This window comes from Maribacter luteocoastalis (assembly GCF_048890225.1).
GTDB classification, from domain to species: Bacteria; Bacteroidota; Bacteroidia; order Flavobacteriales; family Flavobacteriaceae; genus Maribacter; species Maribacter luteocoastalis.
This window is the reverse complement of record NZ_JBMFZG010000010.1, coordinates 57,672-115,342: the sequence shown is the minus strand read 5'-3', so window position 1 is coordinate 115,342 and position 57,671 is coordinate 57,672. Positions and strand designations below refer to the sequence as shown.

The window sequence follows — 57,671 nt, the reverse complement described above, 5'->3', positions numbered from 1 at the left end:
AAAAGTGATGAAAATCGTTTTCGTTGTTATATTTTAATCAAAAAATAATCTAAACCTATGTTTTATTAACTTAATCATAATCTTGGAGACTACATTTCTTACTGAATAGATTTAGGTTTGGCATAAAAACGCAGTAAGCTATCCTCTCCCATTGTTGAAATAGGTTCTTTATTCTCTATTTGATTTTCCTTAACTTTTGGCTCTTTATTTAAGATTTTTCTAAACAATTCCTTAAAACTATTAAAATCTACCTCATAAGAAAGGCCAGCGCCTTGTGTGGACCCTTGCTGATCGGGTAAAAACGCTTGGATCTCACTCTGCCGACTGAAAAATTTTGCACTTAGGCTTCCCTGTTCATTTAGCAATAACTGTATTTCAAAATCACCAGCCACCAACGTTTCACTGGCACCGCCAACTGGCACACCTACCTTACCGTTAAACAACACCCGATCGCTTATCTGGGTTGAAACGGTAACACCAATACGATCATTAGTTTCAATATCAGTATTCTGTATGCCTTGTTCATATGAGAGACCAAAGTTTAACTTATCGTTGCCTCCACTAAGAATCGAGTTTAAAATACCTGATGCGCTTTGTACCAGATTCCCCGTGATTGCCTGTTGGTTAATGCCACTTTGATCATTTACAAAAGTACCTTGCGCTAACAAGAAAATGGCATTTTTCTCTGCCACGGTTGGATCTTGTAACCTATAATCCAATTCAGATTGCACGATAGAATTAGTACCTGGGAAATTTATTCCAAATTCTATATCAGGACTTTGGAGCTCTCCAGTAAGCCGTATAACTACGTCTGTTGGTATTCTTTGTGTATAGCTTTGATTTCCCAACAAAGGTGCTGGATTGGCATTAAGGGAATAAACTGCCTCCATATCCAGATCAGCTTCCAGAGGTTTTTGGTCCCAATTGATAGTTCCTCCCGGCTGCACCCTAAACTTTTTATCTATTATACCCCCAAATTTATAATTGAACTCTCCCGTGACCACAACAAAATCCCCGTACATTTCAAATTTGCCATTGGTATTAATTTGTATTAATAAAATACCTTCCCCCGTACCTTTTAGAGAACTTCCTGTTTTGGTGTCGGTAACAATCTCAACCTCAGCATCTGGCGTCACATCTAAGTTAAACTCCAATTCTAGACCTTCATAATCCTTTAATTGCCTTTGTTCCTCAATGGTCTTAAGGCTATTTTTTTCGACAAAGTTTATAAAGGAGTAATCTCCAACACTAGCAACATCACTTAAGGGTATTTTTAGGGACGTACCTCTTGCCGTCTCTCCATCAACACTTATATTTAATGCTGTTGTTGGGCCGTAAATACGACCGGTACCATTAAGGAAACCAGTTCCATAATAAAGATCACCTTCTTTAAATTCTGTATCCAATATCAGGAACCTATTGTTATTGGTATCGACATTTAAATTTAACACCCAATTATCAAAATAACTGTGGGTAATAGTACCATCTAGGTTAGCTTGGGTACCCCTGGCAACATCGGTAAGCGCAATATTATCAAAATTAAATGTCTGATTGGACAAACGAACACGTGACCTGGGCGCAAAACTATAATCAACTTTTAAATACGGTATGGCAATTCCAGAATTATCCAAAGTTAGCAGACCATCAAAATTTGGATTGTCTACATCCCCTGTAATACTTACACGACCATCTAAATCACCTCTAATATTATCAATAACCCCTTCACCCAACGGACTAAATGGTTCTAAATCAAAATTATTGAAATTGGCCATTAGGTTTGCTTTGGGAATCTTTTCCTTGTTTTCTATTTTACCTACTACCCCAAACTTTTCAATGCCATTACTAGTTAGTTGGGAATTTACCTGAAACTCGGTAAGATCCCTGTTCCCGACAATACTTATGGCCAAATCGCCCAAGTCAATACCGTTAATGCCAAATCCAGTAATACCTAGGTTGGATGATGGTAGGTAAATACCATCTTTTTGAAGAATATTCAAATTACCATTTACCTCTCCTTGAAGTTTTAGACTATCAATTACTGGGGTAATCTTATCCAAGGAAACAATTTTAAATTGAAGCTGTAAGTCTTTATAGGTAGAATCTGCCAACTGGCCCTTTAACCTAATCTGCTCTCGCTGTTCATTGTTCATTACAATTTCTTGAATTGTAATACTATCCAAGGACCTATTGACGATAACCTTGTTCTTTGAATCGCCATCTTTGTTCAATATCCACTTATTCCCTTTAAAACTTATATCAGAAGTTTTAAGGCCAATTACAGATTTATTTTCCTTGTTGAACGTATGATAAAAATTAAGGTTATAACTATCATTATATTCACTTCCTCCCTTAAACTCCGACCTAAAAAACAGGGTGTCCTTTAAGGTAGTATTTATTAAGCTAAAATCTTTTAAATTATAGTATGGTGTGTTAAGATCGCCAACCGAAACAAAGGTGTTGAATAATGGGTTTTTATTATCAATGGTGACCTCTATATTATCCGCTTCATTGCCAAATGCAATTATACTGGGAGATTCAAAGTTCAATTTAAAATCTCCTTCATCTGATACAATTTTGCCTTTTATAAAAGTATTTGGGTCAAACTTAACTTCTGGAAAAAAGACATCTACAATTTTATTATAAATTTTGAAATTGAAGTTCAAATACTGGCCTGGTGAAATTTCAAAAGGTCTATAATTGGTATAGATACTACCCAAGGAGTTTTGTACCAGTTTGCCCAATTCATTAACCCTAAAATTACCTTTCATGAAACCGGTAATGATATCTGGAGAGTTTATGTTTATTATCCTGACAGAATCACTTTCAAAAGAGGATGTAATTGCAAAATCATCAAAATAATAGGTGTCATTGGCATTTTGGTAATTGGTCTGTGTAAATTTGATATCGCCAACAATATTGTCCAAATTTGTACCATTGATATCCATACTTACATTACCCCTAAATATAGAAACACTATCCGCAATGAAATTTAATTTTTTAAAATCCGCATAATCAACAGAGGCATTAAAATTAAAGTTGTTCCTTGTTTTACCAAGATCAGCAATTCCCTGAAAATCGAATCTTATGTTTTCATCATTACTCTTCAATGAACCATCAAACAATTGTTCCTTAAGCAATCCGGATACCTTTAGATCATTATAGGTGTACCCATTAAAATCAATGGCATAGATTTGTCCAATAATTTCCGTGTTTAACTTTTCCTGAGCAAAACCCCTACCTTCTACATTAAAATCCAAGGTGGTCTTACCCAAAGTCTTTCGCGCTACAAAATCCCCTAAATCAAAATCGATCAACGAGATAAACCCAACATAAGTAGCATCATCAATATTGTCAAAATCACTTAAAACGATATCAGCATAACTGCTTCCTATGGCCGTGTTTATGTTCACTTTGGCATCTACAGAAGAATTTGTAACCATAGCACCTCCCCTTATCGTAAATTGTCCTAATTTACTAAAAGTTGAAGGCAGTGAATTACCAATTAAATTGGGTAATAGGGCATTTAACTGGTAGTAACTACTGGTGATATTCTTCATTTGCGCATTAAGAACAAATGATTTCTGTTTGTTGAACAGGTTCTTAAAATTGAAATCCCCCCTTATTCCAGTATTATCTGAAAACAAGAATAAATCCTCCACGTTTAAATCATTTAAAACACCATTTAAATTGGTTGTAAAGGTTGCAGATTTCCCACTACCAAACTCATTGTATAAAAGATTGATTTCATCAAAAGAAACGATGGATTCCTCAAAGTTGGCAACAACATTTACCTTGTTCAAAAAATCTTTAAAATCTTCCCTGTTATAGTTGAAAATCAAATTGCCATCTAAAGTGGACAATGGGGTTTTAATAGCTAACGAATCAAACCTCATTTGCTGCTTGGTATACTTAAAATCGGTTTTTAATTGTGCTACCTTAATTCCCCTCTTACTTAAAAAAGATAAGTTGTCAATATCTGCAGAAACTTCAGGGCCTAAAATTTGGAAATCATTGGCGGTAATATTCAAATCCTTGAAATTTAGCATTTCTGGGGATTCCAAATTGTCATCTATATATTGAAACCTACTTTTTGCAATATCTATATAACTGGAAGAAAAGAAAAATGGTGGCGTGCCTGGGTCCCTGGGTTTACCGTCATCTAACTTATCAACAAAAACATTAATATTTGTTGTTTGTTCACCATAATAGTTTCTCAATTTAAAATGGAGCTCATTTATCTCTATATCACCAAATTCCAATCTTCCTTGGGCAAGATTACCAATGCTTACGATAGACGTTTTTAACTCATCTATATAAAACAGTGTATCCCTTTTATAATCCTCAACATATACCCCTTTTATTGCAGTATCCCAAGAAATTAGGGATACCCGCAAGCGATCAATATTTATGTTGGTACCATATTCCTTGTTGATGGATTTTGTGGCATAATTTGCAAGCTTGGTCTGTACAATGGGCAAGGAAAGTACGATGGTCCCTAAAACACATATCAATAAAAGAACCAATAGGGTTCGAATCAGTATTTTCCTTAGTTTTTTGATAGGGCTTTATGTTTTACCTTTGTACTCCAATTTTTATTCCAAACATGCCGGAAAAAGAAACTATTTATATCCTTGCCATTGAATCTTCTTGTGATGATACCTCGGTCGCAGTTCTAAAAAACAATTCCGTACTTAGCAATGTGGTGGCAAATCAGCAAATTCATGAGGAATATGGCGGTGTGGTACCCGAACTGGCATCACGCGCACATCAACAAAATATTGTTCCTGTAACAAATAAAGCTTTAGCCAAAGCAAATATCGATAAAAAACAATTATCAGCCATAGCATTTACGCGTGGGCCTGGACTAATGGGGTCCCTATTGGTAGGAACGTCGTTTGCAAAGTCGATGGCACTTGGTTTAGACATCCCGTTAATAGAGGTAAACCATATGCAAGCCCATATTTTGGCACATTTTATTGATGATGAAAAAATGAAGGCTCCAACCTTTCCGTTCTTGGCATTAACAATTAGTGGTGGCCACACACAAATTGTTCGAGTTAATGACTATTTTAAGATGGATATTCTTGGCCAAACATTAGACGATGCTGTTGGTGAAGCGTTTGATAAAAGCGCCAAAATATTAGGCTTACCCTACCCTGGCGGACCCTTAATAGACAAATATGCCGCATTAGGAAATCCAACCAAGTTTGAATTTCCCAAACCCAAGGTAAAAGAACTGGATTTTAGTTTTAGCGGATTAAAAACAAGTATTCTCTATTTTATACAAAAAAACACCGCAGAAAACCCAGATTTTATCAAGGAAAACTTAGAGGATATTTGTGCTTCCATACAATATACGATTGTAAATATTTTAATGGATAAGTTAAAAAAAGCAATAAAAAAGACAGGCATAAGAAAAGTAGCGGTAGGTGGTGGTGTTTCTGCAAACTCTGGAATTAGAAAAGCTTTATTAGACGCTCAAGACAAACTTGGCTGGGCAGTATATATCCCCAAATTTGAATATTGCACAGACAATGCCGGTATGATTGGTATAGTAGGTTATTTAAAATATAAAAATGCAGATTTTGTCAACCATGACATCTCGGCAAAAGCCAGATATGTCATTTAATTCATAGTCCATGCAACTTTTTTACAATCCAGAACTTGAAAATAAAACTACTCACTTCACTTTTGATTCTGGTGAGAGCAGGCATATTGTAAAAGTGTTGCGAAGAAAGGTTGGTGATGAGCTAAGTATAACCAATGGAAAAGGATTGTTTTTTAATGCCATTATAACAGATGACAATCCAAAAAATTGTACCGTTGAGATTATTGGGACTAGAACCGTTCACCCAAAGAAACATTGGCTACACATGGTAGTTGCACCCACCAAAATGAATGATCGGTATGAATGGTTTTTGGAAAAAGCCACTGAAATAGGTGTTCATGAAATAACACCAATATTTTGCGATAGATCAGAACGAAAAACAATAAAATTAGAACGTTTTGAAAAAGTGGTACAGTCCGCTATGAAACAGTCTTTTCAAGCGTATTTACCCAAAGTAAATCCGGCTATAAGTTTTAATGAGATCATGAAATCCCCTATGCATGGGGTATTGTTCATTGCCCATTGTGAAGATAATGAACGTTACGAATTAAAAAGAAAAATTGCACCTGACCAACCCACCACAATACTCATAGGTCCAGAAGGCGATTTTTCACCAAATGAAATAAAAACTGCAATGGCCAAGGGTTTTTTGCCGGTTTCTATGGGAAATAATAGATTGCGTACAGAAACCGCAGCTATAGTGGCCTGTACTATAGTAAATATGGTAAATAACGGATAGTTTATTTTTACTTTTTAATAAATGTCAATTTTAAAGCAATAATGTATTGCGTATCTAATTAGTTTTAATATTGCTTAAATTTGAATATAACACTATCAAATTCATGCCATCGTCAAAAAAGATATTTTTAGTCATTATTTTGTTTATTAGCTATGCATCTAGTTCACAGGACATTGCAATTTTAAAATACCAAGGTGGTGGCGATTGGTATTCCAATCCTACCGCATTACCTAATCTCATTGATTTTTGCAATAAAAATATTGGCACAAGAATTAATTCCAAACCAAAGACCGTAGCACCGGAAAGTAATCTCATTTTTCAATACCCGTTTCTACATATGACAGGACATGGCAATGTGGTTTTCTCCGATAGTGCTTTAGAAAATCTTAGAACATATTTAGTTGCAGGTGGCTTTTTACATATTGACGACAATTATGGCCTAAAACCATATGTCTTAAAACAATTGGAGCGTTTATTTCCCAACACACCCTTGGAGGAAGTTGGTGTTGACCACCCCATTTTCTCACAGGAATATAAATTTCCAAAAGGATTGCCTAAAATACACGAACATGATGGCGAACGACCACAAGCACTTGGTATTTTTCATAATCAAAGGCTTGTATTATTATTTACCATAGAATCAGATCTTGGTGATGGTTGGGAAGATGCAACAGTTCATAACGACCCAGAGGAAACCAGACAAAAAGCACTACAGATGGGAGCCAACATTATTTCATATGTTTTTAAAAATTAAAATATGACATCAGGTGTGATTTCAAAGGGTATTCTTAGGGCAATAGGGATAATTGCAGCCATAGCCCTTACACTTTACTTTTTATATATCATTCGTTCAGTACTGGCATATTTGGCAATGGCAGCCGTAGTAGCTTTGATTGGTAGGCCTATTGTCCTATTTTTAAGACGAAAATTAAAATTGCCCAATGTAATTTCCGTGATATTGACCATGTTATTAATGGTAAGTATTTTAGTAGGAATATTTGCGTTGTTTATTCCGTTACTATCAGAGCAAGGTAAAAACCTATCCTTGTTAAATATAGACGACCTTCAAACTAGCTTAAATCAACTTTACGGTCAAATAACCAATTACCTAGGGCTTTCAGATGAAATTGTAAAAGATGTCTTAGAAGAAACAGATTTAGAACAAAATATCTTAAAAGGCCTTGATATAGGCTTTATTCCAGATTTTCTAAATTCATTTTTAAATGTACTGAGTACAACTAGTATTGGTTTATTCTCTGTGTTGTTTATCTCTTTTTTCTTTTTGAAAGACAGCAAATTATTTCAAAATGGTCTACTTATATTTATTCCAAAAAATAAAGAAACGGGTACGGTCAATTCAATTGAGAAAATCAACGGACTATTATCCAGGTACTTCGTGGGCCTACTGCTGCAAATATTTATTCTCTTTGTAATATACACCATAGTGTTATTAATTGTTGGGATTGAAAATGCTATTGTAATAGCCTTTTTATGTGCCTTGTTCAATATAATACCCTATGTTGGCCCCATAATAGGGGGCATATTAATGCTGACCCTAACCATGACCAGTAATCTCGATGCTGATTTTAGTACGGTAATAGTACCTAATACTGGTTATGTACTTATAGGGCTTGTAATTGGTCAATTGGTTGATAATTTCTTTTCTCAACCATTTATTTTCTCTAACAGTGTCAAATCACACCCCTTAGAGATCTTTTTAATCATTATTATAGCAGGACTTCTTTTTGGTATTGTTGGTATGATTGTGGCTGTGCCAGGGTATACAGCATTAAAAGTTATTTTAAAACAATTTTTGGCCGATAATAAAATTGTCAAACGGCTTACTGAAAACCTATAAATTAGAGTGAATTTATCCCTATTAAAAGAAAAGGTTCAAGACTATATTGACAAAAACATAGACAACGACCCCATACAGCTACTGTTTAAAAAATCGGTATTCCCAAATTGTACCCAACAAGAAATTGTTGAACAGATCGAAGCAAAAGCGAAAGCAAGGAAAAAATTACCCACATGGTTCTCCTCTAAAGGAATTTACTATCCCAATAAATTAAATATTTCCCAAACCTCTTCAGAAGTTACCGCAAAGTACAAAGCAGATTTAGTTTCCGGCGAAACACTCATAGATGTAACTGGGGGCTTTGGTGTGGACACTCTGGCTTTTAGTAAAAAGATACAAAATGTTGTTTATGTAGAACAAAATGAAGATTTAGCCAAAATTGCTGAGCATAACTTTTTACAACTAAATGCCAATAACATAAAAGTTAGCCATATTAATGGGAGTGTTTTTTTAGAACAAACCCATGCTAGCTATGATTGGATATACATAGACCCCTCTAGAAGATCCGAAAGTAAGGAAAGGGTATTTCTGCTCAAAGACTGTTCTCCGGATGTAACTACAAACTTAAATCTTTATTTCTCGAAGTCGAATTCCATCCTAATAAAGGCTGGGCCATTATTGGACATAAAATCAGGTATAAATGAGCTTAAAAATGTAAAAGAGATTCACATTGTAGCTTTAGATAACGAGGTGAAAGAAATACTTTGGTTACTACAAAAGGACTATAAAGACGAACCTTTTATTAAAACAATAAACATTACTAAGTCAAAAGAGCAATTATTCACATTTAATTTAAAGGAAGAACAAGAAGCAATCTCAACCTACTCCGAACCGCTTTCATATTTATATGAACCTAACGTGGCTATTTTAAAATCTGGTGCCTTTATTTGTTTAGGCAAAAAACTTAACTTAAATAAGCTTCATAAGCATTCCCATCTCTATACATCTGATCAACTAATAGATTTCCCAGGACGGATATTTAGAATTGATAAAATTGAGCCGTTCTCAAAACATAGTATTTCGGCCTATAAAAATGGTAAAGCCAACATTACATCACGTAATTTCCCTGAAAGTGTAGCATTCATAAGAAAAAAATATAAAATTAAAGATGGAGGTGACCACTATATTTTTTTAACCATGGATAAAGAAGATAACTTAATATTAATTAGCTGCTCAAAAACGTAATGGGGTTCCTAGTAGTTTTCCAGATTTTTGTTTTTAAATCAATAGTAAATCGATTGCTAAAATCGCACAAAAAGTAAGAATATACGCTCGTTATCTGTACTTCTAAAACGTTTGAGTTAGGGCGTGCTACAACGTTGGAGTTTTGTTGTAAATCCAAAAAAAATTACCACATATCCAAACAAAGTTGTTAAAATTATAGATCAACACTTTACTAAAAAAGAACATCTGAAATTCTCACAAGACCAATAATAATAGGCTTTTTTAGCATATCCTTAATATACTCAAGGTTTTTTTGACACTTTATTTTTAAAAAAATTAAACTACCCCTAATTATTTTTTCATAATATTTTGTTATCATTATACCGAATTTGGTTTTTTTTTAACATTTAGACTACTCACCTAATATGTTTTAAAAAATTAATAATGAAATTAATTTAAACTAACAAACAACAAGGATTATGAATCAAAAACATGATTTCAAATCGTTAAAATCCAAAAGAAAGAATCGCTCTTTTGGAATTGGTATTTTAATGATGTTCATTTGTTTTGGCACTAATTTGGCCATGGCTAATGTAAAAACAACCTTTTCCAATTTAAAATTGGAAACTAAACTTCAATCTACTGTTACGGGTACTGTCACAGATGATACAGGCACACCACTTCCTGGTGCCAACGTCGTTGAGAAAGGTACTACTAATGGAACTCAAACAGATTTCGACGGTAATTATACCTTAAACGTAGAATCAGGAGCTATTCTCGTATTTAGCTATTTAGGTTTTCAATCTACAGAAATAGCAGTTGGAGGTAACTCAGTTGTAAACGCTACACTTGCAGAAGATGCTGCCGCATTAGATGAAGTAATTGTAACAGGTTATGCAACAGAAACAAAACGAGAAACTACAGCTGCGGTTTCTATTGTGAAAGCTGAAGAATTGGCAGCAATACCTTCAGGTAACGTAGAACAGCAATTACAAGGTAGGGTTGCGGGTGTAACTGTACTTACTAACGGTCAGCCTGGTACCTCTTCACAAATTCGTGTTCGTGGTTTTGGTGCTTTTGGTGGTAACGAACCATTATATGTAGTAGATGGGGTTCCCGTTCAAAACACTGAATTCTTAAATCCAGATGATATTGCAACTACCACAGTCCTTAAAGATGCTGCTGCTGCCTCTATCTATGGTGCTCGTGCGGCAAACGGAGTTGTAGTTTACACAACTAAGCAAGGATCAAGAACTAAACGTAAAACAAATATTACTTTAAATGTTTCCAGTGGTGTGAGTGACCCTAACGTTGCAGGTGCTCCACAAAACTTGAATCCTCAGGAAATGGCTGAGTATACGCACTTAGCATATGAGAACAATGCTGCGGCCAATGGAACTGCTCCACAATACACACATCCACAATATGGATCTAACGCTACACCTAGATTCCCTGATTACTTGCATGCAGATGGTCAAAATGGTGTGTTTGAGTCGGATATTAATTTGGCACAAATAAGAGCTAACTATGAGGCTGACCCATCCAATGTATTCTTGATCAAACCTAATTTGGCTGGAACTAACTGGTATAAGGAATTAACCCGTGTGGCTCCAATAAGTAGATTTACATTAGGATTTGATGGTGGTAATGAAAATGGTCGTTTTTACATGGGTCTTTCCGCACAGAATCAAGCAGGTATCCTTATTAACAATGATTTTTCTAGGTATACGGCAAGATTTAACTCGGAATGGGATTTGGCCCCTTGGTTAAGTATTGGTGAAAACTTCCAAGTAACTTACAGATCTGTAGTAGGTGGCTTTGGAGGCGAAGGCGGTATTGGTGGTGCAGATGATGAATCTGTAATCCTATCTGCCTACAGAATGCCAACAATTATTCCAGTTTATGATGAATTCGGTAGCTTTGCGAGTACAAGAGCTTCTGGTTTTAACAATCCTAGAAACCCTGTACGCCAACAAACTCTAGATCAACAAGATGATAAAAGTTACGGTATAGGTGGTTTTGGTAATATCTATCTTCTTTTAAAACCAATTGACGGCCTTACTGTAAGAACCAGTTTAGGAGGTTCTTATAGCAATAACTATTTTGTAAATTACGGTTTTAGATATTTAGGAGATTCAGAGCCTCAAGCTAGTAATAGTTTCAGTGAAGGTAGTGGATACAACTTCCAATGGACCTTTACCAATACGGCTACCTATGAGAAATTATTTGGTAAGCACAAAGTAAAGTTATTGGCAGGTCTAGAAGCATTGAATACCGGTGCAGGTAGAAACATTAATGGTAATGGTATTAACCCATTCTCTACAGATTTAGATTTTCAAAGTTTAAGTGTAGTACAAAGCCCTAATGTCTTCAGTAATCTATATTCTGGAGTTAATTTCTTCTCTACCTTTGGAAAATTAGATTATAATTTTGATGAGAGATATTATGTAACGGGTGTACTTCGTAGAGATGGCGCTTCCCGTTTTGGTGGCAACAATCGTTATGGAACTTTCCCTGCGGTATCTGGTGCTTGGAGGGTTATCGCTGAGCCATTTATGCAAAACCAAGATTTTATCTCTGATTTAAAGATTAGAGGTGGTTGGGGTCAAATGGGTAACTCCAATAACGTAGATCCAAACAACCAATACTCTCTTTATGCTTCTAATAGAGGAAATACATTTTACCCAATTCAAGGTCAAAATAGTGGTGCTGATGAAGGGTTTGCACAAAGTAGGATTGGTAACCCAGATGCAAAATGGGAAACAAGTACAACTGTAAACGTTGGGTTTGATGCTTCTTTCTTAAATGATAAGATAGAGGTTATTCTTGATTGGTGGAAAAAAGATACTGAAGACCTATTGTATCAATTGCCACTTGCAGGTGTTACTGGTAACTTTGCTGCTGCACCTTCTGTTAACATTGCTAGTATGGCAAACTCTGGTGTGGATTTTCAATTTATAGCAAGAGGTAATTTCTCAGAAGATCTATCTTTCACAGCTACTTTGAATAACTCATTCCTTAAGAACGAACTTACTTCTTTGGCTCCTGGATTAGATTTCTTTGATGGAGGGGCATACCGTGGTATCCAAGCCACAAGAAACGCTGTAGGCCAACCGCTTTCTTCTTTCTTTGGTTATGAGGTTATTGGGTATTTCAACTCTGCTGAGGAAGTTGCCAACTCTCCTTCACAGGATGGTAAGGGCTTAGGTCGTTTTAGATATGCTGATATTAACGGTGATGGTGCCATTACTCCAGATGATAGAACTTTTATTGGTTCTCCAGTACCGGATTACACGGGTGGTGCTACTATTAACTTAAAATATAAGAACTTAGAGTTTGAAACCTATTGGTTTGCCTCTGTTGGTAATGAAATATTTAACCAATCTAAATGGTTTACAGATTTCTTTGGTACTTTTGAAGGCTCTGCTAAAGGACAAGCTGCTAAGCGTTCTTGGACTCCTCAACTAGGAAATAATGCTGGTGCCCCAATTTGGGAAAGTGCTTCTAACTTAAGTACGAGTGGTGCAGGTAACTCTTGGTATGTAGAAGATGGTACTTATGTAAGGTTACAACGTTTAGCATTATCCTATGATTTTATTGATTTAACGGATAAATTAGGACTTAGCAAATTTAAAGTTGGTCTTTCTGCAAATAACATTTGGACAATTACCAACTATAGTGGATTAGATCCAGGAATTGGTGGTGGTGCTGATACCAACTTTGGTATCGATGTGGGTAACTACCCTTCTTCACCACAATATTTGATAACCCTAGAAATGGGCATATAATCTAACAACCTAGAAATGTGATGAATATGTCTATAAAAAATGATATCTTTAAACAAAAATAAACTATGAAAACAATAAGTAAATTTAAAAAGACTACCGTTGTCGCGATGTCTCTCCTTATGCTTGGAGTTTCCTGTAGCGATGAATTTCTGGAAGTGCTTCCTACGGGATCTCTCGCAGATGCCCAAGTTGGTACCAAAGATGGTATTGAAGGCTTGTTAATTGGTACTTACGCCGCACTTAATGGGGTGTTTGGAAACCGTTTTGAAGGTCCAAACCACTGGGTTACCGGATCTATTATGGGTGGTGAGGCCAATAAAGGTACAGATGCAGGTGATTACTCGACTATCAACCCTATACAGCGTTATGAGACAGACCCTACAAGTGGCGATTTAAACAACCTATGGCGAGGTCGTTATGAAGGTGTAAGTCGTGCCAATGCAGTTTTAGCGGCATTAGCTAACGCTACGGATGTAACTGCCGGTGACGCCGCAAGAATTGCAGGTGAAGCTAGAATGTTAAGAGGCCATTTTTATTTTGACCTTAAAAAACACTTCAACAGTATTCCTGTTTTTGACGAAACTGTTTTAGCTGCTGACATTCCTTCTATACCAAATACAACTGAGGTATGGAGTCAAATTGAGGCAGATTTTCAATTTGCCTATGACAATCTTCCTGGTACTAATGGAGCTGGTCGTGTTAACAAATGGGCTGCAGCAGCGTATATGGGTAAGGCCAAGTTATTCCAATCAAAATTTGGCGAAGCCAAATCTTGGTTTGATGATGTTATTGCTAACGGTACCACATCGAACGGTCTAGCTTATGACTTATTAGATGACTATGCACAAATTTTTAATGCAGAAAATGATAACCATGCAGAATCTGTAATGGATGTTGAATCTGCAAACAACACTGGAAGTACGCAAAATGCAAACTATTTTGATGATTTGAACTACCCATACAATACCGGTCCTGATGGTCCTGGTAACTGTTGTGGTTTCTTTCAGCCTAGTATCCAATTAGCGAATACATTTAGAACAGGTGCTGATGGTTTACCATTGTTAGATGGTTCTTATGACGATGCAGCAAATGAAGTAGATAACATCTACAGACATGTATTTACCAATGGAAACGATGAAGCAACTTTTGTTGAAGATCCAGATCCATTAGATCCTAGAATTGACCATTCTATCGGTAGAAAAGGTATTCCTTACCTTGATTGGATAGAACATCCTGGTTCTGCTTGGATCAGAAGTTTCCCATATGCAGGTCCATATTCTCCAAAGAAGTTTATCTACTACAAGTCCCAAGAAAACTCATTTACAGATGGTAGTTCTTGGACTCGTGGATATGCAACTATGAACTACAACATTATTCGTTTTGCAGATGTACTTTTGATGGCTGCTGAAGCTGAAATTGAAGCAGGTACTTTAGACAAAGCATTGGAGTATGTAAACAGGGTTCGTGCAAGAGCAGCAAATTCTGAGCATTGGGTTAAGAATGATGATGGTACTGACGCTGCTAACTATGTAATTTCAGAATACACTTCCTTCCCTGACAAAGCGTATGCTACAGCAGCGGTAAGGTTAGAGCGTAAATTGGAACTTTCTGGAGAAGGCCACCGTTTCTTTGACTTGGTTAGATGGGGTGTTGCCGCAACCGAGTTGAATGATTACTTATCATATGAGTCACAGTATTTGGTGACTAAATTTGGTGGTGCGAGTTTTACTTCAGGTAAGAACGAATTCTACCCTATTCCACAAACTCAAATTGATATTCAAGGATCTGATGTGTTATCACAAAATCCTGGTTACTAATTTTAGTTTAACTGTAATTATTTTAAAAAGGCTGCCAAAAATTGGCAGCCTTTTTTTGTTTCTTTTTAATGCTTCTTGCATCTTTGTTAACTCTAACTTTATGAAATATAATGAATAGGTTTCTCATCAAATCAATAGGCATACTTGCAATACTATTTCTCGCTAATTGCAAAAACAAACCCGATACTATGTTTACCATAGTTCCGGCTTCTTCTTCAGGACTTGATTTCAACAATCTGTTATCAGAAAATGATTCTATAAACATTTTAGATAATGAATTTGTATATAATGGCGCTGGAGTAGCTTTTGGGGACGTTAATAATGACGGCCTAGATGACATATTTCTTGCAGGTAACCAAGTAGATAACAAGTTATTTATTAATAAAGGGGCATTGAAGTTTCAGGATATATCTGGCATTTCCAAAATTCAGAAACCGGATAGCTTACAATGGTCATCTGGTGTTTCCATAATCGATGTTAACCAAGATGGATTGTTAGATATTTATGTTTGTAATACATTTAGAAAAGATAGTCTTCAACGAAGAAATTTACTTTATATAAATCAGGGCAATAATGTTGATAGTATACCAACATTTATAGAACAGGCAGAACAATATGGTCTAAATGATAACACTTACTCTTCCCATGCCCAATTTTTTGATTATGATCAGGACGGTGACTTAGATGTGTTTATTGGCGTAAACCGGATAGAAGGCATTAACCCTAACCAATTTAGTCCCTTAACAGATGATGGTACATCCATGAGTAAAGATGTATTATATGAAAATGTTTTTGTTGATAGTTTAAATCAAAGAAAATTTATTGATGTTTCCAAAAAGGCTGGAATTCGTTATCACGGCTACAGTCACAGTACCATAATACATGACTTTAATAATGATAGTTGGCCAGATATTTATGTTGCAAATGATTTTCTAAGTAATGATTTGGTATACATCAACAATACAGACGGTACATTCACAAATCGTGCAGGTGATATATTCAAACATTTTAGCCTCTCTTCAATGGGCAGTGATATTTCAGATGTAAATAATGATGGTCGAATGGATATTTTTACTACTGAAATGCAGCCATATTACAATAAAAGAAAAAAATTATTTCAAGGTCCTAGTAGTTATCAAAAAGAAATTTTTACAAAAAAATATTTATACGAACATCAATACACTAGAAACACGCTACAACAAAATATGGGTCTTAATCCAGAAACACAATTACCTATTTTTGGGGATGTTGGCATGTACTCTGGTGTTCAGGAAACTGATTGGAGTTGGGCTCCCTTATTTGCAGATTATGATAACAATGGCTGGAAAGATTTATTAATTACCAACGGCTTCCCAAAAGACGTTACAGACAGGGATTTTGGGGATTTTAGAATAACTGCCAGTAGACTTGTTAGCAAAGAAAAGCTTATTGCGGCTATTCCTGAAATTAAAATTCCCAACTTTATTTATAGAAATAAAGAAGGCAATGGTTTTGAAGATGTTACCAAGGATTGGGGAATAAACTTTGGAACATTCTCCAATGGTGCCGCCTATGGCGATTTGGATAATGACGGTGATTTGGACCTTGTTATAAATAATATTAATGACAATGTGCTTTTGCTAGAGAATAATGCCACTAAACTTAAACCTGAAGATAATTATTTAAGAGTGAAACTTCATGGAACAAAAGAAAATCGAGCGGCAATAGGAGCATCTATAATACTATATTTTGATGGCCAAATGCAACTACATTCTGTGCTTTCCGGTAGAGGATATCTGTCCCAACCAGAAAACACAGTCCATTTTGGATTAGGTAAGAAAAAATCAATTGATAGTTTACTAATAACTTGGCCTAACGGAAATCTACAAAAGGTTACCAATACTACCATTAATCAACAAATAAACGTCAACTATAATCCCAATATAAACAAAAAATTATTTGCAAAATCTAAACCGCTATTTACAGAGGCTTCTACAAAATATAACCTTAATTATCAGAACAAGGATGCAGATTTTATAGATTTTAATTTTCAACGTACACTACCACATAAATTCTCTCAATATGGACCTTCAATTTCTGTAGGAGATATAAATGGTGACAATCTAGAAGATGTATTTATTGCCGGTAGTAGGTCAGAAAACGAAAATTGGTTCATACAAAATTTGGATGGGACTTTTTATAAAAAAGAAGTTGCATATAAAACTGACGAAAAATTAGAGGAAGATGCAGGAACTTTGCTATTTGACGTAGACAATGACGGCGATTTAGATTTATACATAGCTCGTGGTTGTGGTCAATATCCAAGTGGACATGTTTATTACAAAGACAAATTAATGATTAATGATGGTCAAGGAAATTTTAGTGATTTTTCTGATGCGATACCTGACAAAAACAGCAATTCTTCTGCGGTTAAAGCAGCAGATTTCGATAAAGACGGAGATTTGGATCTATTTGTCACCAGTAGGGTCTTACCATTTTCATACCCAGAAGCGGACAGATCGTATATTTTTGAAAACCAATCCAACAATGGCCAAATAAAATTTATTGATGTTACCGAAAAGGTAAATAAAGACCTAATGTTTCCAGGACTTATTAGTGATGCACTTTGGACAGATTTTAATAATGATTTTTGGCCCGACTTAATTTTGGCCGGTGAATGGATGCCTCTTCGGTTTTTTGAAAATATTAAAGGAAAATTGAAAGAAATAACGGCAATTACCAATGTCAGCGATAAATCTGGATGGTGGAACAGTCTTGCCTCAATGGATATGGACAATGATGGCGATATTGATTATGTAGCAGGGAATTTTGGTAGAAATATTAATTTTCAAGGTTCAAAAGAACAACCTATTAGACTTTATGCTAAAGATTTAGACAATAATGGCACCATTGATCCTTTAATTTCCTATTACCTTAGGGATAGTGTAGGTGTCAAAAAGGAATACTTATACCATCCATGGCAAGATGTTACTAAACAATATGTGGGTATTCGAAAGAAATTTAATTCATTTGGAGAATTCGGAGCATCAACCTTGCCAGAAATGTTTGCTGACGATGGACTTTTAGATGATGCTAAAGTACTCTCATTCAATTACATGGAAACCTCATGGATAGAAAATTTAGGTGAAGGCAAATTTAAAATGCATAAATTACCTATTGAAACCCAATATGGCCCAATTTATGGAATTTTACCCCAAGATATAAATATGGACAACCATTTAGATTTATTAATGATTGGCAATGATTTTGGCATGGAGGTTCAACAAGGTATGGCGGATGCTCTTATTGGCTTAACTCTAAAAAATAAAGGTGGTGGAACATTAAAAACATTAACATTGGAAGAAACCAACTTTTATGTTCCCGGCGACGGTAAAGCTCTCGTTTCCTTAATTAATAGTAACAAAAAACCTCTAGTAATTGCATCACAAAACAATGATTCTTTAAAAGTTTTTGAAAGGACGATAAACCATAGTTCAAGAATAGAACACTTTAATCCTAATGAAATAAAAGCAATTATTAAGTTTTCAGATGGGTCAATGAGACTTACAGAAGCATATTTAGGAAGTAGTTTTAATTCCCAATCAAGTAGAACTATACTAATTACACCAAATATGACATCCATCTCTTTTATGGATAATCAAGCCAATATTACAAGAGAAGTAATATTGGAAAATAAAAAGGACACCTATTAATGTTAAATTATAAGTACTTTAATTTGATAATTCCTGTTTTACAAACCATTCATAAAGCTCATCTGTAGTATAAGCCTTAGTCCAGGCATTGTGACCAACATTCGGATATTTTGTTAAACGTACATCGTAACCCATTTCTTTTAATTTATCCACCATGGTTATAGATTCTTCAATTGGTATAGAATCATCTTCCTCTCCATGAAATACCCATATGGGCATTTTTTTATTTATCCAAGAAGCATATGGCAAAGGAGTCATTCCACACACCACGGCCATTGCCGCAAAAGTTTCCGGATATTGGACTGCCATTTCCCATGCAGCACCACCTCCCCTACTTAATCCGGTTAAATACACCCTATTATGGTCCACTCTATTATTTGCCATAACCGTGTCCAATAACTGTTTGACTGCCCTTGTATTCCACCATTTTTTAGGATAAGGGTTTTGGGGTATCAATATTAAAAAAGGAAAGCTTTTTCCATCAGTAATTAATTTTGGAGGTCCACTTCTTTTAACTTCACCTAGCTCTTCCCCAGCTTCACCTCCCCCATGTAAAAAAAGTAAAATGGGAAACTTTTGGTTTAGATTCTTTTGATAACTATCCGGATAATACAAATAATAGCTCAATTCCTCCTTTATGTTGGTTTCCATTACGGAGTCCACCAATATAGGTTTTGTTTGGGAAGCGCAATTATTAAATAGCGAGAGAATAAAGATATACTTTAGAGCTTTTACCAATTTATATTTTTCCCCTAAGATAAAGAAATTGTATTTCGAATACCAATAGCGAAGAAATCTGGAGTCTATTCTTACGAAGACGTCAAAAATCAAAATAAAGAAAGGAGTCTAAATAAAAAAGGGAGTCTAAAATATGACTCCCTTTTTGTGAAATTTTAAAATATAAGGTTTAACGATATAAGGTAAAGTGACCTATATAACGTAGTTTTCTATCTGACAAGGCATTTACTTCATACCAGTAATCACCAGATGGTACTTCCTTACCTTCATAGGTTCCATCCCATCCACTTACCTCATCCAATATAGCAACTACCCTACCATAACGATCATAGATTTTAACCTCAACATTTGAAAAGAACTCAGTATTTTTTATAGCCCAAACATCGTGTAGGTTATCTCCATCAGGAGTAAAGAAATTAGGTATTTCCAGCATGCCCGTAAACTCAAAAGGTAAACTTACTTCCGCTATACAACCATTGGCATCTACTACATGTATATTGACCATTCCGCTTTGATTGGTTGTAAACACGGTTTCACTACCATAAGACTGACCATTAAAAAAATATTCATAGCCTCCAAAACCACCTTCAGCCATAGCCTCTAATTCATTAGGTCCGGTTTTAACAGCAGACAGGGTTAGTGGTTGATAAGCATCAACCGAAAACTCTACAAAAGTGGCACAGCCATTTTCATGATAAATGTATACCGTATGCTCCCCAGGGCTTAAATCTCCCCATGTAAATACCTCACTTGCCATAGCCGTAATTGGGTCAGTTGGGTCAATGGGATCCAATGCGAACATTAAATTAGGTAATAAGTTCTGTTCCTGCATTTGAATCGTAACGGTACTATTGGGAAAAATACCTTCACAGCCATATTGCACTATAGGTTCTGCATTTAAGTCCACCCCTATACCTATTGTGAATATTTCAACTGTACCACAAAGATTTTCATCTTGAACATAAATAGCATAGGATGCCCCTCCTTGAAGATTTTCAATAATCTGACCATCATAAGGAGCAAATACACCTGTACCAGTTTCGTCTATAGGGTCTATCATCTCAACCTTATATTCAAAATAAGGTGTAGGGGATACCAATGGGTCATTTATAGGTGTTCCGCCAATTATATCAAAAACTACAGTCCCGTCATTAGCTCCAATACAAAGTTCTGGTGTAGTCTGTATATTAATGACCTCCACAACATCTGGTTCTGTTACCGTTAAGAAATCTTTTTCAAAACATCCGTTTTCATCTTGAATAAGTATCTCATAGGTTCCGGCAGCCAATTCATCAAAAACATAAACCCCAGGATTTGCTGGATCACTAAAGAACTCATTGAAGTTTGGTGCAATAGCAAATTGTATTAGACCAACACCTCCTGACACTACTTCAACGGTTATTGATCCATCTTCATCACCATTACACGAAACCGGTGTTGCATTAGCATCAAAAACAATAGGTTCTGGTCTAACAATTTCGAAAGGACCAGCAATATCCATACACGTTGCACCACTTGTAACAGCTATATAGTAATCAGCACCTTCAGGCAAACCTTCAAAAGTACCATTATCTTGAGGTCCCCTAAATAAAGTAGCTGTAGCGGCAGGGTTAAAAGCATCTACTGGATCACCGTTGTATAAATAGAACGTATCATCACCAACACCACCATTTACAAATGACTCTATCCTACCATCCAATTCTGAAGCACAAGAAATATCATCGGGTAGATTAGGTAAAATAGTAATTCCAGTGGCATCGGTCATCGTAATACCGTTAGATCTCACCTCTAAGCAAGTACTTAAAGCACTAGTCTTTCTAACATCAAACTGAAAGGTTATGCCTTGTACACCAGATATCAAAACAGATGTGCCAGCCATTGGAATATACGTACCAATTGTAACTCCATTTTCCACCCTTAAATACTCATAGGTATAAAGTGGGTCCGGATTTTCAATAGACAACCTCATTTCACCATCCCCACCACAGCCTGGCACCCTCGTTTGTACCAATAATGGTTGAATTGGTGGTGGTGGATCCACAAAATAAGGTGCTGTAACAAAAAGGCAATCAAAACTTGAAGATACTTCAATAGCATACCATCCTGTACTAATAAAACCTCCACTTGAACCAATAAAAGTAGGTGAATTTTGAAGTCCACTAGTGGAAACGACATCTGTATTATCATTTCCGTTCAAGTATAACAATCTATAATTATATCCGGCCCCAGGAAAACCTCCTTCTGCACCAGCCAAAGCTGTTATTGCATCACCAGTACTTGGATCATATGCTTCTAATACGGCATTGTTACCATTAGGACAGTCCAACCCTTGTGGTAGTCTTATTCCTGCATTAATTTGAGGAACCTCTTCTAGTTCTATTTCAAAGGTGGTGGTACAAAGTTCTACATCTTGTATTTCTACTTGATAATATCCAAACTGTAAGCCAGTAAATTCATTATTAGTTGAGAATGACACAATTTCTGAGGTGTAAGTTAGGCCCCCATCAGTACTCATTAACAATCTATATTCATAGGGTGAACTATCCCAGCCTCCTTGTCCAATGGCTTCTATTTCACCAGTATCATTATTACAGCCAACATTACCTACTGGTAAGGCAGAAACTTGTAAAGGCCCATTAGGCGTCCTAATATTAGCAACATTGCTATCGTTAGTACAATAGGGTACATTATCTGAAGTAACTTCAACAATTAGGTTACCACCAGGAAGTCCGGTAATTCTAGCTTCATCGCCGCTTAAATCCGGAAAATTAACGGTATCAAATGAACCAGTGGTTATTGGTGATGCCCTTGAAATGTCATCTGCCATATACACGGTATATGAATAAGGACCAACATAATCTGTTATCTCAATGAATAGAGCCCCGTCATTTGTTCCATAACAACTAATAGGCTTTGCCTCTGAAATAAAAACCGATGGGGCCAATGGTTCATTAACGGTATGTGTTGGCATAGGATAGGTACACCCACCAATATTATCTGTAACTTCAAAAAAGTAATCCCCTGCTGCTGGTAAATAAACGTCTACAAAAGTATCTCCTGAAGTATTGGTATATGCAGGAACTGCTGTTCCGGAAAAAGTATTCACGGTAAAGTCTGTTGTACCTATAACTTGAATCCTTACCCGCTCATAATCCCTACAGTTTAACGGATCAATTTCTATGATTGATGGAACCACGTCTGTAGGAGGGTTTATGGTTGGTAAATCAAATGTCGCTTGACAACCGTTACCATCAATTGCGTAAACCGTTATATTTTGGGCTGAACCATTATCAACAATTTCAAAGGTAGCGCTAGATTGATAATTTGAAAAACCTGTAATACTGTATTGATACCCTGTCCCTATCGTTCCAGGGTCAATAATGGATACCGATATAATCGTAGAACTAAACCTATTGGCCCCAGGTTCACATGCAAAGTCTGGAGCAACAGCACTGATATTAAATTCTGCTGGATTATCTATGGTGTGAACCGCAGATAATACTTCACATCCCCTCGCCGTCACAACCTGTACTTGATAATCACCAGCGGGCAAACCTGAGAAGGCTCCTGTATTATTTCTATCTTGTTCGGTTGTTAAAGTCAGATTATTTAAGATATATGTAATTGGCGTATCTTCTGAAGTGAATGGAACCAAAGCATTAGCAGGACCAACCACAACTTCAATGGTACCATCATCTACATCGTGACAACTAATATCATTCGCAATTTCTGATACAATTATTGGCTGTGAGGCCTGATTTAGATTGATATCAGTTACGGTAAACTCGCAAAAACCACTGCCGTCATTTACAACCCTATCGGTAATAAGCACTTCATAATTACCAGGTTCCAAACCTGTGAATATGGCATTATTGGTTTGAGGAACAGGACCTACGGAACCTCCATTATAATCTATACCAGTCAATACAAAATCAAAATCACCACTGCCGCCAAAAGTGTTTATGGTTATTTCCCCATTTGCATCATTACAAGTAGAAGGCGTACTGAAGGTTCCTGTGGCAGATAAAAAATTATATACGGTTGCTGTACCTTGACTTGTACACCCGTTCGCATCTACTACATCAACTATATAGTCACCTGGACTCCCCACCGTATATGTATATGTCCAATTTGTACCGTCATCAGTCGGTAATTGCTCATCGCCCCCTAAAGTAAATCTGGGTGTATTAATGGTATTTGGCACGGTAACCGTAATATCAAAAGCTGTGGATGTAGGATCACATTGATTAACTACCGTAAAATCTGGAACAGGCAGGTCTGGATCTAATTGTATAACCGTTGCTATATCAAAAGAAGTACAGCCGCTAAAATCCCGAACATAAATATCATAGTTACCTGCAGGAGCAACATACGTAGTTTCAGCGCTATAGCCCGTTGGATAAACTGGTTCTGGATCTCCACTGTTTACAATTGCAAATTCGTAAGGCCCACCATCACCACCTCTACCTTGTACAGTTAACTGTCCAAAAGCGTTACAATTTGCGGGAACTTCAGAAAGAATGTCTATTGCCGGTAAATTTCTATCAATTATTACTCCAGTAGCTGCAGTACAGTTATCAGTTAAATTAGAAACTATAATCTGATAGTCTCCTGCAATTTCCAAATAAGAACCAACATGCGGGTCTGAAGTGGTTGTTACAGTTCCAATGGTTGTCCTTGATCCATCATCATTATTAACGATTTCTATTTCAAGGACATCCCCAACCGTATATCCAGTTATGGAATAGTTTATTTCACCATTTCTATTGACATCACAAAAATCAGGAGTAGATGATGCCGTAACATCTAAGGTAGTTGGACCGTCTACCGGTGGAATTTCAACCAAATAAACACACCAATTGTTAGGGTCCGGATCACCAAACGTGTCGGTTACCTCAACCGTATATGTAACTCCATACTCAAGATTATTAAATGTGTGTCTACGTAGTCCGGCATTTGGAGATACCGGTGCAATAGGGTCATTTTCCAAACGTATTAAAAACGGACCTGAACCTCCAACAATCTCAACAGTATTACTAAAACCAGTCAAAGAACAAACGGGAACTACAACATCTGGAACAACGGTTAATGTAGATTGAGTAATGGTAACAGTATCAATATCCCTACATCCATTTGCATCAAGTGTTATTACCGTATAGGTGCCAGGTATTAAATTTTGATCTAAAATTTGTACTGGAAAAATAGATACGTTCTCTTGTCTGGCTATTTCTGTACCTGTGTTATCTTCAATGATAAAGTCAAAATCAGGCGATCCAAAATTAACATTGGTAATATTAATACCGCCACTTACCTCACCGCCAATACATGTTGCAGGCTCTTCTGCAATAATGGCATCAGGTGGTGTTGTCGTGTCTGTACCAACGATTGCGTTATCGGGTGCAGTTAAACAACCTCTTGAATCTCGGACCAAATAGGGATACGTACCATCTGGTAAGTTAGAAAATACTGTTTGCGTTCCCCATCCAGTATTATTGAAATTCACCTCATATGGTGGTACGCCACTTGTACCGTCTGGCGTGATGGTGACTACACCATTGCTGGTCTCACCACAGCTTACAGGCCTAGTTACTACGGTAGCTGACGCTATATTTACCGGTGGATTTAAAATCAGTGGTGCTGAACTTGCCTCACAACCAGTGTTAGTTATATTATTGTCGGTAATTCTAAAAATATACGTTCCATCTACAGTAGTATCATATAAGAAGGTACTTGAAGAATAAGGAACTGGAACGCCAAAACTAATACCATTATCAGAACTTACTTCGTACATACCTGTACTTGAAGCATAGCCGCCTGATACATTTACTTGAATTGTTCCTGGGGCACCACCACAAGGAATCTCAGTAACAATAGTTGTAGAAACACGTAACTGTTGGGCAATTGTTACAGTAATAGAATCACTACAATCACTACCATCTATTACTTCAATAGTATAATTTCCAGGGGTTAGTCCGGTAAATGTACCCGTAGGTTGTGGGGGTCCTCCATTAATTCTATATTGATGTGTTCCTATTGCTGCAGTTCCTGCGGTAGATGTCACTACTGCCGTGGCACCTGTACTAGGTTCATAACAAAAGTCTGATGCTGAATTATCCAAACTTACCGTTGGTGGAACGATAGGGTTTAAATCAAATGTAAACGTATCCGTACAACCTTCAGCATCCAGCACAGCTAATGTATAGGTTCCTGCAATAGTTAAGTTATTAAAAGATCTATTCGATTTAGGACCAATTGAGGGTCCAGAAGGAGGTGTTAAGGTGTACATATTACCACCCCAACCACCTGTTGCAACTGCTCGTACCCTACCTACATTACCATTTGCACAACTCATTGGGGTAACCGTACTGCCACTAATATCCAAAACTGCAGCTTCTTCAATATCAAACGAAGTCGTATCTGAACAACCGGTGTCCGCATCGGTAACCGTAATCGTATAGGTTCCAGTACCAGATAATGGTAAATTTACTTCATTACCGTTCTGGGGTCCACCCGTGTATAGTCCCCCATTAATATTATAGGTATAATTATTTGCAAAACCATCTACAATAAAAGTGCCGGTACCATCCGTAGCGGCGTTACACACCCTTAAATCGCCACCAGATTTTACCCTAACTCTAATTGAACTTATAATCGCAGGGCTAAATCCTTCTGTATAAGTACAGTTATTGGCATCGGTGATTTGAAATATATAAGACGTTGATGTACTTAAACCTATAAATGTATCACTGCCACCGTTGTCAAAAAATGCTGGGCTTATAATAGCATAGTTTACTATTGCCGCATTGCTTGTAGGTGTTAACTGAACATCTGATGTACCTGCTGCACAATTGACATTACTTTGTGAAAAATCCAAATTGGTTGGTGGGTCAACATCTAAAATTTCAATTGGCGTTAATACTAACCTACATCCACCACCATCCCTTATAATAGGAGTATATGTGCCAGCAGATAAGTTAGGATATGATGTCACTGAGGTAAAATTCACACCATCGATACTAAAAACATAACCACTCCCAGAACCACCTGAAAATGGACCCGCAAAATCTATTTGCCCCCCATTGGTACTACCACTGCCATCGCATGTTACATCAGAAATTTTATTTGCATTTCCAGTAATTGCCCCTACATTGGCTACGGTTACGGGCGGCAAAGTTATTGTACATTCAAAATCGCTTTGTTGGTACCTTACTTCTATAGTATTGTACGTTCCTGCCGCTACGGATATTTGAGGTGTGGTTACCCATGGATCACCAGAATTTACCCTATAGGACAAATTATAACCTTTTGCATCAACCACGGTAAATTCTAATTGGGCGCCACCATTACTACATGTACCATCAATACCGTTTACAGTTATATCTGGAGGTAACAATTCTTCAACGTTAGAAGATGCGGTAATGGTACAACCATTGGCATCGGTAATCACAAAATCATAGGTGCCTGCTGAAGAAACAGAAAATGTAGTTGTCCCGGTATTTGTTGCTATATTTCCATAAGAAGGTTGTGTTGCACCACCATTAACGGTAAAACTATAAGGTGCTGAACCCCCACTAGTATTTACAGTAATGTCTACATTGGAAATTGTTGAACAACCAAAGCTACTGTTAACCTCGGTGGAAGCATCCAATGCATTAATACCTGAACCAATGGTTATTGGGTTACCAAAGGTGTCTGTGTCTTGTCTAGGTGCGGTAATACCATTTAAGGGATCTCCCGTACATTGCTGTGTCTCTACTTGAGCTATGTAAGTGCCACTACCAACTGCAGAAAATGTATAGGTCTCATCAGGTATAAATGCAGTAAACTCTTGTGCCACTCCGCTTGCATTCAATAAGGTATACTTATAAGGCCCCAAACCAGGAGTTGGCGTAACTGTAATCGTACCAGTTTCACCGAAACAAGAAATATCAGTGAAATTTACTGAAATATCCAGATTACGTTCTACAATTTCTATTGGTTCGTATGGGTACTCACAGGTGTTTGGAGTATTCATTAACCTAGCTTTTACATTATAAGTCCCAGGGGTTAGGTTAGAAAATATTGGACCTTGCCAAGGTCCAAAGCCACTACCGCTATCTATACTGAACTCATAAGCGCTGGAGAGGTTGGTAACTTGTATTCTTCCCGGAACATCACATATGTAATCTTTTTTTACTATGGTTTGGGTAATCGTACTCTTTTTTACTTTGATAAAATAATTTGCACCATCAACAACAACTCGGTATTCTGCACCCGTAGTTGATGGCACAGTACTTGCATCTAAATTAAAGGTTTGTCCAGTATGTACTTGGCTATAACAGGCTGAAGTCGTATTTGGACAATTATCATTTATGTTTGGTGTACAGCTTCCCCCAAGAAGTTGCCAAGAAACTGAACTGTAGGGACCACCTGAAAGGCTTATAATTCTATCATCGGAATCACCACATAGGTTAAATCTTGCAACCGTGAAGCCATTGTCATTACAAGTCACCTCGTCATCCGCACCTACAACCACAGTAGCGAACATGGGAGCTGCAAACAGTTTCGATGAACTTACCACTTCATAATCTACAATTTCGGTAGCAGTTATGGATTTATTTTCTGAAGAGTTTAGGTTGACAACCTTTTCCAGAACGGATACAACATCCTCGAACAGCATGCTAACTTTTGAGTTTGCGATTGCTGTGGAGCCAACTACCGATATTAAAATCAGTAACAAGGTATACAATGTATACCGTAGCTTACTTGGGTGCATAGGTTAAGTTATGTTTTGGTAAGAAAAATATAGGTTTGGGGGCTATATCATTCTTTGGTGTAATTATTTATACTTATATTTTCTCTTTATCTTTAAAACTAATTTCAATACCTATTTAATATATTTCTAACGTTCGAGTATGAATAAAAGTGTAATATTTCTGTATTTTTTCGTTGTAATGCTCAGTACATCTTGTGCACAAAATCCAGAAAACAAGGTTTCTACGCCTCAAAACAGTCCTTTTACCGCTATGTTGTTTGTCGATGAGCTACAAATTCCATGGGGCTTTGCATTCCTACCAGATGGCAGTATGTTGATTACGGAAAAGTCTGGTGAAATAATTCATTTTTATGAAGGAAAAAAAACGATAATCACCAATATTCCGGAAATTTATGCAAGAGGTCAAGGCGGATTATTGGATATAGCCCTTCATCCAAAATATGAAGAAAATGGATGGTTATATTTGTCCTATGCATCACCTGATGGAAATGAAAAAGGAGGCCATACCGCTATAATGAGGGCAAAGCTAAAAGATAACGCCTTGGTTGACAAACAAGTACTATATAAAGCCTCGCCAAATACTACCAAAGGCCAACATTTTGGATCTAGAATTGTTTTTGATAATGATGGTTATCTTTATTTCTCAATTGGTGAACGTGGAGAAAGGGATATTAACCCACAGGATATAACCCGTGATGGTGGTAAAATATATAGGTTATATGATGATGGGCGAGTTCCGAAGGATAACCCATTTGTGAACCAAAGTGGGGCTAAAACAGCGATTTATAGTTATGGCCATAGAAATCCCCAAGGCTTAGTTAAACACCCAGATACAGGTGAAATATGGGATAATGAACATGGTCCTAGAGGTGGTGATGAAATAAATGTTATAAAAAAAGGCGCTAACTATGGTTGGCCAGTAATAACCTATGGCATTAACTATAGCGGCACTCCTATAACGGATAAAACCGAAATGGCCGGCATGGAACAACCTATTCATTACTGGGTGCCTTCAATTGCACCTAGCGGAATGGAATTTGTTACTTCTGACGTGTATCCTGGTTGGAAAAATAGCCTCTTGGTTGGTTCTTTGGCATTTCAATATTTAGAACGATTGGAATTAGATGGCACCAAAGTAACCTTAAGAGAGAAATTACTTGATGGGGAAGGTCGTGTACGTTGTGTGAAACAAGGTCCTGATGGACTAATATACGTTGCTGTAGAAGGAAAAGGCATTTATAAATTAGTCCCTAAAAACTAAATAATTAACTTGAAGTTTTTTATACCAATATATATGTTAGTTGTCCTTTTATTGGCAGCAGCTACGTATCAAGAACCCTCTTTAAAAGAAAGCATGGAAAGGGGAAAGGAAATATATTCCGATTTCTGTGTTACATGCCATTTGGACAATGGAGAAGGTGTTCCATTTACTTTTCCACCATTGGCAAATTCAGATTATCTATTAGAAAAAAGAGAAGCTAGCATTAAGGCTCTTAAATTTGGACTACAAGGTGAAATTACAGTAAATAACATGACTTATAATAGCGCCATGGCCCCAATGGGGCTAGATGATGAGGAAATTGCCGATGTTTTAAATTTTATCATGAATTCTTGGGAAAACAAACAAGACAGTATGGTAACCGTTGATGAGGTTTCAGCAATAACGAAATAAGTCCTCCGTATTTATAATTTACCTGCTTCTAAAGCCTTTTTTACTGAGCCATGCTTTTTAAGCAATTCCTCTGCATACGCATAGTCCACACCAAGTCCCTCTACAATGTAACGTGTTCCACGGTCTACCAATTTATCGTTAGTTAATTGCATGTTTACCATTTTATTACCCTTTACCCTACCTATTTTAATCATGAGTGCCGTAGAAATCATGTTTAACACCAATTTTTGGGAAGTCCCACTTTTCATTCGAGTACTACCGGTAACAAATTCTGGCCCTACATTTACTTCAATAGGAATATCAGCTACTTCCGTAATTGGGGCACCAGGATTATTGGTAATACAAGCTGTTAGAATATTGTTCGTTTGTGCAGCTTTTAATCCACCAATAACATATGGTGTAGTTCCAGATGCAGCAATACCAACTACCACATCCATATCATTAATTTTATGTTCAAGTAAATCTTTCCATGCTTGATCGGTTTTATCTTCCGCATTCTCAACCGCTTTTCTTATGGCACGATCACCACCTGCAATAAGACCAATTACCCGTTCATGGGGCATGCCAAAAGTTGGCGGTATTTCAGAGGCATCCAAAATACCAAGTCTACCACTAGTACCAGCGCCTATATAAAAAAGACGCCCACCCTTATGAAACCTTTCTGCAAGGGCATCAACAAGGGTTGATATTTGTGGAATCACCAATGCCACGGCATTTGCTGTTTTTTGGTCCTCCTCGTTCATTTTTTGTAAAATGGTAGTCGTATCCATCAATTCCAAATCATTATGATTTGAAGGACTTTCAGTAATTTTTATATAATCCATCTATCTTATAATATTCTTATTTCGTGATTTTTAAAGGCCTGCAACATGGCATCATTAGGGTCAAGCTCTGTAACCATAGTATTTATTGCACTAATATCGCAAGTTTTATATCTATGTTGTGAATTAAGTTTTTCTGAAATGGATAGCAATACTGTTTTTTTAGCTGCTTTTATGACTGCTTTTTTAAGTTGTACTATGTCCCAATCAAACTCTGTAAGTCCATATGCGGCATCAACATAACCAGTCCCTATAAAACTAAAATCCACTTTGATCTCTGATAGATTATGAATGGCGTTTGCCCCAATGGCGATTTGCGATTCTTTGGCAATTTGCCCTCCAATGAATATTACCGTTATATTCGGTTTTATTGACAGTTCCATAGCCACCGGCAAACTAATGGTAAAACATGTGAGTTTTAAGGAATCTGGAATTAATCTTGTCAATTCCATACAAGTGGTACCCCCATCAACAAAAATGACTGCGCCATCTTTTAACAAGCTAATTGCTTTTTGGGCAATTAATACTTTTTGGTCTAATGCGTAGATATTGGTGTTTCTTGCACTATTAGTGGTAAAACCAAGGGAAATAGCGCCACCATGAACCTTTCTCAATTTATTTTCAGAATCCAGTTCTTTAACATCTCTACGAACTGTATCTATGGAAACATCCAATGTTTCAGCGATATCCGTCAGTAGAATTCTGTTATGCAGCTCTACCTCATTTAAAATCGTTTGCTGTCTTTCTTCCTTTAGCATTTTATGGTCTCATTTCTTAAAAACATTCAAAGATAATCAAATAATTAACATGCTGTTTTATACCGTTTAATATATACGAAACTATATATCATGTTAATAAATAGCAAATTATTGCAATAATTACGGCAAAAAACAGCATATATATGATATTTTGCATATATTTGCTTGAATTTTAATATACCCAAACCACGTAATTGAATGAAAACAATAGCCGTAAAAACTAAAAAAGATATTAGCCATAAGCCAATTGGCCAATTTGAGGAAACGCGTTTTGAAAAAATACACAATGTCATCTTTTCAGATTCAAATGAGGCTTCTGTACAAGTTGCTGAGGAAATTCGAGATTTAATCGTTAAGAAACAGTCACAAAACAAGAACTGTGTCCTTGGTTTGGCAACGGGCTCCTCCCCTATTCGTGTCTACGAGGAATTGGTACGTATGCACAAAGAAGAAGGCTTAAGTTTTTACAATGTCATTACCTTCAATTTAGATGAATATCTGCCAATGGAGCGTGATAACATTCAAAGTTATTGGCACTTTATGCACGAACATTTGTTCAATCATGTAGACATCCCTAAAGAAAATATAAATATTCCAGATGGTACTGTACCTAGTGACCAAACCGTACCATACTGCCTAAATTATGAGAAGAAAATAAAGGGTTTTGGTGGTTTGGATTTTCAATTATTAGGAATTGGAAGAACGGGACATATAGGTTTTAATGAACCTGGTTCCCACTATAATTCCGGCACTAGGGTAATTACGCTAGACCATATTACCCGGGTAGACGCCGCACCAGCATTTTTAGGAATTGCCAATGTGCCCAGAAAAGCGATAACCATGGGAATCGCAACGGTAAGAAAAGCCAAGCGAATAGTACTATTGGGTTGGGGCGAGAACAAAGCGGATATCATTAAAAAAACCATAGAAGGTGAGATTTCATCACAAGTTCCGGCAACCTATCTTCAAAACCATGACAACTGTACGTTTATACTGGATACAGGAGCTGGATCTGAACTTACTAAAAACAAAACACCATGGTTGGTTGATACTTGTAATTGGACAGAAGAACTAAAGGGCAAAGCCATTATTTGGTTGTGTGAGAAAACAGATAAGACCATTTTAAGTTTAACCGATAAAGACTATAATGACAATGGTATGGCGGACCTCTTAGTTGTTGAGGATTCCTATGATTTGAACATTATGATGTTCAATAAATTACAACGTACCATAACCGGATGGCCGGGCGGCAAACCCAACGCAGACGATACAAATAGGCCTGAACGTGCAAATCCCCCTAAAAAACGAGTAATTATTTTTAGCCCACACCCAGACGATGACGTAATTTCGATGGGCGGCACATTTGATCGTTTGGTTGAACAAGGACATGAAGTACACGTGGTCTATCAAACTTCTGGAAATATTGCGGTATCGGATATAGATGCCAGGAGATATGCGGAAATAGCCATGCAAATAAATCCTTCTGAACTAGCTCAAAATTTAATTGATTCCATTATCAGTAAAAGAGAAAGTAGGGTTGATGATCCTAATGTAAGAAAGCTAAAAGGGAATATTAGAAGAGGGGAATCCTATGCGGCAACAAGGTACATGGGGCTAAAAGACAAGAACGTGCACTTTTTAGATTTACCGTTCTACGAAACTGGGACTATAAAAAAGAATAACTTGTCTGAAGATGATATTTGTATCATGGCGGATATCATAAAGCAGATAGAACCTCATCAAATATTTGCAGCAGGCGATTTGGCTGACCCACATGGCACACACAAAGTATGTTTGGATGCCGTTCTAGAAGCACTAACAAGATTAAAATCTGAACCTTTTATAGATGATTGTTGGTTATGGCTATATAGAGGGGCATGGCATGAATGGAATATCAACGAAATTCAGATGTGCATACCAATGAGCCCCAGTCAGGTACTTAAAAAACGTAATGCCATATTCTGCCATCAATCACAAAAAGATGGTGTTATGTTCCAAGGGGATGATGCCAGGGAGTTTTGGATGCGTGCCGAAGAAAGAAACCGTGACACAGCAAATAAGTATAAAGCTTTAGGGCTTGCTTCCTATGCAGCCATGGAAGCTTTTGTTAGGCATAAATTTTAAGAATTAAGGATTGTTGGTGTCTGAATCTACGCATACTATTTTCAACACTATATTTTCATGATTCCACAATACGTATTTAAATAAATTTTATCCCATAATAAAAAGGCCTATTTTTAGTCAGAAATAGGCTTTTTATTTGCTCGTATGCCAAAATACATTTTCTTATTTTTCTTATTCCTCTTCTTACTTCTACTAAATTCTTGCGGGGTTCTTACATCTAAAATACCAAAACCCAGAACTGAATTTAGAGGCGTTTGGATAGCTACGGTAGCGAACATAGATTGGCCAAAAAATGGAAATGACAACCCACAAAAACAAAAAGCTGATTTCCTTTCTATTTTAGATTTTTACGAGAAACTGAATTATAATGCAGTAATCGTACAAATAAGGGCCGCCGGTGATGCTCTATATCCATCCGAACTTGCCCCATGGTCTAGATTTTTGACCGGAACTGAAGGCAAAAGTGCAATTTGGGACGAAGATGTTTTGGATTGGATGATCAGTGAAGCCCATTCCCGCGGTATGGAATTCCATGCTTGGTTAAATCCATACAGGGCAACTTTTGACCTAAAAACAGAAATTTTGAGCGCAAACCATGATTATTACCAACATCCTGAATGGATGGTTAAGTATGGGAATAAATATTATTATAATCCAGGTTTACCAGAAGTACAAAACAAACTGGTATCAGTAATTGATGAAGTAGTGAGCAATTATAATGTGGATGCTATTCATTTTGATGATTATTTCTACCCATATACCATAAAAGATGAGATTTTTAAGGATAGTATTACCTATTATAATTGCAGCAAACCCAATCAAGATTTAGCCGCCTGGAGACGTAGTAATGTAGATTCCTTAATAAAGAAATCAAATCAAGCCATAAAAAATAGTAAACCATGGGTACAGTTCGGTATTAGTCCGTTTGGGGTTTGGAAAAACAATACAACAGACCCGTTAGGATCAGATACTAGGGCTGGGCAAACTACTTATGAGGATTTATATGCAGACCCGTTACTTTGGATGGATAAAGGATGGGTAGATTATATGGCCCCTCAAGTATATTGGAGTATGGATCTACCTGTAGCCTCATATAGAAAAATTGTGGATTGGTGGAGTACAAAAAACAATGCAACCAAATTATATATTGGCAATGCCGCATATAAAGTTAGAAACAATGGCGATGTGGCTTGGGAAAATAAAAAAGAACTCCCTGAACAAATTAAATTTGCCCGTGAATTAGAAGAGGTTTCTGGTAATATCCTTTTCAGTGCAAAATCATTAATGAACAAAAATCCGGATGTGGTCAAGTACCTACAAAAAAAATACTATCGATGGTCGGCGTTTACTCCCGGCCTACCTGGTCCCAATAACACTACTATTAAAATTCCCCAAATCACTGCATCAACCCAAAACAACGAACATTATCTTATTGACTTTGTGAGTTCAGATCAGTTAAAATATGCTTTGATTTATTCCTCCGGAAAAATAAACAAACCGTACTATCCTTTAAAAAAACTTAAAAAGAAAATCTATTTATCACAAGAATCACATGTAGTTAAGATTCCAAAAGATATAGTAGCTGGCAAGTATTTTGCCCTTAGTTTTTTAGACCATTACGGGCAAGAAACAAAACCAATTATTATTCAAACAAATAAAATTGTATTTAATGATTCAAAAAGATAAAGGCGCCTGGGGCTGGGTGCCTATCCTATATTTTACGCAGGGTTTACCTTATGTTTTGGTAGTAATGGTTTCTGTAATCATGTATAAAAAATTGGGTGTAAGCAATGCTGAAATTGGATTGTATACCAGTTGGCTTTATTTACCCTGGGTATTAAAACCTTTATGGAGCCCATTTGTGGACTTAAAAAGTACCAAAAGAAAATGGTTCTTGGGCATGCAATTTCTTATTGCCTTGGCGCTGCTAGGAGTTGGGCTGGCAATACCTACAAACCATTTTTTTATAACCACTTTAGCTTTTTTTTGGATGGCTGCATTCGCATCTGCAACAAATGACATTGCATCAGATGGGTATTACATGTTGGGACTAACAGAAAAGAAACAGTCTTTCTTTGTAGGAATGCGAAGTACCTTTTATCGTTTGGCAATGGTTACGGGCGAAGGACTAATAGTTATTCTTGCAGGATATTTGGAAAACAAATATGGCGACAATACCAAGGCATGGAGTATTACTATGGTTGGTGCTGCAGTGCTGATGCTGATGCTTACAGTTTCCAATATGCTAATTACCCCAAAATTTGAGACTACCAGTGCCCCACTTCCGCAAAAACCTCAAAGTTTTATGGATGTTTTTGTTTCTTTCTTTAAAAAGAAAAATATTGGTATTGCCCTAGCATTTATCTTAACCTATAGACTGGGTGAATCACAATTGGTAAAAATGGCAGCACCTTTTATGTTGGATAGTCCAGAGGCAGGTGGCCTTGGATATTCAACCGAACAGGTCGGGACCATTTTCGGCACGGTAGGTGTCATAATGCTCTCTATCGGTGGTATTTTAGGCGGTATTTTAATTTCTAGGGACGGACTCAAAAAATGGATGTTCCCTATGGTTTTATCCTTAAATGTTCCCAATTTACTATACGCCCTATTGGCCATCACCAAAACTACTGCCATTATTCCGGTTATCACAACGGTTATGTTCGAGAAATTTGGATATGGATTTGGGTTTGCTGCATTTCTAATGTACCTAATTTATGTTGCAGAAGGCAAATTTAAAACTAGTCACTACGCCATTGCGACAGGATTTATGGCCTTGGGAATGATGCTGCCTGGAATGGTTAGTGGATTTATACAAGAATGGTTAGGTTATGACGGATTCTTTATTTGGGTTGTAATTGCCGCGCTACCGGCTATTTTCTTATTACGTTTTATAACTTACCCTCCAGATTTTGGAAAGAAAACAACTGAGACCAATGTATAATATAATCCGCTTAGATAAAGCTAAAAACCAATTGAACCTTTTTGAGAAAATAGGTCAACTTTTTATGCCTGCCGCTTTTATAAATGATACTGAGGAAGAAATAGTACAGCTAGAAAACTTAATTAAAAACCATACTATTGGAGGCCTCTGTTTTTTTCACTCAAGGGCAAGTGCAGCCACAAATTTTGAAGGCAAGAAAAAAGTGGTTTACAACAAGGATAGTTTTGCTACGCTTAAAAAATTAATTCTACGTTATCAAAGTGCCGCAAAATATCCACTACTCATTGCTATTGATGCTGAATGGGGATTGGCAATGCGTATTGAAAACACGCCACAATACCCATATGCCATTACTTTAGGAGCAATTGCGTACAACAATGAGCTCATTTATGAAGTTGGAAAAAACATAGCAATAGACTGCAAGCGGGCCGGTATCCATTGGAATTTATCACCAGTAGTAGATATCAATAACAACCCTAATAACCCTGTTATTGGCTACCGCTCATTTGGAGAAAATAAAGATTTGGTAACCGAAAAAGCATTAGCCTATGTGAAAGGTACCCAGAGTGAAGGAATACTAACAAGCATAAAACATTTTCCAGGCCATGGAGATACGGCAACTGATTCACATTTGGGTATACCTATTATTTCAAAATCCAAAAAAGAGCTGATAGAAAATGAACTATATCCTTTTCAAAAGTTGATTGATGAAGGTGTAGATTCCGTCATGGTGGGTCATTTATCCGTTCCAGCCTTGGCAAATGGCAAACGTACTCCATCCAGTATTTCCAAAGAGATCATTAAAGGAACGCTTAGAAAGGAGTTAGATTTTGATGGAGTGGTAATATCCGATGCCTTAAATATGCACGCGGTTTCCAAAGATTACCCAATTCCCGGAGAATTGGAGTGGTTGGCATTTGATGCTGGAAATGATATCCTTTGTTTTGCCGAACATGTAGAAGAAGGAATCTGTGCCATACAAAAAAATGCCACAGCCTTACAAATAGAAAAAAGTTTTGAACGTGTATGGAAGCTAAAAGAAAAAGCCTTTAAAAATATTGCAGTACTTGATTCCCAAGAAATTGCATTTGAAAATGCAAAAAAACTTAATAAGAAAATAGCGGAACTTTCATTGACAATGTATACTGGTTCGGCAGAAGCTATTTCTGAATTCAGGAAGGAGAATTACTGTACCCTAACCCTAAAAAGGTATGGTTCCGATCAATCTGAAAAAGAAATAAAAAACACGTTAAAACTAATGGGTTCTGAAATTCAAGATGAAAATCATATTTTAATATTACTAACGCCTCCGCAAATAAAACCCACGCATAATTTTGGGTTTTTACAGGAAGAGCTAGATTTCATTAACAAGACCATAGGTAGTAAAAAGGTAGTGCTCTATCATTTTGGTAATCCATACGCCCTTCAAAAAATTAAAATAGAAAATACTACCGCCACTATAATTGCATATCAAAATTTCAAAGAATTTCAAGATGTGGCAACATTACATTTTCAAGGAGAGTTAAAGGCTATAGGGAAACTACCAATATCTATATTTTAAAGTTAGTATGTTAAAATAAGAATACTTAGATATCATATGAAAACGTATAAGATAATCGGGCTTATGTCCGGCACATCGCTAGACGGACTTGATTTGGCTTATTGTCATTTTTGGCAAAAAGATACTATTTGGCATTTTGAAATTAAAGACTCGAAAAGTATTTCGTATGTGCCTGAAATGCAGGATAAGTTAAGAGATGCCATACATTTATCTGCTGAAGGGTTACTTCAATTACATAATATGTACGGAACTTGGTTAGGGGAAAAAGCTTTAGATTTTATTAATGATAATAATTTGGAAGTAGATTATATTGCAAGCCATGGCCATACTACTCATCACAGACCGGAACTTGGATTTACATATCAAATTGGTTCTGGACAACATCTTGCAAATTCATCATGTCATAAAGTTATTTGTGACTTTAGAACTAACGATGTAGCACTAGGCGGACAAGGAGCCCCATTAGTTCCCATTGGCGACAAGTTGCTTTTTGGCACATATGATTTTTGCCTAAATCTTGGTGGAATCAGTAATATCTCTTTTGAAGTAAAGGATAAAAGAATCGCATATGATATTGGACTTGCCAATATGATTTTGAACTACATTACCCATAAAATAAAGTTACCCTATGATCAGGGTGGAAGCTTGGCAAAAAATGGTAGCTTAAATACATCTATGCTAAAAAAACTTAATGATTTAAAATACTATCTCCTACCCCACCCAAAATCCATAGGTTATGAGTGGTTTCTGGAGGAAGTGGTGCCTATAGTAGAAGAAACAGAAGATTCTATTGAAAATTTGCTTCATACATCAATACATCATATCTGTGATAAAATAGCACAACAAATTAAATTGAATTCAAACGGTACAAAACAAAGTCTTTTAATTACCGGTGGTGGTGCTTTGAACACCTTTTTAATAGACACTTTAAAGGAGAAGTTAGGCTCACAAATTGAAGTGATAGTTCCGAATAAAAAACTAATAGAGTTCAAAGAGGCCTTAGTATTTGCATTTATGGGTGTTTTACGATCAGAGCAACACATCAACATTTTAAAATCGGTAACCGGTGCAAAGCGTGATTCTTCCAGTGGCGTAATTTATCTGCCCAATTAAACTATTTTCCTTAAATTTCTATGTTCAACCAATAACCGATTAAAATGTCAGACAAGCAATCCAAGGCATCCGCATACTGGAAAGAGAATGTGAAATACCTTTTTATTTTATTGATCATTTGGTTCCTAGTTTCTTACGGAGCAGGAATTTTATTTAAAGAAGCCTTGGATACCATTAAAATTGGTGGTTTTAAATTGGGGTTTTGGTTTGCTCAACAAGGTTCAATTTATGTCTTTGTCATCCTCATATTTGTCTATGTTCGTCTCATGAACAAATTGGACAAAAAATATGGATACAATGAGTAAAACATTCCTATAAAAATCACACCTATCAACTATTAAGATTATGAGTGTTCAAACTTGGACGTATATTTTAGTCGGATTAACATTTGCCCTTTATATTGGCATTGCCATTTGGTCTAGAGCAGGATCCACAAAAGAATTTTATGTAGCTGGCGGCGGTGTTTCTCCGCTGGCGAATGGTATGGCCACAGCAGCCGATTGGATGTCTGCGGCATCTTTCATCTCTATGGCTGGCATCATCGCCTTTGCGGGTTATGATGGTTCCGTTTATTTAATGGGATGGACAGGCGGTTATGTATTATTGGCTTTACTATTGGCACCTTATCTGAGAAAATTTGGAAAGTTTACCGTACCTGATTTTATAGGTGATCGCTATTATTCCAAAACCGCACGTATTGTAGCGGTTATTTGTGCCTTAATCGTTTCCTTTACCTATGTTGCCGGACAAATGCGGGGTGTAGGAGTCGTATTTTCAAGATTTTTAGAGGTAGATATCAATACAGGTGTAATCATAGGAATGATAATCGTTTTGTTCTATGCTGTATTAGGAGGTATGAAAGGAATCACCTATACTCAAGTAGCGCAGTACTGTGTGCTCATTTTTGCCTTTATGGTACCCGCTATTTTTATATCCATTCAAATGACCGGTAATCCAATACCTCAATTGGGGATGGGTTCTACCCTGTCTGACGGGACTGGGACTTACCTATTGGATAAACTGGATGGACTTTCTATCGAACTTGGATTTAATGAATATACCAATGGCTCAAAATCAATTACAGATATTTTTGCCATAACCTTAGCGCTCATGGTTGGTACCGCCGGATTACCGCATGTAATTGTTCGTTTTTTCACCGTTAAAAGAGTGAAAGATGCAAGAAAGTCTGCCGGACTCGCTTTATTACTAATTGCTATTTTATATACCACGGCACCAGCAGTATCGGTGTTTGCAAGAACCAATATGATTAATACCGTAAGCAATCAAGAATATGATTCCATGCCAGAATGGTTTAAAAACTGGGAAACCACTGGTCTACTGACTTTTGAGGATAAAAATAATGATGGTAAAATTCAATATGTAGCTGATATTAAGCAAAACGAACTAACGGTTGATAGGGACATTATGGTACTAGCCAATCCTGAAATAGCAAATTTACCCGCTTGGGTAATAGCTTTGGTAGCTGCCGGTGGTCTTGCTGCTGCCTTATCCACTGCCGCAGGATTATTGTTGGTAATTTCCGCATCGGTCTCGCATGATTTAATTAAAAAGGTTTTCAAACCTACTATCTCTGAAAAAGGAGAGTTATGGGCAGCTAGAATAGCGGCAACTATCGCTGTCATTATTGCAGGATATTTTGGTATTAACCCGCCGGGTTTTGTGGCTGCAGTAGTAGCCTTGGCATTTGGCTTGGCGGCAGCTTCCTTTTTCCCCGCTATCGTTTTAGGGATTTTCTATAAAAAAATGAACAAGGAAGGTGCCATCGCCGGAATGGTGGTCGGTATTCTATTAATGCTATTTTACATGACCAAATTTAAGTTTGGCTGGTTTGGGGGAGGTACCCAATCAGATTGGTGGTTTGGTATTTCGCCAGAAGGTTTCGGCAGTATAGCTATGCTGGCCAATTTCATATTAGCCATTATCATTTTACAATTTACCCCACCACCACCACAAAACGTTCAAGAAATAGTGGAAGATATCCGAATCCCTAGTGGTGCTGGAGAAGCTTCTGCTCATTAATAATTTTAGTATTTTTAAAGTTAATAACATGCGGGGCGAGCCAACAAGTCATTAAAAAAATAATGATATCAAAAATCCACGTAAGCATAGGAACATTTTTAAATCTCGATTATCGAGTAAAGACATTTATTTACCATGAGTAATTATCACATAAAACACCTAGAGGAGTATTATCAAGTTTACAGAAAGTCTGTACGAAACCCTGAAGCATTTTGGGAAGAAATAGCTGAGGAACATTTTGTTTGGCGCAAACGTTGGGACAATGTCTTGAGCTGGGATTTCTCCAAACCCGAAGTAAAATGGTTTGAAGGTGCAAAATTAAATATTACCGAAAACTGTATTGACCGTCACCTTCCAACTCGAGGAGACAAAACAGCCATTTTGTTTGAACCAAATGACCCAAACGAAGAGGCAGAACAAATTACCTATAGACAGTTGCACGAACGGGTTTGCAAAATGGCCAATGTACTGTTGGAAAAAGGGATAAAAAAGGGGGATAGAGTATGTATCTATTTGCCCATGATTCCCGAGCTAGCTATTTCAGTGTTGGCATGTGCCCGTATAGGTGCTATACATTCCGTTGTTTTTGCAGGATTTTCTGCTAACGCTTTATCTACCCGTATAAATGACTCTGATTGCAAAATGGTCATAACTTCTGATGGATCCTACAGAGGCGCAAAAACCATAGACCTAAAAGGCATTGTTGACAAAGCATTAGCTGAGTGCCCTGGTATAGAAAATGTACTTGTAGCCAAACGAATTCATAGTGAAATTGAGATGGTAACCGGTAGGGACCACTGGCTTCAACCATTATTAGATGAGGCTTATGGTGACAATGTTGCTGAAATAATGAATGCGGAAGACCCGCTTTTTATACTTTATACCTCTGGCTCTACCGGAAAGCCAAAAGGTATGGTACACACTACAGCAGGTTATATGGTGTATACCGCGTATACCTTTAAAAATGTATTTCAATATAGGGAAAATGATGTGTATTGGTGTACTGCGGATATTGGATGGATAACCGGACATTCATACATTGTTTATGGTCCACTGGCCAATGGGGCAACTACTGTTATGTTTGAAGGCGTGCCTTCTTATCCGGATTACGGCCGTTTTTGGGAAGTAGTACAAAAACATAAGGTTACTCAATTTTATACGGCGCCAACTGCCATTAGGGCCTTGGCAAAAGAGAATTTGGAGTTTGTGGAGAAATATGACCTCTCTAGTTTAAAAGTTCTAGGTTCTGTTGGTGAGCCCATTAATGAAGAAGCCTGGCATTGGTATAACAATAATGTGGGCAAGAAAAACAGTCCAATTGTAGATACATGGTGGCAGACTGAAACCGGAGGAATAATGATAACACCTATTCCATATGTAACACCAACCACACCTACCTATGCTACTTTACCCTTTATAGGAATTCAACCTGCCCTTATGGATGAAAATGGGAAAGAAATAAAAGGTAACCAAGTAGACGGTAGACTTTGTATAAAGTTTCCATGGCCTTCTATGGCACGTACCATTTGGGGTAACCATGAACGATATAGGGACACCTATTTCTCTGCTTATGAAAACATGTACTTTACCGGAGATGGAGCGCTAAGGGACGCTGTTGGATATTACCGCATTACAGGGCGTGTAGATGATGTCATCATTGTTTCTGGCCATAATTTGGGAACCGCACCTATTGAAGATAGTATCAATGAACACCCAGCGGTAGCAGAATCTGCAATTGTTGGCTTCCCACATGATGTAAAAGGAAATGCCCTTTATGGTTATGTTATTCTTAAAGAAATTGGGGAAAGTAGAGACCGTGATAATCTAAGAAAAGAAATCAACCAACAAATTACAGAGCAAATTGGGCCCATCGCAAAACTGGACAAAATTCAATTTGTTTCGGGCTTACCTAAAACCCGAAGTGGTAAAATTATGCGTAGGATTCTTAGAAAAATTGCTAGCAAAGACACTTCTAACCTTGGAGACACCAGTACGCTTTTAAACCCGGAAGTGGTTAAGGAAATTATGGACAATGCCCTATAACCTTATTGATAGACACGATTTTTGGCAAACAAAGGTCGTGTCTTAAATGCTACAAAAAGCACCAAAGACAACAAGCCACATACACCAAGTCCAGCAAAAAGCGCCCATACACTATCTTGGATAAAGCCGCCGATATAAATAGAAATAGGTATGGATAATATAGTAGAAATAAAACCTGTTATAGCTGCCCCAATTCCTGCTATATGTCCAATAGGCTCCATGGCAATAGATCGAAGATTACCCCAAACAAAACCCAAACAAAGAAATAATAGCGACAAGAACCCTATCAATATCCAGATACTCGGATTAGGCTGATTCCAAAACAACAACATATAAACAAAAGCTATCAAAGTAAATGCCATTAATGCAACAAAAGATAGGTTTCTCATCCCAAATCTAATAACCAAGGTACCGTTCATTAATGTGGAAAAACCGATGGATATTGCCAAACCTGCAAAGATGTAGGCAAAACTATCCCTAAGATCATACAGTTCTTCAAACACATGTTGTGCCGAACTTAAATACACCAAAAAAGCACCCGTAATTAAACCGGATATCAAGGTACAAGAAACCGTCTCCCTGTATTTAAAAATTTCCCTTGTGCCTTTTATAAATACGGAAATTGAAAAAGGGACCTTAAAGGAGGGTTTCAAGGTTTCCTCTTGTCGTTTCCAAAACCAGATACAAACCACCAATCCGAAAAAAAGTTGCACATAAAAAATGCCTTCCCAACCCATAACACTCATTATGGCCTTGCCAAATGCTGGTGCAATCACGGGGATCAAAATGAAAAATGCAGTTACAAACGACATTATCTTGGCCATATAATCCCCTTTGTACGTATCCCTAATAATAGAGATACTAATGGTTCTTGGTGCAGATAGCCCAATTCCCTGTAGAATTCTGCCAATAATCATTATCTCTAAATTGGGTGCCAGCAAACAAATAACACTGGCAACCGCAAAAACAACAAATCCGATATACACAATTGGTTTTCTACCTAAACTATCGGAAAGGGGACCAAAAAACAATTGACCAACACCCAGCCCCAAGAATATCATGATTATCAATAATTGGTTTCTTGTAGCGTCAAGACTATTTATAGAAATCCCAATATCTGCAATAGCAGGGATAAGGGCATCAATGGTTAAGGCAACAATAGACATTAATGATGCCATTAAAGCCACAAATTCAAAGTTTGGTTTTACCTGTTCATTTTGCATCCGGCAAAAATACTTCATATAAAGGGAAGGTTTGTTATCAAAACCTGAATTTTAAGTTTACTAGAAATTTGATGCACAAATATGTATTTTTGACCTAAAGTTTAAAGCATGTTGATTATTGGGATAGCAGGAGGTACTGGCTGTGGAAAGACTACCGTTGTAAATCAGATCATCAATGAATTGCCCAACGAAGAAGTTGGTGTAATTTCACAGGACTCCTATTATAATGATTTATCCCACTTAACCTTGGAAGAAAGAAGAAAAACTAATTTTGACCATCCAAATTCCATCGATTTTCAATTATTGGAAAAACACCTTTTGGCTTTAAAAAATGGAGAGTCTATAGAACAGCCTGTATATTCTTTCTTGGAGTGTAATAGAACTAAAAAAACAATTCCCACACTACCAAGGAAAGTAATGATAGTTGAAGGTATTTTAATTATGACCCATCCTGAAATTAGGGATATGTGCGATATTAAAATATTTGTTCATGCGGATACCGACGAACGTTTAATACGCAGATTAAAAAGAGATGTAAACGAACGTGGCTGGAATTTAGATGAGACCTTGCACAAGTACCAATCAATTATAAAACCTATGCACGATCAATTTATTGAGCCAACCAAAGAATATGCGGATATCATAATTCCTAATAATAAATACAATACCGTTGCCGTTGAAATTGTGAAGAGCATTATTAATGAAAAACTAACAGAGGTCTAATGGGTTTAAAAGAGCTTAGACAACGCAAATGGTTCAGGATTATGACCAATATGTATGTATTGGTGCTAACTGCATTTCTAATATGGATGGTTTTCTTTGATACCAATTCATTGTTGATACACTTAGAACTTAAGAAGGAAATCAAAAAATTGGAGAAAACAGAAGATTTTTTGCGCAAGGAAATTGCAAAGGACAAAAAAGTTATTGAAAAATTATCCAACAAAGAAGAATTGGAAAAATTTGCGCGCGAAGAGTATTATCTCAAAAAAAAGAACGAGGAAATATACTTAATAGAATACGAGGATAGTCTTAAACAGTTGAACAAAGACAATTCATACTGATTATCTTTTCTTTGTTTATTATATAAATTTTGGTCCTGATCATTCTTAAACCAATGATTTCAAAAAGTTTAACGCCAAATTAATAGTTTAGCCTTTGTTATTCACCTTGTGTTAACAAAATCCTTTTATTAGCCCCACAAATAATTGTATTTTTACACCCTAACTTACTTTAAATATGGGCAAGATAATTGCTATCGCAAATCAGAAAGGTGGTGTTGGTAAGACAACAACCACAGTAAACCTTGCTGCCTCACTTGGTGTTCTGGAAAAAAAAGTACTTTTAATTGATGCAGACCCGCAGGCCAATGCCACTTCAGGCCTTGGTATAGATGTTGATGGTGTTGAGTTAGGTACTTACCAATTATTAGAGCACACAAAATCTGCCAAGGAAACCATTATTAAAACATCTTCACCTAATGTTGATTTAATTCCTGCCCACATTGACCTTGTTGCCATTGAAATCGAACTGGTAGATAAGGATGAAAGGGAATATATGATGAAAAAGGCCATTAATGAGCTTAAAGAAGACTATGACTATATCTTAATTGATTGTGCTCCTTCTTTAGGGTTACTTACCCTAAATGCTTTAACAGCCTCAGATTCTGTAATCATTCCTATACAATGTGAATATTTTGCCTTGGAAGGGCTTGGTAAATTATTGAATACCATAAAAAGTGTTCAAAAAATACACAATCCTGAGTTGGATATAGAAGGTATGTTACTAACGATGTATGATTCTAGGCTACGACTATCCAACCAAGTCGTGGAGGAAGTGAGAAAACATTTTGCAGATATGGTATTCGATACCATCATTCAACGAAACGTAAGGTTAAGTGAAGCCCCTAGTTATGGTGAAAGCATCATAAAATATGATGCCGCAAGCAAAGGAGCTACGAACTACCTAAATTTGGCCAATGAGGTAGTAAAGAACAATAAGCAGATAGTTTAACATGGCAAAGGCAACAAAGAAACAAGCTTTAGGAAGAGGGCTTTCGGCTCTGTTGAAAGACCCCGAAAACGACATACAATCTGCATCGGATAAAAATGCCGATAAGGTTGTAGGTAATATAATAGAGCTTGATTTAGAACATATTGAGGTAAATCCTTTTCAACCTAGATCTAATTTTAACGATGAATCCTTACAAGAGCTAGCAACTTCCATCAGGGAACTTGGTGTTATACAGCCCATTACGGTGCGTAAACTTGGATTCAACAAATATCAATTAGTATCCGGTGAACGCAGGTTTAGAGCCTCTAAATTAATTGGATTAACTACAGTACCTGCCTATATAAGAATAGCCAATGACCAAGAATCATTGGAGATGGCCTTGGTGGAAAATATACAACGGCAAGACCTTGACCCAATAGAAATTGCCTTATCCTACCAAAGGCTAATTGATGAAATAAACCTTACACAAGAAAAATTAAGTGATAGGGTAGGTAAAAAACGTTCAACAATTGCCAATTATTTACGATTATTAAAACTAGACCCAATTATCCAGACTGGAATGAGGGACGGTTTCTTAAGTATGGGACACGGTAGGGCTTTGGTTAACGTTGAGAATAAAAAAGACCAAATTACCCTTTATGAGAAAATTGTTGGTCAGAATTTATCGGTACGTGAAACGGAAAATGCTGTAAAAGCATACCATTCTTCCGATTCAAAAGTACCTAACAAGCAACAGTCCAAAGTAGAGACACCAAAATTTATTAGTACCGGGGTGAAGGAATTGGCAGATAAACTCTCAGTAGGTGTAAACATAAAATCAACTGGTAAATCTGCTGGGAAAATTACCATCCCATTTAAATCTGAAGAAGAATTTCTAAGAATTAAAAAGTTGATCACGGGTGAATAGACTATTAATCATACCGTTACTTTTTTTTATTTTGTTCCAAACCACCTATTCGCAAGATAAGGAACAAGTATCACCAAAAGACACCACAGCAATAACGCTAAGTACCGATGTGGTTATATTACAAGATACTTTAAAAAGGAAAAAAAAGGAAATAAATCCTTTAGCTCCAAGCAAGGCGGCTTTCTATTCAGCAATAATGCCAGGTTTAGGTCAGATTTATAATAAAAGGTATTGGAAAGTTCCCATTGTTTATGGCGTAATTGGCGGCAGTATCTATGCATATACTTGGAATAATGATAATTATAAGCGATTTAGGACTGCATTTAAAAGAAGACAGGCCGGTTTTACAGATGACGAATTCTATGATATTAACGGGGATAATGTACCTGGACAAGAACCTGACTTAGACGCTGATGATTTAGAGAACCAACAAGAAAGGTTTCAAGAAGATCGTGATTTATGGTTGGTAATATCTATAGCCATGTATGCGCTAAATATAGTGGATGCCAATGTTGATGCGCATTTAAAACAGTTTAATATTGATGATAATCTAGCCATTGATTTTGAACCATATCTAGATTTAAACCCCATTACCAACGACCCCAACTATGGAATGGCACTAACAATAAAATTTTAAAAATGAAGATTGCACTTTTCGGTTACGGAAAAATGGGTAAAATGATCGAGCGTATAGCTCTGGAAAGAAACCATGAAATTGTAGCCAAAATTGATATAGACACCAAAGAAATAAATTTTGCCAATATTGAAGTTGCCATTGACTTTAGTATGCCACAAGCAGCGTTTGGTAATATTACCAAATGTTTGGAAAATAATATCCCTGTTATTTCTGGTACAACCGGGTGGTTAGATAACTATGACGAGGCCGTACATCTTTGTAACCAACATGAAGGCGCTTTTATCTATGCCTCAAATTTTAGTTTGGGCGTGAATATATTTTTTGAGCTTAATGAATATTTGGCAAAAATGATGGGCAACCTTACACAATACAATGTGTCTATGGAAGAAATACACCATACGCAAAAATTAGATGCGCCAAGTGGTACTGCCATTACCTTAGCAGAAGGTGTAATTGCTAATTCTGGGTATAAAGCATGGGAATTAGACAAACAAGAACCAAATACAATTCCAATTACATCTAAAAGAATAGGGACTACACCAGGCACACATATCGTAGAATATAAAAGTGAAGTAGATAGTATTGAGATTACACATACTGCACATAATAGGGAAGGTTTTGCATTAGGCGCAGTTACGGCCGCAGAATGGATTATTGGTAAAAAAGGAGTCTTTACCATGAGAGATGTGTTAAACCTTGGTTAAAAAAAGTAACAATAATAAAACTACAAGACAGATTGATGGTAATGAAACTTTCTTTCCTTAATTGAAACAATCTATAAAACATAAACAATACAATTATGAATGGTACGCAATGGATAATTTTCATTCTTTTAGTTCAGGTGATCCATTTTTTAGGAACATGGAAACTATACGTCAAAGCCGGAAGAAAAGCCTGGGAAGCGGCTATACCTGTTTATAATGCCATTGTGCTAATGCAAATCATTAATAGGCCCAAGTGGTGGGTCATCTTATTGTTTATTCCCATTATTAATCTATTGATGTTTCCGGTAATCTGGGTAGAGACCATTAGAAGTTTTGGAAGAAATAGTCTTTTGGAATCTTGGTTGGTAGTCCTAACATTCGGATTTTATATTTACTATGTAAACTATGGCCTTGATGTAAAACACATTGAAGACAGAAGCTTACATCCTAGGACAGCTCTAGGGGAATGGGTGAGTTCCATAGTTTTTGCTATTGTTGCGGCTACGCTTGTCCATACGTATTTTATTCAGCCTTATGTAATTCCTACAGGGTCATTGGAACGCACCTTAAGGGTTGGCGACTTTCTATTTGTTAGTAAATTTCATTACGGGGCCAGAACGCCAATGACTACCGTTGCGGCACCCATGGTTCATGACACATTACCCATTTTAGGGGTTAAATCTTATTTAAACAAACCACAGTTACCCTATTTTAGGTTACCTGGTTTTACCAAGGTAAAGCGAAATGATATCGTGGTGTTCAGTTGGCCTGCAGATACTGTCCGTAGATTCTTTAAAAAGGAAGCTGGGGTAAAAAAACCGATTGACAAAAAATCCAATTACGTAAAAAGGTGTGTAGGGCTACCCGGGGATTCTTTAGAAGTTCGTGATGGCTATGTTTATATTGATGGCAAACAATTGGAATTGCCAGATAGGGCAAAACCACAATACGATTACATCGTTTACTCCCAAAAAGGGGTTTCTTCTAGATTATTGGAGAAAATAGGCATTACAGACTTTACTAGGAAATACATTTCAAACCCTTTAAATCAAGAACAAGCACAGGCCGTAAACCCATACTTAATGGGTTACAACCAAGCTGAAAACGGACAACTGGAACTTTACACAAAAAGCTCTGGTATTCCTTTAGATGTGATTAAAAAATATAGATTGGCCCTAAAAGAGGTAACCGATCGTGAACGTTTTGTACCCTTAACAGATGATATGGTACAAATCTTAAGGAACGATGCCAGTATAGATTCTGTGTTAAGGCAAATAACGCCTAAAGATAAAAGAGGTGTCAACCTATTTCCACAAAGTGTTGACTACCCATGGAACTATAGTCAAATGGGACCTATTTACATTCCTAAAAAGGGAGCAACCGTTCCATTAAATTTGAAAGTCCTACCACTGTATAAAAAAATTATCCGAGAATATGAGGGTAACGAAATATCAGTGTCTGGAAATCAAATCAGCATAAACGGAAAAGTAGTTGATTCCTATACATTTAAGCAAGATTATTATTGGATGATGGGAGATAATAGAGATCACTCTGAAGATAGCAGGGCTTGGGGCTATGTGCCAGAAAACCATATTGTAGGTACGCCTATCTTTATTTGGATGAGTTTTGACAACTTCACAGAGAGTATCAGTAATTGGAGACCACGATGGGACCGTATATTTACAACTGTCAATGGTGAGGGCGAACCACAATCCTACTTTAAATTTTTCTTAATTGCCCTTGCAGCATACTTTATTGGAAATTATTTCTGGAAACGAAAAAAGGCAAAATAACTTAGTTTTCTATGGTAATTCTGCACCCTGCATACTTTCCAAATAGCTTATTTTTTAGTGCTTTGATTAAGAATGATGTTATTTGGGAAGCTCATGACAACTTTCAAAAACAAACCTATAGAAATAGAGCGTTTATTTGTACCGATCGTGGATTACACATGTTGAGTATACCAATTGTGCATACAAGGGATAAATTGGGAAGACAATTATATCGTGAAGTAAAAATAGATAACTCCTACCCTTGGCAGCGCCAACATTGGAGAACTTTGGAAACTGCCTATAGAACCTCGCCATTTTTTGAATTCTACGAAGATGAGTTAAAATCTTTATATATGAATACGTTCGATTTTCTGTTGGATTTTAATTTAATGACCATACAGACCATATGTGAATGTCTTCAAGTAAAAATGCCGTCTGCAAAGACCGAGGATTACAAAAAAATGTACACTGATAAAGAAGATTTTAGACCCTTGGTAAATGCAAAAGCAACTACTAAGTATAAGCATCCGGAATATACCCAAGTTTTTGGTGATCGCCATAGCTTTATTCCTAACCTTAGCATTTTAGATGTAATCTTCAATGAAGGCCCTAATACCACTGCTTTATTAAATCAAATACGTCTTAGCTAGGTAATAATGCTTCAATTTGGTTTACATTATGGCATTCATTTTATAGTACCTGTTTTAATTGCATTTTTCTTCTATAAAGAAAACCTAATAAAAGTGGCTCTCATCCTATTGGCAGGAATAGCCTTAGATATAGACCATCTTATGGCAAATCCTATTTTTGATCCTGAACGATGTAGCATTAATTTTCACCCTTTACACACCTATTGGGCCCTGAGTATTTATATAGTTATGCTGCTGTTTAAAAAAACAAGAATTTGGGGTATAGCATTTACAGTACATTTAATTGCGGATTTGGTTGACTGCCTATTTATCACCGGATAGTTTAAACGTGGCCATTACCGGCTCGTGATCAGAAAGACTTATTTTAAAGTTTTCATGGGACAATACCTCAAAATCATTGTCGGCCAGTATAAAATCTATTCTTAAAGGAAAATGCCAAAAGTTGATGGTTTTGCCATAACCACTACCCTTTTCTGAGAATGAATCGTTCATATCTCCTTTTATAATTCTATATGCGCTTGAAAACTGAGTATTATTAAAATCCCCCGTGACTATTTTTTTATTGTCGTTAGCATCCGCAATAGCCCGAATCAATCTTGCTTGTTCCTGTTGTTTGGAAAACGAATATGATAGGCGCTTCAATAACTTATTGGATGGCTCTCTTTTAATCATACCTGGTCTAACTTTCAAAGACTCGAGATGTAAATTATATACGCTTACAGTATCCTTATTTATAACTAAATCTGCATATATAGCATGATTAGCACTTTCAGGAAAATCCAAATCATTTTTTTGAATAATGGGAAATTTAGAAAGAATAGCTTGTGAAACATGATCTTTTTTCAAACCTCCTTTAGTAATGAATTGATAAGGATACGCATCAAAATCACCGCTATATGCCCTCCTTATATCAAATTCTTGAAAACATACGATATCTGGGTCTTGGGTTTGTATAAAAGCTAGAATTTTGTCTCCATTCTCCCTTTTTTCGGAATTTTCAAGACCATTAAAACCAAGTGAATTAAATGTTAACACACTAATATCGTCTTCAAGAGTTTTTGAATTTTTAAATCGGAACTCAACAAAAGAACCTAAAGCAAAATACCCTATGATCAATGCAAATAAAGAGGTCCAGATATATTTTCTATTGAAAAATAACCAGTAAAGTAAAAACAAAAAATTACCTACTACCAATACCGGTACGGTAAGGCTTAAAAAAGAAAAAACACCCGAATTTATATAAGGAACCAAACAAGCTAGTAATAACAATAATGCTACTAGGGTATTGATTATAAAAACCAACTTGCTAAAAAATGAAAGTTCCTTCATTTCTATTTTTGGTTGCCGGCCTTAAATAAAAAATCCTTCTCAGCCTTAGAAAGACTTTCATAACCAGATTTACTTATCTTATCTAATATAGCGTCAATCTTTTTCTGATGACTCTGCGTGTCATAATCTATATTGTTTTTTGAAGAGCTACTCGATTTTTGCTTTTTATAAACCGTTTTTAAAGGCGCTTTCTTTTCATTCTTTTTAAAAAGGTTTACAATTCCATCTACAAATTTAGAGAAACCTGCTCCAATATCTTTTCCATTTCGCAGGCTACTGGCATACCAATATCCTAACAAGGCACCCCCTAAATGAGCTAAATGTCCGCCAGCGTTACCACTTGCGGGCAGTTGTATTAAGTCCATCAAAACCACAAACACACCTATGTACCAAAGTTTAACATTGAAAAAAATCACTCGTACCTCTTGGTTAGGTATGTATGTACATATAAATATTAGAATGGCACTGGCACCGGCCGATGCACCAATTAAATATGCATTTACATTAAAAAATGCTGGGAAGATATTGTATCCCAACATAAAAAATCCCCCTCCTAAAATAACACCAAGAAAGTATACATTTAAAAAGCGCCTATTATCAAATAGGTTTAGAAAAATTCTTCCTACAAAATATATCAACAACATATTCCAAAAAAGATGTCCCAGTCCTCCATGGAAAAAAGAATAGGTTACCAAAGACCACGGTTGAACCAAGAAGTCGAAAAAATCATTAGGCAGCTCAAACCATTGCACGATACTATTCTTTGACAGTCCCAATAAAAATGGAAATAGACTATTGATTATAAAAACCACTACGTTTACCGCAATAAGTTTTTCAGCTATGCTTAATCTATTAAACTGATATTTTAAATTTCCTTGTGCCATCTACTAATCCCACCTATTTTGGTTAAACTGGTTCTTTTTCCAGTACCACATCATTAAAAATCCAAAAAGTGCCCCACCAACATGGGCAAAATGCGCAATACCTTGCCCAAAAATTCCGTAACCAGTTACTCCAGAAAATAAATCAAGCGCAATTAAAACAGGAATGAAATATTTAGCCTTTATTGGAATTGGCAAAAATATCAAGAACAGTTCACTATTAGGGTAAGACATCCCAAAGGCTACCAAAACGCCATATATTGCACCAGAGGCACCAACAGCGGGTGTACTAAAGGCACTTAGAAAATTATCAATGGTATCTTTACCTGCTATTGTATACCACTCCTTACTATATTGACCATTAGATATAATCTTAAGTACGTTACTTTCAGTTAACCCAGCATCAACCAGAGCGGTCATCCCTTCATTATAATAGTAATAATTAACCCCAGTATGTATTAGTGCCGCACCTAAACCCGCAGAAAAATAAAAAAATAAAAACTTATTTTTTCCCCACATACGCTCTAAAGGTGAACCAAAAGCAAATAATGCATACATATTAAAAGCAATGTGCATAAAACCACCATGCATAAACATATGTGTCACAATTTGCCAAAGACCAAAATTTTTATTTTTTGGAAACCATAGCGAAAACCATTCGTACATTTGATCACCGTAAAGGCTGGTAGCTACGAAAAATAAAATATTGATTATTAATAAATGCTTAATTGCTTCTGTTATTCTCCCCATTTAAATAAATTTTCGATCTATGTCGTTCTCTGTAATTGTTATATAGGTTGGTTTATTAAACGGACTCAAAGTAGTTTCCTTACAAGCAAACAAATCGTTTACCAAACTTACTTGTGATACTTCATCTAAAATTTCCCCGGTCTTAACGGACAATGTTTTAGCTAAAGTCTTAGCCAGCATATCACTTTGCGAAAAGCTATTATGTGATATTTCCATTTGAAAATCACTTATGAGTTGTTCCATAACCATTTGCACCTCACTCTCTACCACAACAACCGGAACCCCTTTTACCTCAACCATTTCATTCTCCATGATGCCAAAAACAAAACCCACGGCGGTTAAGTTTTCCTTTATCTCTTCAAGTATAGCTAATTCTCCTTTAGTAAACGATAATGATAAAGGAAATAAAAGCTGTTGGCTTACGGCCTCTTTTATCGTAATATTTTTTAAAAATTTCTCATAAAGAACACGTTGGTGCGCCCTGCTTTGGTTTATTACCACCATTCCAGATTTTATAGTGGTTATTATATATTTTTTTCTGAGTTGAAATGTTGTGGTTATCGTCTCTGTTTGATGCTTCTCGTTATCAAAAATAGTACTATTTATGACTTCAGATTCCATTTCAAAAGTACTGGACCTATCTACTAATGGGTTTACAGTCAAACCCTCATATATGTTCTCCCATCCTTTTGTACTGGGTTTGGTGTACGTTCTCTGCTGTACTTTACCACTACTTGTAGTTTCTTGAAAAGGATTAAAAGTTGCATTTACAGATACTGTTGGAGTACTTGCTTCCTTATTTTTAAAATCATAAGGTGTATCTAGATTTAAATCTTGTTCAAAATCAAGGGCCGGTACCACATTAAACTGTCCTAAACTATGCTTAATCGTAGATTTTATATAGGCATACAAGGTATGCTCATCATCAAACTTTACCTCTGTTTTTGTAGGATGGATGTTAATATCAATGGTAGACGGATCTACCTCTAAATGAATGAAATAACCTGGATGCATGCCTTGCTTTATTAAACCATCAAAAGCGCCTAGTATGGCGTGGTGTAAATAAGGACTTTTAATAAACCTGTTATTGGCGAAGAAAAACTGTTCTCCCCTACTCTTTTTAGCAAACTCCGGTTTTTGTATATATCCAGTAATTTTCACTACTTGTGTATCCTCCTGTATTGGCACTAATTTCTCGTTGGCCTTTCTTCCAAAAATGTGAACAATTCTCTTTCTGAAATCGGTACTTGGAAGATTAAAAAGCTCACTACCGTTATTATAAAAACAAAATGAAATCTGGGGATGTGCCAAAGCCACTCTATGAAATTCATCGGCAATATGCCTGAATTCTACTTGATCGGATTTTAAAAACTTTCTCCTAGCAGGAATATTAAAAAAAAGATTTTTCACCAACATAGAGGTCCCTTTTGGAACAACCGCCATTTCTTGGCTAGTTATTTTACTACCCTCTATCTTTATTTGGGTACCTACCTCATCATCTGCGGTACGGGTAGACATTTCTACATGGGCAATAGCAGCTATTGATGCCAATGCTTCACCTCTAAATCCTTTGGTATGTAAGTTGAATAAGTCTTCTGCTTTTTGAATTTTAGAGGTTGCGTGCCTTTCAAAACTTAGACGGGCATCTGTATCGGTCATGCCAATACCGTTATCTACCACTTGTATTAGCGATTTACCGCCATCCTTAACTATTAACTTAATATCGACAGCTTGCGAATCAATAGCATTTTCCAGTAATTCCTTCACTACAGATGCAGGTCGTTGAACCACCTCTCCAGCAGCAATTTGGTTTGCTACATGATCTGGCAATAATCTAATAATATCTGCCATCGTTAGGAAAAGAATATAGAGAGGTCAAAATCTATAATGTAAAGAAAGATAAGGATAAGGACAGAAAGAATAACCAACATCCTTATTTTAAGATTGCGGTCACCTTCCCTTTTTGTATCATCAAATGCGTTAGAAATCTTGTTTTTTAGTCCTCTTTGATTATGTAACGTACTTCTAAATTTATCAAATTTTGGTTCTAGTTTATAAGGATTCCCTTTCCCTTTATCATCATAATACCTTGGGTTATACTCAAACTTCCTGTTACGTCGTAACTTCGTTATTTTACTCAACATTCCCATAATCCCAAAGTTACTTAAAATCAAAAAACAGGCTGTACTGTGAACGCCAAAATTTGTTAACAGTTATCCAAACAAAACCTGTACATGATTTTTTGAAAAAACTTCATGCGCAATAGGATGATAAAAAATAATTGAAGAATAAGATAGTTATTTGCCTAAACTAGCCATTTTTATAGCAGCTATTGCGGCCTCTGTACCTTTATTACCATGTTTTCCACCACTACGATCAATAGCCTGTTGCAGGGTATTATCCGTAAGTACACAAAAAATCACTGGAACATCTGTTTGTACATTCAAATCTTTGATTCCTTGAGCGGTAGCACTACACACAAAGTCAAAATGTTTTGTTTCACCTTGAATAACGGAGCCAATAGCTATTACAGCATCAAAACCACCTTGTTGTATCATTTTTTTACAACCGTATGTAAGTTCAAAACTGCCAGGAACATCCCATTTCACAATATTAGCTGTAGTAGCCCCGCAATCCAACAAAGCCTGTTCTGCTCCCTGGTAAAGTCCGTTCGTTATTTGAGGATTCCATTCAGAAACAACAATCCCAAACCGAAAATTTATCGCGTTTGGGATTGTTGTCTTATCGTAAGCCGATAAATTTTTATTCTCTGTTGCCATTAAGCACCACCTTTTGCCATTCCTATAAACGCATCAATATTTCTAGCTGCTTCAGAATCTTTAAATTCATCCTTAATACGCTGAAAATAATCCAATGCTCTAGAATTTTCTCCCATTTCAATAGCAGTTACACCCGCTTTGAATAAAAATTTAGGCGTTGTATATTGATTACTACTGTGAGCTGCGGCTGCTTCATAATATCCCAAAGCATCTGAAGGTTGACCCAATTGCATAAACGCATCACCAAGACCGCCTTTGGCCAAAGCTCCTAAAACATCATCATCAGATTTAAAATCCTCCAAATAGGTTATTGCCTCTTGGTAGTTGTTCATATTCAAATAGGACATGCCAGCCGAATAGTTGGCAATGTTGGCAGCTTTGGTACCACTGTACTCCTCAATAATATCTAAAAATCCATATTTACCCTCAGCACCTTCCAATGCCAATGTAAATAATGAATCCTTGGCAGTGGTGGCAACCAATGCCTGGTCAAAATATTGTTGTGGATAGTACATCTCATTGGCAGCATTGGTTTCCCTTGGCTTTTGCACAAACTGATTATATGCCAAATAACCCAAAACAGCAATTGCTATAACGCCAATGGCACCTAAAATATAATTCTGATTCTTGGAAACCCACTCTTCAGACCTAGATGCACTTTCGTCTAAGGTACTGAATACCTCTGCCGTTGTACTTTCTTGCTCATCAAATTCTTGAATTTCAGCCTTAGTACTAGGTTTAAATCCTCTTTTCTTATATGTTGCCATCTCTATTTTTATTGGTCGCGCAA

General features: G+C 36.6%; 40 protein-coding genes. 27 read left to right on the top strand and 13 right to left on the bottom strand.

Annotated features, from left to right (window positions below; translation table 11 throughout):
* Positions 1-98: 98 nt before the first annotated feature.
* A complete protein-coding gene (locus ACOCEA_RS16410; protein ID WP_420757356.1) occupies positions 99-4,523 on the bottom strand; it encodes a translocation/assembly module TamB domain-containing protein in 4,425 nt (1,474 codons plus the stop codon).
* Between the two features lie 80 nt (positions 4,524-4,603).
* Between ACOCEA_RS16410 and tsaD the strand changes: the two genes are divergently transcribed.
* The 8 genes from tsaD to ACOCEA_RS16370 all read left to right on the top strand — a co-directional run bounded on the left by tsaD (position 4,604) and on the right by ACOCEA_RS16370 (position 18,666).
* Positions 4,604-5,629 (top strand): tRNA (adenosine(37)-N6)-threonylcarbamoyltransferase complex transferase subunit TsaD, encoded by a 1,026-nt coding sequence (gene tsaD, locus ACOCEA_RS16405; RefSeq protein WP_420757355.1) that lies wholly within the window; start codon positions 4,604-4,606, stop codon positions 5,627-5,629.
* 10 nt (positions 5,630-5,639) lie between these two features.
* The gene (locus ACOCEA_RS16400; RefSeq protein WP_420757354.1) at positions 5,640-6,347 is read left to right on the top strand and encodes a 16S rRNA (uracil(1498)-N(3))-methyltransferase; all 708 of its coding nucleotides are present in this window, start codon (positions 5,640-5,642) and stop codon (positions 6,345-6,347) included.
* Between the two features lie 103 nt (positions 6,348-6,450).
* Positions 6,451-7,101 carry a DUF4159 domain-containing protein gene (locus ACOCEA_RS16395; RefSeq protein WP_420757353.1) on the top strand — a complete coding sequence of 217 codons (651 nt, stop codon included), beginning with the start codon at positions 6,451-6,453 and terminating at the stop codon, positions 7,099-7,101.
* 3 nt (positions 7,102-7,104) lie between these two features.
* A complete protein-coding gene (locus ACOCEA_RS16390) occupies positions 7,105-8,205 on the top strand; it encodes an AI-2E family transporter (protein WP_420757352.1) in 1,101 nt (366 codons plus the stop codon).
* Between the two features lie 6 nt (positions 8,206-8,211).
* Complete coding sequence (locus ACOCEA_RS16385) at positions 8,212-9,390, top strand: class I SAM-dependent methyltransferase (protein ID WP_420757351.1); 1,179 nt, start codon at positions 8,212-8,214, stop codon at positions 9,388-9,390.
* A gap of 458 nt (positions 9,391-9,848) precedes the next feature.
* Positions 9,849-13,157, top strand: a complete 3,309-nt coding sequence (locus ACOCEA_RS16380; protein WP_420757350.1) for a SusC/RagA family TonB-linked outer membrane protein — start codon at positions 9,849-9,851, stop codon at positions 13,155-13,157.
* A gap of 65 nt (positions 13,158-13,222) precedes the next feature.
* The gene (locus tag ACOCEA_RS16375) at positions 13,223-14,974 is read left to right on the top strand and encodes a RagB/SusD family nutrient uptake outer membrane protein (protein WP_420757349.1); all 1,752 of its coding nucleotides are present in this window, start codon (positions 13,223-13,225) and stop codon (positions 14,972-14,974) included.
* Positions 14,975-15,162: 188 nt separating this feature from the next.
* Entirely contained in the window at positions 15,163-18,666 is a 3,504-nt protein-coding gene (locus ACOCEA_RS16370) for a VCBS repeat-containing protein (RefSeq protein ID WP_420757348.1), read from the top strand.
* Between the two features lie 18 nt (positions 18,667-18,684).
* Here ACOCEA_RS16370 and ACOCEA_RS16365 read toward each other — a convergent pair whose 3' ends face one another.
* Entirely contained in the window at positions 18,685-19,329 is a 645-nt protein-coding gene (locus ACOCEA_RS16365) for a carboxylesterase family protein (protein ID WP_420757347.1), read from the bottom strand.
* Between the two features lie 244 nt (positions 19,330-19,573).
* Complete coding sequence (locus ACOCEA_RS16360; protein WP_420757346.1) at positions 19,574-28,159, bottom strand: T9SS type B sorting domain-containing protein; 8,586 nt, start codon at positions 28,157-28,159, stop codon at positions 19,574-19,576.
* A 139-nt stretch (positions 28,160-28,298) separates the two neighbouring features.
* Between ACOCEA_RS16360 and ACOCEA_RS16355 the strand changes: the two genes are divergently transcribed.
* Together ACOCEA_RS16355 and ACOCEA_RS16350 are read left to right on the top strand one after the other, a co-directional pair.
* Positions 28,299-29,420 (top strand): PQQ-dependent sugar dehydrogenase, encoded by a 1,122-nt coding sequence (locus tag ACOCEA_RS16355; RefSeq protein WP_420757345.1) that lies wholly within the window; start codon positions 28,299-28,301, stop codon positions 29,418-29,420.
* A gap of 33 nt (positions 29,421-29,453) precedes the next feature.
* Entirely contained in the window at positions 29,454-29,831 is a 378-nt protein-coding gene (locus ACOCEA_RS16350; protein WP_420757344.1) for a c-type cytochrome, read from the top strand.
* An 11-nt stretch (positions 29,832-29,842) separates the two neighbouring features.
* Here ACOCEA_RS16350 and murQ read toward each other — a convergent pair whose 3' ends face one another.
* Positions 29,843-30,655, bottom strand: coding sequence for an N-acetylmuramic acid 6-phosphate etherase (gene murQ / locus ACOCEA_RS16345; RefSeq protein WP_420757343.1), 813 nt, complete (start codon positions 30,653-30,655; stop codon positions 29,843-29,845).
* 5 nt (positions 30,656-30,660) lie between these two features.
* A complete protein-coding gene (locus ACOCEA_RS16340; RefSeq protein WP_420757342.1) occupies positions 30,661-31,410 on the bottom strand; it encodes a DeoR/GlpR family DNA-binding transcription regulator in 750 nt (249 codons plus the stop codon).
* A gap of 198 nt (positions 31,411-31,608) precedes the next feature.
* On the opposite strand from ACOCEA_RS16340, the gene nagB reads away from it, so the two are divergent.
* The 8 genes from nagB to acs all read left to right on the top strand — a co-directional run bounded on the left by nagB (position 31,609) and on the right by acs (position 43,235).
* Complete coding sequence (gene nagB, locus ACOCEA_RS16335) at positions 31,609-33,534, top strand: glucosamine-6-phosphate deaminase (protein WP_420757341.1); 1,926 nt, start codon at positions 31,609-31,611, stop codon at positions 33,532-33,534.
* A gap of 144 nt (positions 33,535-33,678) precedes the next feature.
* The gene (locus ACOCEA_RS16330) at positions 33,679-35,220 is read left to right on the top strand and encodes a glycoside hydrolase family 10-like protein (RefSeq protein WP_420757340.1); all 1,542 of its coding nucleotides are present in this window, start codon (positions 33,679-33,681) and stop codon (positions 35,218-35,220) included.
* Entirely contained in the window at positions 35,204-36,478 is a 1,275-nt protein-coding gene (locus ACOCEA_RS16325) for an MFS transporter (protein WP_420757339.1), read from the top strand. The genes ACOCEA_RS16330 and ACOCEA_RS16325 overlap by 17 nt, the downstream gene beginning before the upstream one ends.
* Positions 36,471-38,039: a glycoside hydrolase family 3 protein gene (locus ACOCEA_RS16320; RefSeq protein ID WP_420757338.1), complete on the top strand. Its 1,569-nt coding sequence runs from the start codon at positions 36,471-36,473 to the stop codon at positions 38,037-38,039. Before ACOCEA_RS16325 ends, ACOCEA_RS16320 begins: the two co-directional genes overlap by 8 nt.
* 36 nt (positions 38,040-38,075) lie before the next feature.
* Complete coding sequence (locus tag ACOCEA_RS16315; RefSeq protein ID WP_420757337.1) at positions 38,076-39,152, top strand: anhydro-N-acetylmuramic acid kinase; 1,077 nt, start codon at positions 38,076-38,078, stop codon at positions 39,150-39,152.
* Positions 39,153-39,196: 44 nt separating this feature from the next.
* A complete protein-coding gene (locus tag ACOCEA_RS16310; protein WP_420757336.1) occupies positions 39,197-39,457 on the top strand; it encodes a DUF4212 domain-containing protein in 261 nt (86 codons plus the stop codon).
* 40 nt (positions 39,458-39,497) lie between these two features.
* Positions 39,498-41,192 carry a sodium:solute symporter family protein gene (locus tag ACOCEA_RS16305; protein WP_420757335.1) on the top strand — a complete coding sequence of 565 codons (1,695 nt, stop codon included), beginning with the start codon at positions 39,498-39,500 and terminating at the stop codon, positions 41,190-41,192.
* Between the two features lie 135 nt (positions 41,193-41,327).
* On the top strand, positions 41,328-43,235 hold the full coding sequence (gene acs, locus ACOCEA_RS16300; RefSeq protein ID WP_420757334.1) for an acetate--CoA ligase: 1,908 nt from the start codon (positions 41,328-41,330) through the stop codon (positions 43,233-43,235).
* A gap of 2 nt (positions 43,236-43,237) precedes the next feature.
* Here acs and ACOCEA_RS16295 read toward each other — a convergent pair whose 3' ends face one another.
* Positions 43,238-44,458 carry a multidrug effflux MFS transporter gene (locus tag ACOCEA_RS16295; protein ID WP_420757408.1) on the bottom strand — a complete coding sequence of 407 codons (1,221 nt, stop codon included), beginning with the start codon at positions 44,456-44,458 and terminating at the stop codon, positions 43,238-43,240.
* Between the two features lie 108 nt (positions 44,459-44,566).
* Between ACOCEA_RS16295 and udk the strand changes: the two genes are divergently transcribed.
* The 9 genes from udk to ACOCEA_RS16250 all read left to right on the top strand — a co-directional run bounded on the left by udk (position 44,567) and on the right by ACOCEA_RS16250 (position 51,462).
* Complete coding sequence (gene udk / locus ACOCEA_RS16290; protein ID WP_420757333.1) at positions 44,567-45,181, top strand: uridine kinase; 615 nt, start codon at positions 44,567-44,569, stop codon at positions 45,179-45,181.
* Positions 45,181-45,522, top strand: a complete 342-nt coding sequence (locus ACOCEA_RS16285; RefSeq protein WP_420757332.1) for an FtsB family cell division protein — start codon at positions 45,181-45,183, stop codon at positions 45,520-45,522. Before udk ends, ACOCEA_RS16285 begins: the two co-directional genes overlap by 1 nt.
* A 175-nt stretch (positions 45,523-45,697) precedes the next feature.
* Positions 45,698-46,471 carry a ParA family protein gene (locus tag ACOCEA_RS16280; RefSeq protein ID WP_420757331.1) on the top strand — a complete coding sequence of 258 codons (774 nt, stop codon included), beginning with the start codon at positions 45,698-45,700 and terminating at the stop codon, positions 46,469-46,471.
* A 1-nt stretch (position 46,472) separates the two neighbouring features.
* A complete protein-coding gene (locus ACOCEA_RS16275) occupies positions 46,473-47,378 on the top strand; it encodes a ParB/RepB/Spo0J family partition protein (protein WP_420757330.1) in 906 nt (301 codons plus the stop codon).
* Positions 47,371-48,015, top strand: coding sequence for a DUF5683 domain-containing protein (locus tag ACOCEA_RS16270; RefSeq protein ID WP_420757329.1), 645 nt, complete (start codon positions 47,371-47,373; stop codon positions 48,013-48,015). The genes ACOCEA_RS16275 and ACOCEA_RS16270 overlap by 8 nt, the downstream gene beginning before the upstream one ends.
* A gap of 2 nt (positions 48,016-48,017) precedes the next feature.
* Positions 48,018-48,719, top strand: a complete 702-nt coding sequence (dapB, locus tag ACOCEA_RS16265; protein WP_420757328.1) for a 4-hydroxy-tetrahydrodipicolinate reductase — start codon at positions 48,018-48,020, stop codon at positions 48,717-48,719.
* A gap of 95 nt (positions 48,720-48,814) precedes the next feature.
* On the top strand, positions 48,815-50,512 hold the full coding sequence (lepB, locus tag ACOCEA_RS16260; protein ID WP_420757327.1) for a signal peptidase I: 1,698 nt from the start codon (positions 48,815-48,817) through the stop codon (positions 50,510-50,512).
* A gap of 11 nt (positions 50,513-50,523) precedes the next feature.
* Complete coding sequence (locus tag ACOCEA_RS16255) at positions 50,524-51,141, top strand: WbqC family protein (RefSeq protein ID WP_420757326.1); 618 nt, start codon at positions 50,524-50,526, stop codon at positions 51,139-51,141.
* Positions 51,142-51,147: 6 nt separating this feature from the next.
* Positions 51,148-51,462 carry a DUF6122 family protein gene (locus tag ACOCEA_RS16250; RefSeq protein WP_420757325.1) on the top strand — a complete coding sequence of 105 codons (315 nt, stop codon included), beginning with the start codon at positions 51,148-51,150 and terminating at the stop codon, positions 51,460-51,462.
* Here ACOCEA_RS16250 and ACOCEA_RS16245 read toward each other — a convergent pair.
* The 7 genes from ACOCEA_RS16245 to ACOCEA_RS16215 all read right to left on the bottom strand — a co-directional run bounded on the left by ACOCEA_RS16245 (position 51,445) and on the right by ACOCEA_RS16215 (position 57,648).
* Positions 51,445-52,470: an endonuclease/exonuclease/phosphatase family protein gene (locus ACOCEA_RS16245; RefSeq protein WP_420757324.1), complete on the bottom strand. Its 1,026-nt coding sequence runs from the start codon at positions 52,468-52,470 to the stop codon at positions 51,445-51,447. The two genes, ACOCEA_RS16250 and ACOCEA_RS16245, sit on opposite strands and share 18 nt — an antisense overlap.
* A gap of 2 nt (positions 52,471-52,472) precedes the next feature.
* The gene (locus ACOCEA_RS16240; RefSeq protein WP_420757323.1) at positions 52,473-53,354 is read right to left on the bottom strand and encodes a rhomboid family intramembrane serine protease; all 882 of its coding nucleotides are present in this window, start codon (positions 53,352-53,354) and stop codon (positions 52,473-52,475) included.
* A 3-nt stretch (positions 53,355-53,357) separates the two neighbouring features.
* Positions 53,358-54,101, bottom strand: coding sequence for a rhomboid family intramembrane serine protease (locus ACOCEA_RS16235; RefSeq protein WP_420757322.1), 744 nt, complete (start codon positions 54,099-54,101; stop codon positions 53,358-53,360).
* Complete coding sequence (gene mutL / locus ACOCEA_RS16230) at positions 54,102-55,952, bottom strand: DNA mismatch repair endonuclease MutL (RefSeq protein ID WP_420757321.1); 1,851 nt, start codon at positions 55,950-55,952, stop codon at positions 54,102-54,104.
* 2 nt (positions 55,953-55,954) lie between these two features.
* The gene (locus tag ACOCEA_RS16225; RefSeq protein ID WP_420757320.1) at positions 55,955-56,251 is read right to left on the bottom strand and encodes a riboflavin synthase subunit beta; all 297 of its coding nucleotides are present in this window, start codon (positions 56,249-56,251) and stop codon (positions 55,955-55,957) included.
* Between the two features lie 147 nt (positions 56,252-56,398).
* A complete protein-coding gene (ribH, locus tag ACOCEA_RS16220; protein ID WP_420757319.1) occupies positions 56,399-56,881 on the bottom strand; it encodes a 6,7-dimethyl-8-ribityllumazine synthase in 483 nt (160 codons plus the stop codon).
* Positions 56,881-57,648, bottom strand: coding sequence for a tetratricopeptide repeat protein (locus ACOCEA_RS16215; protein WP_420757318.1), 768 nt, complete (start codon positions 57,646-57,648; stop codon positions 56,881-56,883). The genes ribH and ACOCEA_RS16215 overlap by 1 nt, the downstream gene beginning before the upstream one ends.
* Between the last annotated feature and the right edge of the window lie 23 nt (positions 57,649-57,671).

Coding starts and splice junctions, on each gene's coding strand:
- ACOCEA_RS16305 (WP_420757335.1), top strand. CDS start 39,498: ATGAGTGTTCAAACTTGGACGTATATTTTAGTCGGATTAACATTTGCC.
- ACOCEA_RS16375 (WP_420757349.1), top strand. CDS start 13,223: ATGAAAACAATAAGTAAATTTAAAAAGACTACCGTTGTCGCGATGTCT.
- ACOCEA_RS16350 (WP_420757344.1), top strand. CDS start 29,454: ATGTTAGTTGTCCTTTTATTGGCAGCAGCTACGTATCAAGAACCCTCT.
- ACOCEA_RS16250 (WP_420757325.1), top strand. CDS start 51,148: ATGCTTCAATTTGGTTTACATTATGGCATTCATTTTATAGTACCTGTT.
- ACOCEA_RS16390 (WP_420757352.1), top strand. CDS start 7,105: ATGACATCAGGTGTGATTTCAAAGGGTATTCTTAGGGCAATAGGGATA.
- nagB (WP_420757341.1), top strand. CDS start 31,609: ATGAAAACAATAGCCGTAAAAACTAAAAAAGATATTAGCCATAAGCCA.
- ACOCEA_RS16215 (WP_420757318.1), bottom strand. CDS start 57,648: ATGGCAACATATAAGAAAAGAGGATTTAAACCTAGTACTAAGGCTGAA.
- ACOCEA_RS16310 (WP_420757336.1), top strand. CDS start 39,197: ATGTCAGACAAGCAATCCAAGGCATCCGCATACTGGAAAGAGAATGTG.
- ACOCEA_RS16295 (WP_420757408.1), bottom strand. CDS start 44,458: ATGCAAAATGAACAGGTAAAACCAAACTTTGAATTTGTGGCTTTAATG.
- ribH (WP_420757319.1), bottom strand. CDS start 56,881: ATGGCAACAGAGAATAAAAATTTATCGGCTTACGATAAGACAACAATC.
- ACOCEA_RS16275 (WP_420757330.1), top strand. CDS start 46,473: ATGGCAAAGGCAACAAAGAAACAAGCTTTAGGAAGAGGGCTTTCGGCT.
- ACOCEA_RS16245 (WP_420757324.1), bottom strand. CDS start 52,470: ATGAAGGAACTTTCATTTTTTAGCAAGTTGGTTTTTATAATCAATACC.
- ACOCEA_RS16320 (WP_420757338.1), top strand. CDS start 36,471: ATGTATAATATAATCCGCTTAGATAAAGCTAAAAACCAATTGAACCTT.
- ACOCEA_RS16395 (WP_420757353.1), top strand. CDS start 6,451: ATGCCATCGTCAAAAAAGATATTTTTAGTCATTATTTTGTTTATTAGC.
- ACOCEA_RS16255 (WP_420757326.1), top strand. CDS start 50,524: ATGGTAATTCTGCACCCTGCATACTTTCCAAATAGCTTATTTTTTAGT.
- ACOCEA_RS16400 (WP_420757354.1), top strand. CDS start 5,640: ATGCAACTTTTTTACAATCCAGAACTTGAAAATAAAACTACTCACTTC.
- ACOCEA_RS16355 (WP_420757345.1), top strand. CDS start 28,299: ATGAATAAAAGTGTAATATTTCTGTATTTTTTCGTTGTAATGCTCAGT.
- tsaD (WP_420757355.1), top strand. CDS start 4,604: ATGCCGGAAAAAGAAACTATTTATATCCTTGCCATTGAATCTTCTTGT.
- ACOCEA_RS16370 (WP_420757348.1), top strand. CDS start 15,163: ATGTTTACCATAGTTCCGGCTTCTTCTTCAGGACTTGATTTCAACAAT.
- ACOCEA_RS16340 (WP_420757342.1), bottom strand. CDS start 31,410: ATGCTAAAGGAAGAAAGACAGCAAACGATTTTAAATGAGGTAGAGCTG.
- ACOCEA_RS16240 (WP_420757323.1), bottom strand. CDS start 53,354: ATGGCACAAGGAAATTTAAAATATCAGTTTAATAGATTAAGCATAGCT.
- udk (WP_420757333.1), top strand. CDS start 44,567: ATGTTGATTATTGGGATAGCAGGAGGTACTGGCTGTGGAAAGACTACC.
- ACOCEA_RS16325 (WP_420757339.1), top strand. CDS start 35,204: ATGATTCAAAAAGATAAAGGCGCCTGGGGCTGGGTGCCTATCCTATAT.
- dapB (WP_420757328.1), top strand. CDS start 48,018: ATGAAGATTGCACTTTTCGGTTACGGAAAAATGGGTAAAATGATCGAG.
- murQ (WP_420757343.1), bottom strand. CDS start 30,655: ATGGATTATATAAAAATTACTGAAAGTCCTTCAAATCATAATGATTTG.
- acs (WP_420757334.1), top strand. CDS start 41,328: ATGAGTAATTATCACATAAAACACCTAGAGGAGTATTATCAAGTTTAC.
- ACOCEA_RS16285 (WP_420757332.1), top strand. CDS start 45,181: ATGGGTTTAAAAGAGCTTAGACAACGCAAATGGTTCAGGATTATGACC.
- mutL (WP_420757321.1), bottom strand. CDS start 55,952: ATGGCAGATATTATTAGATTATTGCCAGATCATGTAGCAAACCAAATT.
- ACOCEA_RS16380 (WP_420757350.1), top strand. CDS start 9,849: ATGAATCAAAAACATGATTTCAAATCGTTAAAATCCAAAAGAAAGAAT.
- ACOCEA_RS16330 (WP_420757340.1), top strand. CDS start 33,679: ATGCCAAAATACATTTTCTTATTTTTCTTATTCCTCTTCTTACTTCTA.
- ACOCEA_RS16225 (WP_420757320.1), bottom strand. CDS start 56,251: ATGGGAATGTTGAGTAAAATAACGAAGTTACGACGTAACAGGAAGTTT.
- ACOCEA_RS16360 (WP_420757346.1), bottom strand. CDS start 28,159: ATGCACCCAAGTAAGCTACGGTATACATTGTATACCTTGTTACTGATT.
- ACOCEA_RS16280 (WP_420757331.1), top strand. CDS start 45,698: ATGGGCAAGATAATTGCTATCGCAAATCAGAAAGGTGGTGTTGGTAAG.
- ACOCEA_RS16315 (WP_420757337.1), top strand. CDS start 38,076: ATGAAAACGTATAAGATAATCGGGCTTATGTCCGGCACATCGCTAGAC.
- ACOCEA_RS16235 (WP_420757322.1), bottom strand. CDS start 54,101: ATGGGGAGAATAACAGAAGCAATTAAGCATTTATTAATAATCAATATT.
- lepB (WP_420757327.1), top strand. CDS start 48,815: ATGAATGGTACGCAATGGATAATTTTCATTCTTTTAGTTCAGGTGATC.